The 45,280-nt window shown below is 44.5% G+C and carries 41 protein-coding genes (1 of these 41 only partly in view); 12 read left to right on the top strand and 29 right to left on the bottom strand.

What is annotated here, in order from left to right:
- From IEV16_RS04060 to kynU, 9 genes are all read right to left on the bottom strand, one after another.
- The coding region (locus tag IEV16_RS04060; protein WP_188364385.1) for a HAMP domain-containing histidine kinase at positions 1–995 on the bottom strand (995 nt) is incomplete at its 3' end.
- A 392-nt stretch (positions 996–1,387) separates the two neighbouring features.
- Positions 1,388–2,590 carry a ribonucleotide-diphosphate reductase subunit beta gene (locus tag IEV16_RS04055; protein ID WP_229728240.1) on the bottom strand — a complete coding sequence of 401 codons (1,203 nt, stop codon included), beginning with the start codon at positions 2,588–2,590 and terminating at the stop codon, positions 1,388–1,390.
- A 62-nt stretch (positions 2,591–2,652) separates the two neighbouring features.
- Complete coding sequence (locus IEV16_RS04050; RefSeq protein WP_188364384.1) at positions 2,653–5,511, bottom strand: ribonucleoside-diphosphate reductase subunit alpha; 2,859 nt, start codon at positions 5,509–5,511, stop codon at positions 2,653–2,655.
- A 388-nt stretch (positions 5,512–5,899) separates the two neighbouring features.
- Positions 5,900–7,264, bottom strand: a complete 1,365-nt coding sequence (locus IEV16_RS04045; protein ID WP_188364383.1) for an MATE family efflux transporter — start codon at positions 7,262–7,264, stop codon at positions 5,900–5,902.
- A gap of 125 nt (positions 7,265–7,389) precedes the next feature.
- Positions 7,390–7,929: a hypothetical protein gene (locus IEV16_RS04040; RefSeq protein WP_188364382.1), complete on the bottom strand. Its 540-nt coding sequence runs from the start codon at positions 7,927–7,929 to the stop codon at positions 7,390–7,392.
- Between the two features lie 12 nt (positions 7,930–7,941).
- Positions 7,942–9,678 (bottom strand): OPT family oligopeptide transporter, encoded by a 1,737-nt coding sequence (locus tag IEV16_RS04035; protein WP_188364381.1) that lies wholly within the window; start codon positions 9,676–9,678, stop codon positions 7,942–7,944.
- Positions 9,679–9,870: 192 nt separating this feature from the next.
- On the bottom strand, positions 9,871–10,509 hold the full coding sequence (gene upp, locus IEV16_RS04030; protein ID WP_188364380.1) for a uracil phosphoribosyltransferase: 639 nt from the start codon (positions 10,507–10,509) through the stop codon (positions 9,871–9,873).
- A gap of 22 nt (positions 10,510–10,531) precedes the next feature.
- Positions 10,532–11,911 carry an FAD-dependent oxidoreductase gene (locus IEV16_RS04025; RefSeq protein ID WP_188364379.1) on the bottom strand — a complete coding sequence of 460 codons (1,380 nt, stop codon included), beginning with the start codon at positions 11,909–11,911 and terminating at the stop codon, positions 10,532–10,534.
- Positions 11,908–13,173, bottom strand: coding sequence for a kynureninase (gene kynU / locus IEV16_RS04020; protein ID WP_188364378.1), 1,266 nt, complete (start codon positions 13,171–13,173; stop codon positions 11,908–11,910). Before kynU ends, IEV16_RS04025 begins: the two co-directional genes overlap by 4 nt.
- Before the next feature lie 206 nt (positions 13,174–13,379).
- Here kynU and IEV16_RS04015 point away from each other — a divergent pair, with 206 nt between their 5' ends.
- Together IEV16_RS04015 and IEV16_RS04010 are read left to right on the top strand one after the other, a co-directional pair.
- The gene (locus IEV16_RS04015; protein ID WP_188364377.1) at positions 13,380–15,638 is read left to right on the top strand and encodes an SdrD B-like domain-containing protein; all 2,259 of its coding nucleotides are present in this window, start codon (positions 13,380–13,382) and stop codon (positions 15,636–15,638) included.
- Between the two features lie 152 nt (positions 15,639–15,790).
- Positions 15,791–18,049, top strand: coding sequence for a carboxypeptidase regulatory-like domain-containing protein (locus IEV16_RS04010; protein ID WP_188364376.1), 2,259 nt, complete (start codon positions 15,791–15,793; stop codon positions 18,047–18,049).
- A gap of 45 nt (positions 18,050–18,094) precedes the next feature.
- Here IEV16_RS04010 and IEV16_RS04005 read toward each other — a convergent pair whose 3' ends face one another.
- Genes IEV16_RS04005 through IEV16_RS03985 form a run of 5 tightly spaced genes read right to left on the bottom strand, consistent with a single transcriptional unit; the run spans position 18,095 to position 22,006 of the window.
- Complete coding sequence (locus IEV16_RS04005; RefSeq protein WP_188364375.1) at positions 18,095–19,213, bottom strand: DUF748 domain-containing protein; 1,119 nt, start codon at positions 19,211–19,213, stop codon at positions 18,095–18,097.
- Positions 19,214–19,260: 47 nt separating this feature from the next.
- Entirely contained in the window at positions 19,261–20,046 is a 786-nt protein-coding gene (locus IEV16_RS04000) for a cyclase family protein (protein WP_188364374.1), read from the bottom strand.
- Positions 20,039–21,055 carry an amidohydrolase family protein gene (locus tag IEV16_RS03995; protein WP_229728239.1) on the bottom strand — a complete coding sequence of 339 codons (1,017 nt, stop codon included), beginning with the start codon at positions 21,053–21,055 and terminating at the stop codon, positions 20,039–20,041. The genes IEV16_RS04000 and IEV16_RS03995 overlap by 8 nt, the downstream gene beginning before the upstream one ends.
- The gene (locus IEV16_RS03990) at positions 21,052–21,582 is read right to left on the bottom strand and encodes a 3-hydroxyanthranilate 3,4-dioxygenase (RefSeq protein ID WP_188364373.1); all 531 of its coding nucleotides are present in this window, start codon (positions 21,580–21,582) and stop codon (positions 21,052–21,054) included. The genes IEV16_RS03995 and IEV16_RS03990 overlap by 4 nt, the downstream gene beginning before the upstream one ends.
- A gap of 4 nt (positions 21,583–21,586) precedes the next feature.
- Positions 21,587–22,006 carry a RidA family protein gene (locus tag IEV16_RS03985; protein WP_188364372.1) on the bottom strand — a complete coding sequence of 140 codons (420 nt, stop codon included), beginning with the start codon at positions 22,004–22,006 and terminating at the stop codon, positions 21,587–21,589.
- Positions 22,007–22,165: 159 nt separating this feature from the next.
- On the opposite strand from IEV16_RS03985, the gene IEV16_RS03980 reads away from it, so the two are divergent.
- Positions 22,166–23,983: a DUF885 domain-containing protein gene (locus IEV16_RS03980; RefSeq protein ID WP_188364371.1), complete on the top strand. Its 1,818-nt coding sequence runs from the start codon at positions 22,166–22,168 to the stop codon at positions 23,981–23,983.
- Positions 23,984–24,007: 24 nt separating this feature from the next.
- On the opposite strand, the gene xerA is transcribed toward IEV16_RS03980, so the two are convergent.
- Positions 24,008–24,850 (bottom strand): site-specific tyrosine recombinase/integron integrase, encoded by an 843-nt coding sequence (gene xerA, locus IEV16_RS03975; RefSeq protein WP_229728238.1) that lies wholly within the window; start codon positions 24,848–24,850, stop codon positions 24,008–24,010.
- A gap of 136 nt (positions 24,851–24,986) precedes the next feature.
- Between xerA and IEV16_RS03970 the strand changes: the two genes are divergently transcribed.
- The gene (locus IEV16_RS03970) at positions 24,987–25,532 is read left to right on the top strand and encodes a DUF7010 family protein (protein ID WP_188364370.1); all 546 of its coding nucleotides are present in this window, start codon (positions 24,987–24,989) and stop codon (positions 25,530–25,532) included.
- A 164-nt stretch (positions 25,533–25,696) separates the two neighbouring features.
- Here the strand turns inward: IEV16_RS03970 and IEV16_RS03965 are convergent, their stop codons facing one another.
- Positions 25,697–26,974, bottom strand: coding sequence for a type II toxin-antitoxin system HipA family toxin (locus IEV16_RS03965; RefSeq protein WP_229728237.1), 1,278 nt, complete (start codon positions 26,972–26,974; stop codon positions 25,697–25,699).
- A complete protein-coding gene (locus tag IEV16_RS03960) occupies positions 26,967–27,284 on the bottom strand; it encodes a helix-turn-helix domain-containing protein (RefSeq protein WP_188364369.1) in 318 nt (105 codons plus the stop codon). The genes IEV16_RS03965 and IEV16_RS03960 overlap by 8 nt, the downstream gene beginning before the upstream one ends.
- Before the next feature lie 445 nt (positions 27,285–27,729).
- On the opposite strand from IEV16_RS03960, the gene IEV16_RS03955 reads away from it, so the two are divergent.
- Complete coding sequence (locus IEV16_RS03955) at positions 27,730–28,041, top strand: EthD family reductase (protein ID WP_188364368.1); 312 nt, start codon at positions 27,730–27,732, stop codon at positions 28,039–28,041.
- A gap of 18 nt (positions 28,042–28,059) precedes the next feature.
- Here IEV16_RS03955 and IEV16_RS03950 read toward each other — a convergent pair whose 3' ends face one another.
- Together IEV16_RS03950 and IEV16_RS03945 are read right to left on the bottom strand one after the other, a co-directional pair.
- On the bottom strand, positions 28,060–28,440 hold the full coding sequence (locus IEV16_RS03950) for a SpoIIAA family protein (protein ID WP_188364367.1): 381 nt from the start codon (positions 28,438–28,440) through the stop codon (positions 28,060–28,062).
- Between the two features lie 102 nt (positions 28,441–28,542).
- The gene (locus IEV16_RS03945; RefSeq protein ID WP_188364366.1) at positions 28,543–29,976 is read right to left on the bottom strand and encodes a beta propeller repeat protein; all 1,434 of its coding nucleotides are present in this window, start codon (positions 29,974–29,976) and stop codon (positions 28,543–28,545) included.
- Between the two features lie 127 nt (positions 29,977–30,103).
- Here IEV16_RS03945 and hemE point away from each other — a divergent pair, with 127 nt between their 5' ends.
- Genes hemE through IEV16_RS03930 form a run of 3 tightly spaced genes read left to right on the top strand, consistent with a single transcriptional unit; the run spans position 30,104 to position 31,867 of the window.
- Positions 30,104–31,150, top strand: a complete 1,047-nt coding sequence (hemE, locus tag IEV16_RS03940) for a uroporphyrinogen decarboxylase (RefSeq protein WP_188364365.1) — start codon at positions 30,104–30,106, stop codon at positions 31,148–31,150.
- Positions 31,150–31,485, top strand: a complete 336-nt coding sequence (locus tag IEV16_RS03935; protein ID WP_268234395.1) for a Rieske (2Fe-2S) protein — start codon at positions 31,150–31,152, stop codon at positions 31,483–31,485. The genes hemE and IEV16_RS03935 overlap by 1 nt, the downstream gene beginning before the upstream one ends.
- A complete protein-coding gene (locus IEV16_RS03930; protein ID WP_188364363.1) occupies positions 31,475–31,867 on the top strand; it encodes a GtrA family protein in 393 nt (130 codons plus the stop codon). The genes IEV16_RS03935 and IEV16_RS03930 overlap by 11 nt, the downstream gene beginning before the upstream one ends.
- Positions 31,868–32,099: 232 nt before the next feature.
- Here IEV16_RS03930 and IEV16_RS03925 read toward each other — a convergent pair whose 3' ends face one another.
- From IEV16_RS03925 to rpmH, 10 genes are all read right to left on the bottom strand, one after another.
- Complete coding sequence (locus IEV16_RS03925; protein WP_188364362.1) at positions 32,100–32,651, bottom strand: hypothetical protein; 552 nt, start codon at positions 32,649–32,651, stop codon at positions 32,100–32,102.
- The gene (locus IEV16_RS03920) at positions 32,652–33,230 is read right to left on the bottom strand and encodes a DNA-3-methyladenine glycosylase I (RefSeq protein ID WP_188364361.1); all 579 of its coding nucleotides are present in this window, start codon (positions 33,228–33,230) and stop codon (positions 32,652–32,654) included.
- Positions 33,220–33,594 carry a VOC family protein gene (locus IEV16_RS03915; protein WP_229728236.1) on the bottom strand — a complete coding sequence of 125 codons (375 nt, stop codon included), beginning with the start codon at positions 33,592–33,594 and terminating at the stop codon, positions 33,220–33,222. Before IEV16_RS03915 ends, IEV16_RS03920 begins: the two co-directional genes overlap by 11 nt.
- Before the next feature lie 100 nt (positions 33,595–33,694).
- On the bottom strand, positions 33,695–34,042 hold the full coding sequence (locus tag IEV16_RS03910) for a hypothetical protein (RefSeq protein WP_188364360.1): 348 nt from the start codon (positions 34,040–34,042) through the stop codon (positions 33,695–33,697).
- A 66-nt stretch (positions 34,043–34,108) separates the two neighbouring features.
- Positions 34,109–34,771 (bottom strand): response regulator, encoded by a 663-nt coding sequence (locus IEV16_RS03905; protein ID WP_188364359.1) that lies wholly within the window; start codon positions 34,769–34,771, stop codon positions 34,109–34,111.
- A complete protein-coding gene (locus tag IEV16_RS03900; RefSeq protein WP_188364358.1) occupies positions 34,764–36,161 on the bottom strand; it encodes an ATP-binding protein in 1,398 nt (465 codons plus the stop codon). Before IEV16_RS03900 ends, IEV16_RS03905 begins: the two co-directional genes overlap by 8 nt.
- A gap of 94 nt (positions 36,162–36,255) precedes the next feature.
- Positions 36,256–37,575 (bottom strand): tRNA uridine-5-carboxymethylaminomethyl(34) synthesis GTPase MnmE, encoded by a 1,320-nt coding sequence (gene mnmE, locus IEV16_RS03895; RefSeq protein ID WP_188364357.1) that lies wholly within the window; start codon positions 37,573–37,575, stop codon positions 36,256–36,258.
- Between the two features lie 2 nt (positions 37,576–37,577).
- On the bottom strand, positions 37,578–39,314 hold the full coding sequence (yidC, locus tag IEV16_RS03890; protein WP_188364356.1) for a membrane protein insertase YidC: 1,737 nt from the start codon (positions 39,312–39,314) through the stop codon (positions 37,578–37,580).
- A gap of 9 nt (positions 39,315–39,323) precedes the next feature.
- Positions 39,324–39,656 carry a ribonuclease P protein component gene (rnpA, locus tag IEV16_RS03885; RefSeq protein ID WP_188364355.1) on the bottom strand — a complete coding sequence of 111 codons (333 nt, stop codon included), beginning with the start codon at positions 39,654–39,656 and terminating at the stop codon, positions 39,324–39,326.
- A gap of 57 nt (positions 39,657–39,713) precedes the next feature.
- The gene (gene rpmH, locus IEV16_RS03880) at positions 39,714–39,848 is read right to left on the bottom strand and encodes a 50S ribosomal protein L34 (RefSeq protein WP_188364354.1); all 135 of its coding nucleotides are present in this window, start codon (positions 39,846–39,848) and stop codon (positions 39,714–39,716) included.
- Between the two features lie 280 nt (positions 39,849–40,128).
- Between rpmH and dnaA the strand changes: the two genes are divergently transcribed.
- The 4 genes from dnaA to gyrB form a co-directional block, all read left to right on the top strand.
- A complete protein-coding gene (gene dnaA, locus IEV16_RS03875) occupies positions 40,129–41,436 on the top strand; it encodes a chromosomal replication initiator protein DnaA (RefSeq protein ID WP_188364353.1) in 1,308 nt (435 codons plus the stop codon).
- 174 nt (positions 41,437–41,610) lie between these two features.
- Positions 41,611–42,711 (top strand): DNA polymerase III subunit beta, encoded by a 1,101-nt coding sequence (gene dnaN, locus IEV16_RS03870; RefSeq protein WP_188364352.1) that lies wholly within the window; start codon positions 41,611–41,613, stop codon positions 42,709–42,711.
- Between the two features lie 2 nt (positions 42,712–42,713).
- Positions 42,714–43,799 (top strand): DNA replication/repair protein RecF, encoded by a 1,086-nt coding sequence (recF, locus tag IEV16_RS03865; RefSeq protein WP_188364351.1) that lies wholly within the window; start codon positions 42,714–42,716, stop codon positions 43,797–43,799.
- Positions 43,800–43,881: 82 nt separating this feature from the next.
- On the top strand, positions 43,882–45,280 hold the 5' portion of the coding sequence (gene gyrB / locus IEV16_RS03860; RefSeq protein ID WP_188364350.1) for a DNA topoisomerase (ATP-hydrolyzing) subunit B. 983 nt of this gene lie beyond the right edge of the window; only the first 1,399 of its 2,382 coding nucleotides appear in the window; the start codon lies at positions 43,882–43,884; its stop codon lies off the right edge, out of view.

Below are 45,280 nucleotides of genomic sequence, written 5' to 3'. Positions count from 1 at the left end.
TGGACCTGAAGTTGTATTTTATTCTGCTTAATCGCTACATTAAGAGTAATGGTCTTTGCTTCAGCAGCAGCTGAATTATTAAGCACATTTAATATCGCCAGTTCCAATAAAGCGTCAGTCATCACAGGCTGCTGGCAATCGCCATCAATCCTGACACGAACTTGCCGATGGTTGTCACAGAAACGGTCTTTAATATCATGCAAAAGTAAGCCTAAATCGGTGATGTGAGAATTTAAATAATTCGGATCATTGGCCAACTCAACCATTTCACGGATGATGCCCTGACAGCGTTGTACTTGCTCATCAATCACCTTTAAATCGGTCTGTCTGTCCTTCGCTGTAAGATCCGGCGAAGCCAATTCAGCGGCCAGTAATTTTATGCTGTTCAGCGGTGTGCCCAGTTCATGAGCCAGTCCGGTGGCCATGGTGGCCATGGTCATGATGTGCTGATCTTCAGCACGCTGTTGTTCAATGGTCAATAATTGGTGGTTTTTATCATGAATGGTTTTCATCATTTGAGTGGTGATATAAGTCAACAAACTCGAAATCAAAACAAAACCAACCCACATACCCAATACATGGGCATTAAACGGCTCATGTGCGCTGTGCATACCGGTATTGGTCATCGGGGTCAGCGCCCATAGCACCACATAACTGAGGTTACTCAATAAAGTCATGACCCAGGTAAAGCCGATGCTTTGACTCATACCCGATAACATAATCGGCAACATTAAACACCAAATCAACGGATTTGAGATGCCATTCAATAACGCAAAAAACACAACCCAGACCAGCAAATCAATCAGTAGAAGCCACTTGCCCCGGTGCTTGGCCAACAACCAAAAATGCCCGCCATAAACCAGCAAAACATAAACCACCGGCACCAACCAAACCCAGGGATTTTCAATTGAAAACCCCAACCAATCACCAAGCCACAACAGAGTTAACTGACCCAGGCCGGTGAGGCTGCGGAATATGAGTAATTGGTTGAGCATAACTATCTTGGCGACTTGACTGAAAATCCTTCATTATAATCAAATCAGCCCACCACCTCATCCTCTGCGACACGATGTCGCATTGATGTGCGCTTATAGGGATATATTTTTAGACTTTACTCAGAGAAATGGGTGTGTCGCATTAAACAACGAACAACGACTTAGCAAGGTAGGTTGGGCTGAGCACCGCGAAGCCCAACATTTAATGGATGATTTAACAAATTTCTTTGTTCTGATTAATGGTTGTAGGTTCTATAAATTGAACATTATGGTGTAATTGAAGCTTGTGGTATTGGGCAGCGCGATACTCAGTCCAACCTACCTTGCTTTTAAAATCTGAAAGACAAAAAGGCCGTTATCGGATATAACGGCCTTGAATTTTTATGTGCTTTTTAATCCCAACTCAACGCCCCACCGGTTTGGTATTCAGTGACCCTCGTTTCAAAGAAATTCTTTTCTTTACGGAGGTTGGTTTGTTCATCGAGCCATGGCAGGGTGCATTTAGCACCTGGGAATGGTTCGTCAATGCCTAACGAGCGGGCGCGGCGGTTGGCGATGTAGCGGAATTGTTCGCAGTGATCTTCTACTGAATAGCCGAGGATGGGTCGGCGCAGGATGTATTTTGCGTAGGTTTTTTCGGCGGCTTCGGATTCTTCCCACATGTGCTTAACTTCGGCCGGGTCGAGTTTGATGTCGTTTTCTTCGATCATTTGTTTCACCACGCGAATGCCGAATGAGCAGTGCATGACTTCATCACGCATGATGTACTGCAGCTGTTCAGCGGTGCCTTTCATCAAGCCCCGGCGTTGTAGAGCGAAAATGGGGCTGAAGCCGTTATAGAACCAACAGCCTTCGAAAATCGCGGCGAAGAACAGATATGACAGGGCAAAGTTATGCAGTTCATCGCGATTGCGTAAGTCAATATCGGGCCGTAAAACCGAATTCAGACGTCGGTTGGCCACCTGAATTTTCTGGTTAATTTCCGGCACCACGCGATAGCGGTTATAGATTTCACTTTGGTCAAGTCCGATGGTTTCAATGCAGTGCTGATAGGTCCATGTGTGCAGGGCTTCTTCGTACACCTGCCGTGCCTGATAAATCTGCAATTCCGGTGCGGCCATTTTTTCCATCACCGCTAAACCAATATTTCGCATCGCCAGGATATCGGAAGTGGTTAAATAAGACAGGACGTTTTGATACACATGCTGCTCATCTTCGGTGAGTTTTTTATGGTAATCGTGCACATCCTGCGTCATGTTAATATCCAGCGGCGTCCAGTGGTTTTTGTTGGCATTAAGGAAATATTTCCAGGCCCAGGGGTATTTAAACGGTGCCAGCTGGTTAATGTCGGCCATACCATTGACGATGCGTTTGTCTTCGGCCCGCACCGGTTGAAAGTTATGTTCACCTCTGGGCACACGGTATTCGCCGGTCACACCTTGAATGACATACGCGGTATCGGTATCAGGCACTTCTGTGGCCTCCGCTTGCTGCGGCTCTGCTGAGGGTTTCGGCTCGGCTGAGTTGTGGTTATCCGGATTGACCGGTGGTTTGCTTTCATTCTGATTGAGTCCTAATGGATCGTCCCAATTCATTGTGTTCTCCTGAGAAGTTGTCCGGGGCTTTCGGTTTCAGCCCCGGATCGTAAAATTAAGGTTTATTGACAAGCATCACAGTCCGGTTCCAAAATGGAACAGGCTTTCGGAGCCTGAGAGCCCGGTGTGGCCGGCTGGCTTGTGTTTGAGCTGGTTTCGACACTTTTTTCCATGTGGGTGGCACCCATCGAGCGTAAATAGTAGGTGGTTTTTAAGCCCCGAACCCAGGCCAGCTTATACAGGTCATCCATCTTTTTACCCGATGGGTCCACCATATAAAGATTCAGCGATTGGCCCTGGTCAATCCATTTTTGACGGCGGGAAGCCGCTTCCACCAGCCAACGTGGATCCAACTCAAACGCGGTGGCATATTTTTCTTTGAGGTCATCGGGAACACGATCAATTTTTTGAACACTGCCATCAAAATATTTCAGGTCATTGAGCATCACATCATCCCATAAATTAAGGGCTTTTAAATCTTCCACCAGGTGATGATTAATCACGGTAAATTCACCGGACAAGTTCGATTTAACAAACAAGTTTTGGTACACCGGCTCCACCGATTGCGACACCCCTGAAATATTTGAAATGGTCGCGGTGGGCGCAATCGCCATGGTGTTTGAATTTCGCATGCCCTGGTTCTTAACCGTTTCTCGTAAACCATCCCAGTCCAGGCGCGTGGTTTCATCCTGATCCAAAAAGCGACCGCGTTGTTCTTTTAACAAGGAAATGGAATCAATCGGCAATATACCTTTTGACCATAAAGACCCCTCATAACTGGCATAACGGCCTCTTTCAGCGGCTAAATCACTGGACGCTTTAATGGCATAATAAGACACCGCTTCCATACTCTCGTCGGCAAAATCAATGGCCGCTTCACTGGCATAGGCTGTGTTCAATTTAAACAAGGCATCCTGAAAACCCATCAAACCCAAGCCCACCGGACGATGTCGTAAGTTAGAGCGACGCGCCTGGGGCACTGAGTAAAAATTATAGTCAATAACGTTGTCCAGCATACGCATGGCGGAGGTGATGGTTTTTTCCAGTTTGGCATGATCTAAGCCATCTGCCGTCATATGCTGAGGCAGATTAACTGAACCGAGATTACACACTGCAATCTCCTCGTCAGAGGTGTTCAGGGTGATTTCAGTGCATAAATTTGAGCTATGAACCACGCCGGCATGTTGTTGTGGCGAGCGAATGTTACAGGGGTCTTTAAAGGTTATCCAGGGGTGGCCGGTTTCAAACAGCATGCCCAACATTTTACGCCACAAAGCCACTGCCTGAATAGTTTTAACATTTTGAATACGACCCGCTTCGGCTTCTTGTTCATAGTGTTCATAGCGATTTTTAAAAGCCTGGCCGTATAAATCATGTAAATCAGGCACATCTTCGGGCGAAAACAACGTCCAATTTTCATTCATAGCCACCCGCTCCATGAATAGGTCCGGAATCCAATTCGCGGTGTTCATATCATGGGTTCGGCGACGATCATCTCCCGTGTTTTTACGCAACTCTAAAAACTCTTCAATGTCCAAATGCCAGCTTTCCAGATAAGCACACATGGCGCCTTTTCGTTTACCGCCCTGATTGACCGCCACCGCGGTGTCGTTCGCCACTTTCAAAAAGGGTACCACGCCCTGTGATTCACCATTGGTGCCTTTGATATGGGCGCCCAATGCCCGCACTCGGCTCCAATCATTGCCCAATCCGCCGGCGTATTTACTTAATAAAGCATCGTCCTTAATGGCACTGAAAATTCCGTCCAAATCATCCGGTACCGTGGTTAAATAGCAACTGGATAATTGCGGTCGCAACGTGCCTGAGTTAAACAAGGTTGGTGTCGAGCTCATGAAGTCAAAAGAACTCAACAAATCATAAAACTCAATGGCCCGTTCTTCACGATCCACTTCATTAATCGCCAGCCCCATGGACACACGCATGAAAAAAGCCTGTGGCAATTCAATGCGGGTTTTACCCACATGAATAAAATAACGGTCATACAAAGTCTGCAAACCGAGATAGCTGAAACGCTTATCCCGTTCGGGTTTTAGGGCGGCCGCTAATTTATCTAAATCAAATCTGCCCAGTTCAGCATCCAACAAATCCAATTCAATACCACGATTCAGGTATTTTTTAAAATAGCGCGGATAACTGTCTTGCATGTCTTTTTGTGTGGCTTCGACCGTTTCTGCAAAAATAAAGCTCAAAGCTTCCCGTCGAATGCCGTCTAATAATAACCGGGCTGTGACAAAGCTATAGTTGGGGTCTTTTTCAATGAGTCCGCGAGCCGCCATCACCAAAGAGGTATTAACATCGCTCGCCGACATACCATCAAAAAGGTTTCGGCGTAAATCCTGCAAGATCCGTTCTTTGGTCACCCCTTTCAGACCTCGGGTGGCTTCAGTGATAACAGTTTCCAAACGCGCCATATCCAAAGGCAGCTGTTCACCGTTTTCGTTGATGACATGTAGGACAGGCCTAGCAGCAGTCGGTTGGTCTTTGTCAGCTTTGGCTTTGGCTTTGGCGCGTTTTTCATTTTGTTTTTCACGATATAGAACATAACTTCTGGCGACTTTATGTTCACCAGCTCGCATCATGGCCAATTCAACCTGGTCTTGAATATCTTCAATATGGACTGTGCCGCCATCATCCATTCTTCTGAATAAACCGTCAAAAACCTCTTCACTTAACCGATCAACGGTTTCTCTGACCCGACTTGAGGCGGCCGCCTGTCCGCCTTCAACGGACAAAAAGGCTTTGGTCATGGCCACTTTTATTTTATTTAAATCGAAAGCTGTGGTCTCGCCATGGCGTCGGATGACACGATAGGGCGACGACTGTTCGGTTTGAGACATCGGCTGATTTGAAGGCGCCATCACCGGTGGCGCTGACGGGCCGTGCTGGTTGGTGTTTTGCATGGTTTTGTGACTCTTTTTTCGTTAAAAATATACTCAAAATTAAATATTTAAATAATTTTCGAGCTCTCTTTAGAAAATGAATCATATCTATTATAGCTGAACCTTCCAAGCCTTTTTTCATCAAAAAGTCATCAATAAATTATTTTGTATTATTTATCAATGCTTTATGACGTTTAAAACTGAACGATATATTTTATCTGTTGACAAATTTAGTGTTTTTCAATTCATAAATAATTTATTTTTTATGTTATTTATTTTATTAATAACAATCCATTCTTATCCGCTTGCGAATGGTTCCTATTTGCGTAATTTAAGCTATTTTTATCCATTATCCCACCATTTTAGACACGTTCCACCCTGCTTAAATAAGTTTGCAGGACCGTCTGTTTTAAGCGATGGAATCGGGGATTTTATGTTTTTTAAACTGACGGGTTTTAATCCAAAATCGCCAAAGGTTTAATACGGCGGCAGCGGAAAGACCGACGATAATGCCAATCCATAATCCCGGTGCACCCATACCCATGGGGAAGCATAAATACCAGGACGCGACAAAACCCAGAAGCCAGAAGGAAAACAAATTACTGTTCATAATAAAGGTCATGTCTTTAATGCCACGCAAGGCACCGGCGGCGGCGACCTGAATACCGTCTGATAACTGAAACACAGCGGCATAGAACAGCAGACTGACCGCAATGGCGGCCACTTCACTGTCATCGGTATAAAGATTAACAATATCACCGGCGAACAGCAGGGTGACTGAGGCTGAAAACAGCTGGGTGAACAGCACCAGACCGGTGCCCAAAAATCCGGCGCGGGTGATGTCGTCTTCATTTTTGCGGCCCACGGCATTACCGACCCGTATGGTAATACCCATGGATAAACCCAAAGGCACCATAAACAACAACGATGAAAAGTTCAGGGCAATTTGATGGGCGGCGACGACAACCGTGGCAAGGGACGAGGACAGCAGAGTAATCACCGAGAAAAAGCCCACTTCGGCAAACATCGAGACACCCACCGGCAGGCCCATTTTAAGCAGCCGCATAATAACGTGCCAGTTGGGCGGGTCAAAACGACTGAACACCTGATAACTACCGATAATTTTGTGGCGTTTAACAATAAGCACATACACCAGCATCTGGCAGGTAATCACAATCGCTGAAGCATAACCGGTACCGACGGCGCCCAGAGCCGGAAAACCTAAATGACCAAACATCAGAATATAATTTAATGGGACATTTAACAGTACACCCACAAAGCTGACATACATGGTGGTTTTGGTGATGGATAAGCCATCGGCCAGATAGCGAAACGAGACAAAAAATGCCAGCGGTAAAACGCCCCAGCCAATGGCATCCAAATAACCCACCGCTTCAGGAATCACCTCTTCCTGGGTTTTAAATAAAATAAAAATCGGATCAACTAATCGAATAACAACACTGAACAACAAACCCAAAAGCAGTGCCAGCCACAAAGCTTGTCTAAAAAATGGCGCCACCTCATGATGCCTTTGGGCACCATCTTTTTCCGAGACAATCGGCGGAATCACCATCAGCGTCCCAAACACAAACAAAATCACCGTGGACCAAACCGAACTGCCCACTGCCACCGCTGCCAGGGTGGTGGCACCCAGCTGACCGGCCATCACCGTATCCACAAAGGTCATCGCCACCATCATCACCTGGCTGATAATTAACGGCAGCGACAGGCGAATGGTCTGAACAATGTGGTGTTTAACGGATAAAGGTTTCATATTTAAACAACTCAAATGTTATACGGTCTATTGATAACGTGGACTGACAGATGGTTGAAATATAACGCCTTTGTAAGTCACATTGAATGTCAATGAATGTGACTTAATCGTACGGGAATATCTAATTAAGTCTTCTGTGCTTTTGCACCATCAAACACTTCCCGGGCATGCTCAAATTGCATGTTGGCTTTAGACACGTATTTCAGCACTTCATCCACATAACCGTCGGTCGAGGCTGACCAGATGCGGTTAATATAGCGCTCGCCGGCGGCAAAAGAACTCATGACATCGGCATAGGCCTGAACGCCATACAAGTGTTTAATACTCTCACGGGCATCGGCAAACTGCATCAAATCTTCGCGAAATAAGCGATCAATCTCAAAGCGCATCTCATAGGTGGGTATGGCGTCTTTGTTACCATCGAGTTCAACCAGGTTTTGAGCGATGTTGTGTAATGACCGGTCTAAAATGGCCATATTATTTTTTAGCACATCACCATGGGTGGCGGCCTTGTTGGCTTCTATCTTATAGACAAATGCCCCCAAGAAACCCAGTACCATCACCGGAATGAAATAAATCCAGTTGACCGTGTCTTCATCCAGAGAGGTTAAAAAAGCCCCGCCTAAAAAGGCCAGTACCACAAATCCAAAAGCCATATTTTTCATCTTTTATCTCCTTTATCCTGCGCTGGCAATAACGTAAACGGCATTACCCACACCCACCAAAGCTTCACCGACAATTAAGCCGGCGGCAATCGGAATACCCTTACTTTCTGACCAGCTTTTACCTTTGCTGCGATCAACGATTTCGCGGATTAAGGTACCGATGGCATAGGTCAGAACAATACTGAACGGCAGATAAAAACCTAAGCCGACGGTAATACCTAAACCGGCTTGTAATAAGGACAACAAACCACCCAAAACCGCGCCGGCAATGTATTTCTCAGTCGGCACATCACCACCGGTGATGCCTTCCACCATCGATGCCAATGCCTGACCTTGCGGCGCCGGGAACTCTTCACCGCCGAGACCAAAGGCTTCATGCAGCATAAAAATCAGAATAATCACCACAATCGGCCCCAACCAGGCGCCCATAAACTGACCCAGTTGCTGTTGTCGTGGCGTGGCACCGACCAGGTAGCCGGTTTTTAAATCCAACATCAGATCGGTGGCCTGACTCATGGCCACGCATGTGGCGGCACCCACCGTAATGGCTGCCACAATCGCCGGCCCGGTGCTCATGCCACCGAACATTTGGGTAATCATAATCAATAAGGTCACCGCAATCAGGGTCATGCCCGATAAGGGTGACCAATTCGTCCGGCCGATGGCTTCGGACAAAATAATACCGGCCATCCAAATCCACAACGTACCCAGCACAGCCATTAAAATACCACGCATCAAACCGACTTCTTGCGCTGAGGTCACCGCCATCACACCCAACAAGATGGCCGCACCGACCACCGCAAAATACAATAATTTAATCGGCATTTCATCTTTGCTCAGTGCCATTTCGTCATTGGCCGAGGACTGCATCGACTTAATCGCTGATTTAATCAAAGGCAGGGCGAAGATAACCCCGACAATGGCACCACCAATCAACATCCCGATACCAGTGGGTCTGAATAGCATCAGGCGCAGTTGATTCGGATCGGTCACCGCCACGCCATCCACCACCGGAAACATACCGGTGATATCCAGTAACGGTGCCAGCACCCAATAACAAACAAAGCCCCCGATAATAAAGGCCAGACCGCCCCGTCCGGCAATAAAGGCCACACCAATGGTCATGAGGGATAAGTACCAGGTGCCATTAAGGTATTCGGGCAGACCCAATTGTTCAAATAAAGGCCAGTATTCCACACCGGTGGCCAAAGAAATCACATGCACCACGCCAGAAAACACCATCGCACCGACCAATAACAAGGCTTTGCGAATACCGGCACCGGGCGATTTCAGAATCGACGCCACCGCCACCCCGCCGGGATAGGTCAGACGCTCATAATCAATCATTTGTTTACGCAAGGGAATGATAAAAGCAATCCCTAAAAACGCCCCGGCAATGGCGCCAAAAGTTAAAACATAGGGATTAAAATCCATACCGTAGCCAAGGATAAAAATCGCCGGTACCGAAAACATCATGCCCGAAGACGCGCCATTCACACCCGAGGCCACCGTCTGGGTGACATTGTTTTCAACAATCGAACGTCTGCGCATCAATCCGCGCAAAATACCAAAACCCAATATCGCAGCCAGCTCTGAACCTTCGATGGAAAAACCCAGCTTCAAAGAGGCATAGCCAATGGAAATCGCCAGGATAACACCCAGAAAATAGCCGACAAGTACGGCATGCGGGGTTAGTTCCGGATAAGGCCCGCGGGTAATCGGCCCGGCGGTGGTTTGGTTTTCAGACATGCTGTTCTCCCGTTATTATGCTTGACTATAAAGCCTCATTTTAAGTGAGGCAAAAAACCCAAAAATTATAGCATAGCCTTATAAGCTGATCTCTTTGGATTTGATGATTTGTTAAAAAAGATGATTTTTACCGTAACCGCGCCCTTTACTGACAACCCATTTAAACCATTTGGATACCCACCATAGCAACGACTATTTCTTAACCACCGTATTAAAAATCCGGTCACCGGCATCACCCAGACCCGGAATAATATAACCGAGCTCATTCAGTCGTTCATCCACCGCCGCCACCGTCACAAGCACATCCGGATGCTGCCGGTTTAATTCATCAAGCCCCTCCGGTGCGGCCAGTAAAAAGACCCCGTGAACACGTTGGCAACCGACTGCTTTTAAACATTCAACCGTGGCTAAAAAGGTACCGCCTGTGGCCAACATGGGATCAATCACCAGGGCGGTTTTTTCTGCCACATTGGGCGCCCATTTTTCATAATAAGCATGCGGTTGCAGCGTTTCTTCATTTCGCTCAAAACCCACCACTGACACCGAAGCCCCGGGCAGTAAATCCATGACGCCGTTTAACATGCCCAAACCGGCACGCAGAATCGGCACAACGGTGATGCCTGAATCACCGAGTCGTTCCACTTTCGTCGAACCAGCCCAGGTTCTGATTTCTTCAGGCACTGTTGCGAAGTTTTTAAGGGCTTCATAGCACAGTAAATAACTCAGCCTATCCACCACCGGCCGAAACTGCGCCGGGCTACGGTTATGCTCCCGGAGTTGGCCGATTAAATGCTGGACCAATGGGTGTTTAATTTCGTTGACTTGATTCATGGTTGTTGTAATTTTAATTTTTTTAATGTTCCTGAACAATGGGCGACAGGCTGCTTTTGATTAAACGTTCGGCGCGATCAAAATCAAGCACCGACTCGACATCCGCATCGTCCGCCATATCCCGGCTTAAACGATTCAATAAGCGATCCTGTACCCGACCACGGGCATAGGCTTCGGCATAAGGCACACGGTGAAACATCACCATAGAATAACGTGGAATAAAAGTCTCGGGCCAGCGTTTTTCCAGGGCAAAGGCGATGCGTTTTTTCAGGTGAAATTTGGGGTCATTCACGGCCGCGCGCATTTCCACATAGTTTTCCAGCGACATATCGGCAATGGCATTGGCGTTATTCTGCCGTGCCATTTGAACCGTTTTGAACAATCCAGACCAGTCATGATTGCTGTTTTCTAAAGCCTCCATCACCGCCACACAATCTTCAAAACCACAATTCATACCCTGGGCATGAAAGGGCACCACCGCATGCGCCGCATCGCCCAATAACAGAACATTATTCTGATACCATTGTTCGCATCTAACGGTGCCAAGTTTCCCCGTCGGGTTATTAAAATAATCGCCTTCCAGGTTTGGAATTAAGGCTTTGATATCGGCAAATTGGGCATCAAATAAATCATGTAATGCCGATTCATTATCAATGGATTCAAAACTCACCGGTCCGGTTTTGGGCATAAATAAGGTCAGGGTAAAATCACCGCCGGGATTCGGTAAGCCAATCATCATATAATCATCCCGCGGCCAGACATGCAGGGCATTTTTATCCAACTGAAAATCACCGTTTTTATCCGGTGGCAAATACAGTTCTTTATAGGCATGATCCAGTAATTCACTGGAAAATGTTGTGGCATTATCGCTATGCTGTTGCATCTGTTGGCGGGTGACACTGCCGGCACCGTCGCAGGCAAGCATATAATCAAACTCAATGTGAATATCAGCATCCCGGTGGCTGAACTGACAGTGATTTTCTGCAAAATCAAGGCTGTCACAGTGGTGCTCAAAATAAAATGCCACCCGACCGGTGGCTTCGGCCTCATCCCGCAATAAACTCACCAGACCGGCCCGTGAGACCGAATAAATGGCCTCTGATTCACGTGAACCATACGGCTGGAGTGTCTGCTCACCTTGCGGGTTATGCAACATACGACCACGCATCGGAATCAACAAAGATTCGGCTTTTTCCAGCACGCCGGCTTGTTCTAAGGCATGCCGACCCCGTGAGGCCAGGGCGAGATTGATGGATCGTCCGGCAGACATCGCCTGTTTTCGAATATCGGGCAGCTTGTCATACACCCGCACCCGATAGCCTTGCTGTGCCAGTAACAATGCCTGTAAAGAGCCCACCAAACCGGCCCCTAAAATAACAATATTGTCAGATCGTTCGCTCATAATTCAGCCACCAGGGTCTCAACAAAACGATAGGCATCATGAAAGCTGTTATACAACGGCGTCGGTGCCACCCGAATCACATCCGGTGCACGCCAATCCACCACAATCCCGGCATCCGTTAAGGCCTGATAAACCGCTTTGCCCGGTTTGTCTGCTTTAATCACCAGTGATAATTGACAACCCTGGGCATCTTTCGGAGTCAGAATCTGCACTTTATCGCCACAGCAATCTTCCAGCATCTGACGCAAAAATCCGGTTAACTGCTTCGATTTAGCGGCTAACGGCCGCATACCACCGGCTTCTTTGAAAACTTCAAGTGAAGCCCGTACCGCTGCCAACGAAAGAATCGGCGGATTCGATAACTGCCAGGCATCGGCGCCCGGTGCCGGTTTAAATTCATTATCCATATCAAAACGGGTATTTTTCTCATGTCCCCACCAGCCCTGTAATCTCGGCAAATCTTTATCATGATGCTTTTCATGCACAAAGGCACCGGCCACCGCACCGGGACCGCTGTTGAGGTATTTATATGAACACCAGGCAGCAAAATCCACACCCCAGTCATGTAAAGCCATCTCAAGGTTCCCGGTGGCATGGGCCAAATCAAAACCCACAGTAATTCCATGTTGTTGTGACTTTTCAGTGATGGCCTTCATATCCAGCACCTGACCGGTGTAATACTGCACACCCGGCAATAAAATCAGCGCCAGTTGATCGGCGTGTTCGTCTATGGTGCTTAAAATATCATCAGTTCGTAAGGTGTCTTCACCCTTGCGTGGTTTTAATAACAACAAGTCACCATCGACATCCAAACCATGCCAATCCACCTGCGATGCGGCGGCATAATGATCGGACGGAAAGGCATGGTCTTCAATCAAAATCTTGCGTTTTTGGCCTTCAGGTCGATAAAAACTCACCATCAAAAAGTGCAAATTCGCCGTAAGAGAATTCATATACACCACTTCAGAGGGCTTCGCGCCGACTAATTCAGCCCCGGTTTCCTGTAAAAACTCATGATAGGTCATCCACGGAAAATCCCCAGTGAAATGCCCTTTGACTGCATCGTTTTGCCACTTATCCATCTCTAACTGCATGGCTTCGTTGGTTTTTTTCGGCTGCAAGCCCAGGGAATTACCACAAAAATACACCAAAGGGCCCTGTTCGTTTTCCGGAATATAAAACTGATTTCGATAACGCGCCAGCCCATCCTGTCGGTCAAGCTGTTCGGCATGCTTTTTGGCATCTTGCAGGGTTAGAGTCATGGATTTTAAGGTGATAGAAAGTTTTATTATAATCGAAGTCAAGACTCGCTTCGACCTCAACCCATGAATCAAAGTTAAATGATTAAGGTCGCTTTTTTGTGACGAGCCCCCCAATTGATACTTTTATCAGAAATTTGTCCGTATTTTCTGTTCTTTTCGTTTTATATTCAGTAGTGATTTTAACTTATAACGATTGGGAGAGGACCATGAAGTATTTTTTGATACTATGTTTATTATCAAGCTGTGCATTGGCCACAGCCAAACCAACGTCACAGCAACAACTGGCGCTTTATCAGGAGCTCGCTGGCGAGGGACTGATTAGTGCCGATGAATTGAAACGACACCGCATCAGATTACAAGCAGAATTCGTCGATGAATACATAAACAGTCGTGCCGGTACATCTGAAATTAATGGTACTGTCTACGAAGGTGCCGCTACATTGACCGGTGTAGAAGTCCGACTGTTCAGTTCGAATTGGAACTACATAGGGAGTGTCTTTACGAATGGTTCGGGTTATTATGCATTTACAGCACTGGATGATGGTGATTATATTATTGCCATTGACGATCCCACTGATGATTACATTGATGCGCTTTGGACAACCACAGGTACTGAGTTCTGTCAATATTGTGAGCCGCCTGCCAACAGTATAATTACTCTGGCGGTTGGTCAAACTTCAGCGAATCACGATTTATCATTAACGGAGGGTGCCACATTGACCGGCCTGATGGTGGACAGCACCACCGGGCTTGAGATCGATAGTTTACATGTAAACTTATATCGACCCGACGGCCTTTATAACAATTGGTCCTTTTACACACAATTAGACGGTGCAGGGCAATACACCCTAAAGGGGATTCCTGCCGGTCAATACCGTGTCTATTTAAAACCTGACATAATCTCAGGAAATAATCACGTTCCTGAAATATACAACAACATTCAATGTAATTTATGTATCAAACTGGTCTCTGACGGTATCGGAGACCTGGTGAATATGGTGAATGGAGCCACCCGTTCCGGAGTAGATTTTAGCCTGCAAACCGGTGCCAGTATTTCGGGGCAACTGGTCAATAATATTGGCTTAGCCCCTTTAAAAGATTACGGTCTGGTCTATTTATTTAACGTGTCTAATGAAGTGATTGCAACCATTTTAATTGAAGGCACCGACACCAATCCCGGTGCCACCGGCGCATATTCCATTGGTGGTTTATTACCGGGTACTTACTTTGCCCAGGGCGGCGACTGGGGTCGCTCGTTTTTTGTTCGCCAGATATACAACAACATGCACTGTCCCTGGAGTGGTTGTGACCGGGGTGCCGGAGGAACTGCCATTAATCTGGGGCCTAACGAACAACGCCCGGGTATTAATTTCTTGCTTCAGTATGGTGGAAAAATCAGCGGTAACGTCAGTGATATAAATACTGGTTTGCCCATCAATGATGATAACCAGTATCTTCAGTTTCATGATGCCACAGGCAAGGTCGTCGGTGGTGCCTATGTGGATTCTGCCACAGGTGATTACATCAGCGCACGTGCTCTCCCGGCCGGCACTTACAGCGTGCGAACCGGCAGCATGTTTCATGGTAAATTTATGCCGGGATATGTGATGGAAAAATATGATTCATCCGGTAACATTGACTGCCCCGGTGTGACCTGTGATTTAACCGCTGTTAATGTTGTCATCAATGCATACAATCCTGCTTCAGGTCCGGATCCGGACGCTGATGCCACCACCGGTGGTATTGATTTTGCTTTGGACACCGGTTACAGCTTTTCCGGCACCATTAATGACTTATCGACATTATCACCCTTGGCGGATGTTCATGTTCTGGTTTATGACGATATGGGTGTGTTTGCCCATTGGGCCACCACTGACGTCAATGGCGATTTCACCGTATCGGGTTTACCGACCGGTACTTATTACGCCAAAACCAACAATGGTTCAAATCTGCCCTTTATGGGACTCTGGCCGACTGCCACCGGAACCTGGGTGGATATTTTATATGACAACCTCTCGTGTCCGGGTTCAGCCTGTGATGTCACCACCGGCACCGCAATTATTTTGGGTGGCAGTCCGCATGCCGGTTTAAAGGGTATAACTCAATATGATTTTGAGTTACCCAATGGTGGCACCCTGTCGGGGCGGTTAATCCACAGCGAAATCACCGTCGGTGTCACCAACACCCACGTTAATATTTATAACAGTAATGGAGACTTTAACGGTGGTTTTGAAACAGACGGTGAAGGTTACTGGCAATCATCAGGCTTACCCACAGACACCTATTACCTTACCACCGGGGGTATAGGTGGCATGGTCGATGTTAAATTTGGTGGTGATTATTGTTTTAACGGCCAATGTGATCCTTTAACAGCCGATCCCATTCCCTTGGCAGGCCAATACAATATTACCGGGCTTAATATGATTCTTAAACCTGATTATATTTTCCGATCGGGTCTCGAATAAGTACCGATTTTTTTGTGCTGTCAAAGCCGTCCTAAGGGCGGCTTTTTTATTTTTCAATATATTTCAGACATCATGTCAGTTTTTTCTATTTTTTCTCGATATATAAATACGAAACATTTAATTTAGGAAACAATTTACATTAGGAGTATATTATGAAGTGTATGTTTATTCTGCTTTTACTGGGTATATGTAGCACGACAACAGCCAAACCCAGTCCACAACACAACATTGAATTTTACCAAGCATTAGCTTCCGAAGGGCTCATATCAGCGCATGAGTTAGCTTACCAACAATTTCGTTTGCAACTGAATCAAAAAGCCCGTGACACTGAACAAAATCGAGGTACAGCCATCATCAGCGGCACAGTCTATGAAAGCAGTACAGCCATCAGTGACGTTACGGTCTGGCTTTATGACACCAATCGGACTTTAATCGACTCAACCAACACCAGTGTGACGGGCTATTATGAATTCACGGCATTGGATCCGGGTGATTATTACATCACCACATACTCCGAAGTTGATGTTTACATTGATGCCATTTGGTCCATTACCGGTACCGAGCATTGTCAATGGTGTGAAATAACGCCCGAACGAACCATTCAATTATCAACCGGTGAAATGAGCACCGGACATGATTTTGTATTGACTCAAGGCGCGACCCTAACCGGTCGCATGGTCGATGGTTCTACAGGTGATCCGGTGGATACGCTGAATATCGCTTTGAGTCGACCTGGCGACATCTTCTTTAGGTGGAATGTGAGTGCTCAATTTGATGGTTCTGGAAACTATACAGTCACGGGAATTCCCGGAGGCATTTATCGAATATATTTAAAACCTGAATATTACGATAACCTACACATACCGGAGATATTCAATAACATACAATGCAATCTATGCGCTTCAATGGCGTATGACGGTATGGGTTCTCCTGTGACCTTGAGCAACGGTTCTACACGTTCGGGTATCGACTTTTTTCTTGAACGCGGTGCCCAAATACAAGGATATCTAATTGATGCAACCAGCTTAAATCCATTAGATGAGTTTGGTTACGTGATGATATTTAATGAAACCAATCAATATATTCAGGGATATACCGTTCGCGGAACCAGTGAAGACCCTTTGGCTGATGGCGCTTATTCTATTGGCGGATTATTACCCGGAACCTATTTTGCACAAGGCGGTGACGCCGGTAATGGTTTTTATGTCAGAGAATTATATGCCGGTAACGCCTGTCCATATACCGGTTGCAGTCGTGGTGACGGCGGCACACCCATTACATTGGGACCTGCAGAAATTCGCGGCGGCATCAATTTTTCCTTAGAATATGGCGGTAAAATCAGTGGTCAAATCTCTGATGCTGTGTCCGGTCTGCCAATAAGTGCGGATAATCAAATGGTACAATTTTATGACAGTGCAGGTGAAGTTGTCGGCGGTGCACATGTCAATCAAGCAACCGGAGAATATACATCAGCCAGAGCCATGCCGGCAGGGATATATTCAGCCCGCACCGGAAATATGTTTCATGGTGAATTTATTCCAGGCTATATAATGGAAAAATATAATCCAACCGGTAATATTGACTGTCCGGGTGTTGCCTGTGATTTAACGTCCGGTAACATCACGGTTACCTCCTATAATCCGTCTTCGGGATCTCCTGATCCCGAAGGGGACGCCACAGCCACCGGTATTGATTTTGCCTTAGACCTCGGCTTCTCATTTTCAGGTATCATCAACGACTTAAGTACATCATCCCCGCTGGCCGATGTTCATGTTCTGGTTTATGACAACATCGGTCGTTTTGCCCATTGGGCCACCACCAACAGTGATGGTGAATTTACCGTAAGAGGGCTTCCGGCCGGAACCTATTATGCTAAAACCAACAATGGTTCTAACTTACCTTTCCCAGGTAAAAACTTTGACGTGACCGGAACCTGGATTGATATTTTGTACGACGGTCGTAGCTGTCCTGGATCTGCTTGTGATGTGACCACCGGCGATCCCATCATTATTGGCAGCAGTCCGGATAACGGACTCAAAGGTGACATTGGATACACGTTTAATCTACCGGACGGCGGTACTTTCGCCGGACGCTTACTGCACAGTGAGACGAGCGCAGGTGTCCCCAATACCCTGGTTAAGGTTTATAACAGTCAGGCAGAATTTTATGGCAGCTATGAATCAGATATCGATGGCTATTGGATGACCTCAGGTTTTCCCACCGATAGTTACTATTTGGTAACACAAGGCAGCGGTGGCATGGTCGATGTAAAATACGGCGGTGGTTATTGTTTTAACGGTCAGTGTGATCCGTTAACAGCCCAAGCCGTTGTTTTGGGCGGCACCTACAATATATCGGGACTTAATATGACTCTTAAACCGGATTATATTTTTAGAGCGGGTATGGATTAATCTCTCAGTGTAAAGCCAATAAAGCCGTCTTTAAAGGCGGCTTTTTTATGAACCGTCCTCCGGCTGTTCGGCTTCTTGCGCATCGGCCTCTTTTTGCACATCCGAAAATTCGATGTCTTCATCAATGTTGTCCTGAAAGGCTTTGACCCAGGCATTTTTAAGGATATTAACGAAGGTTTGCCAGACACCGGCTTCAACGTTATCCAGGTTGCCTTCGAAAGGGATTTTGGTGGCGACTTTGTCGGTGGACTGGTTTTTAAAGATAAATTTAAACACACCGACCACGCCTTCCCAGAGTTTTTTGAAAAACCCATCACCCTGATCAATCAGTTTGGCATCAGTCAATAAGGGCTTAAAGTAGCCTTTGAGGTAACCGTCCGCAACCGCCACCTCGCTGTATAAATCCAGTTGCCCCGAGGTAAAATCCACATTGGCGTAATGCAGGGTAAAACTGTTGAGGGCGGTGACATCAATATCTTTGATGCTGAGACTGACATCCATATCGGGAATATCTTTAATAAAATTAACCCGGCCTTCGAGTTCGGTTTGACCGCGGCCGATGGTCACGGCGGCGGCTTTAACGGGTGAGGGCAGGTTTTGTTCGTCGCTTTTTACCAGCTGTAAATTATCGGCGGTTAACTGCAGTTGATCCATATAAATATCCAACATCGGATTGGCATTCACTTTAACCAAACCCAATCGGCCGTTTTCAATATTTAAATGGTTAATATCAATGGGCACCAAATCATCCAAAGCTTCTGTCCAGTCCTTGGTTTCAGGTTCTTGCTGGCCTTGCTGTAACTGGTCTTCGAAGACGTAAATTAACTGGGGTTCTGTGAGATAAATTTCACTGACAATTTTACCGTTAAATAAGGCGCGCCACTGAATGGATATGTCGGCTTGAGGAATGTTTAAAAAAGGTACATCGGTTTTGGCATCACGACGCCGTAAGCGGAGATTTGTGACCACATAGGCGCCTCGGATCAGGGCAATATCAATGTCGTCCACTGAACCCTGATAACCCGGCAAATCATTCAGTACTTTATTCACGTGGTTTTTAGCGGCGGTGGGTAAATACAAGCGAAAGCCCACGAAAATAACCACCAACACAAGCAAAAAGACCCACCATCCGGTTTTTCGCTTTTTCTTTTCTGTGCTGAACATATTACGTCGCATAGAAATAATTATAGCAACACGGGGTTAACAAACCATTAAATTGATTCTGACAGCAAGACCGGATTGGACGGCACCGCATTGAGCTGCCAGGCGGCGACTTGCAGGTTCAATGTGTAAAAACCATCTGCAACGACATCAGGAACATAAATCATTTCAGTGATGGTTTTGTGGCTTTGGTTGCCGTTCAACCATCGGCCGCTTTCATCTACTTGCCAAAAAATCCGGTGATTAGACAATAAACCCTCATCATACATTTTATCAATGCTCGGCATATCCACCAGTAAATGGTCAATGTCGGTTTCCTCTACCAGCCAGCGCATCGCCTGATGGGTGAAAAAGGGCGGTTGATGATCAGCGCCATATTGACGGCTTTTTTTGCTGTCGTCATTGGGTAAAGTTCTGATTATTAAGGCCTTTACACCCTGTAATAATTTGCTTACACTTGTTAACATGTCTTTACATATCACGGAATCGCTTTGATGTAATGGTGGTGTGTAAGTTTCATCACCCTGGTAATTGTTAACCGGTTTAACCGTCAACACATAGGCTTTAACCAGCGGTGATTGAATCACCTGATAGGGCGCGAATTGTTGATGTTTATCTTCAATAATATGCCCAACGGTTTCCGTATGGGTGCCGTTGCAATGCGGATTGAGCGTCACTTGCTCAGCATTACAGGAGCCGCCCTGAGCCACATCACCGATAAAATCACCACTGCCCATCGGTTCTGCGGTGGCTTTTGGAGCACCAAAATGATTTGGCTGCGGACCATTAAACTGCAGCGGAATGGCCAGCGAAATGCCCTTGGTCGCGTCAGCCATAAAACTGCTCAGCGCGCAGGTTTAACCATTCTAAAGCGGTGCCGGCCAATAAGCGTTGCTTCACCGCATCATCATAAGGCATCGAGTGAATCAATTGTCCCGGCTGCAACTCGCCCAAAGGAAACGGATAATCGGTACCCAAAGCCAGACGCTCGGGCCCCATTAAATTCACCACATAATCCAGCATGGCCGAATCATGCACCAGGGTATCCAGATAAATCCGGTCTAAATACTGCTCCGGTGAAATGTTATTATCCACCGCCACCAGATCCGGACGTACATCAAAGCCGTGTTTAATTCGCCCCAGTGTGGCCGGAAAAGAGCCGCCGCCATGGGCAAAGGCAATACGTAAATTCGGTAAGCGCTCTAACACACCACCAAAAATTAGTGAGCAAATCGCCCGAGACGTTTCTGCCGGCATGCCCACCAGCCAGGGCAGCCAATATTTACTCATATCCGCTTGTCCCATCATATCCCAGGGATGGACGAAAACCGCCGCGCCCAATTCTTCGGCGGCGGCAAACACCTCGAATAATTCAGGCGCACTCAGGTTCCAGTCATTTATATGGGTCCCAATTTGTACCCCGGCCAAACCCAATTCTTTCACGCAGCGGGTCAGTTCCTTCACCGCCAAATCCGGTGCCTGCATTGGCAAGGTGCCCAAACCGACAAATCTTTTTGGGTTTGTGGCCACGGTGGCGGCCAAATCGTCATTTAACAATTGCGATAAATCATGGGTGTCTTTGGCTTTGGCCCAGTAAGAAAACATCACCGGTACTGTGGACAAGACCTGGACATGCACGCCATGTTCATCACACTCCTGTAAACGGGTTTTCGGGTCCCAGACATTGGGCTCAACATCCCTGAAATGGCGGCCATCTTTCATCATTTTCGCGCAACCGCAGCCATCGTACTCTAATTGCACAAAACCACCATAGCCGTATCTCTTGGCTAAGTCAGGCCATTTTTTAGGTAAAATATGGGTGTGAATATCGATGGTGAGCATCATAACTCCAGTTGATTGGTGTCCGGCATGACCGTGCCACACTGATCACAGGTGCGCAATTCTTCATCGGCAAAAAATCGATCAAAGACCGGCAAAAAATCCTTTTCAATACTGCGTAAGTGAAAGTATTCTTCATACAGTTTGTGGTTACAGTGTTCGCAATACCATAATAAACCGTCTTGCTCATTGGCCAGTCGTTTACGCTCCACCACCAAACCGATTGAATCAGCATAACGCACCGGCGAATGGGGCATTTTCGGTGGTAGCAAAAAAATCTCACCGGCCTTTATCGGGTAATCCACCACCTGACCGTTTTGTTGGGTTTTCAGGCACATCTCACCTTCCAGCTGGTAGAAAAACTCAGGGCCTTCATCATAATGATAGTCCCGCCGGCCATTGGGCCCGCCGACCACCATGATGATAAAGTCATCCTGTTCATAGACCTGTTTATTACACACCGGTGGTTTGAGCTGATCGCGGTGTTCGTCTATCCAGGCTTTAAAATTAAACGGTGGTACGGGTTTTAACATGATTCTATCCTCGTGGTTTATAGGCCAAGCACTTCAATTCAACCGCAATCGGTGTCGGCAATTTATTCACTTCAACCGTGGTTCGGCAAGGTTTATTATCGGTGAAGTATTCGGCATAGATGCGGTTAAAGGTTTTAAAATCTGCATCCATATTGGTTAAAAATACCGTGATGTCCACCAGATCTTCCCAATCCGCGCCGGCGGATGTCAACACCGCTTTTAAATTGGCGAACAGCTGGCGGGTTTGGGTTTCTATGCAATAATCTACAATCTGTTCCTGATTATTCAAAGTGACACCGGGAATGTCTTTTTGCCCGGCAGCGCGCGGGCCCATACCGGATAACAACAGAAAATCACCCACTTGACGGGCATGTGGGTAGGGACCGACCGGTTTGGGGGCTGAATCAGCCATGACTTCTTGCATATTTTGCACCTCTTTGCACATTGTTTCTGGACTTGTGGTTCTTGACAGGACACAATAAATATATTTTATCGGCCTGCACCCTAACACCATTGTAAAAGATAGCCCGATAAAAAGCCAAAACAAGCCATCAACCACACTGAGAAAAAGAGGTTCTTAACCATGAAACGTGTAGCTAAATATTTCGGCATTTTTCTGCTCACCCTGCTGTTACTGGCGGGCTTATTTTTTATTCATGTCTGGTATTTCAAGCCCTATAATATTAACCTGTTTTTCGGAAAAACCGCCCTTAAATTTGTGCTCGAAAGCCCCGAAACGCTGTCCTCGCTGCGGATATTAGAACCCTTCGGTATCGATGGTCACAATGCAAAACTGGATGATGCCAGCATTGAAGCCGGCGATCAGATGATGGCCGATATGCAGGAAGCCTATGACACCTTAATGTCCTATGAAGACGAAGACCTGGACCCGGCGGATAAAATGTCCAAAGATGTGCTGGCTTCTTTACTGGGTGTGGTGATAGAAAACCAACGCTTTCGGTTTCACAATTATCCGGTGAACCAGTTATTTGGTGTGCAAAGTAACTTCCCATCGTTTATGGAAAGCACCCACCAAATCGAAGACAAAGGTGATGCCGAAGATTATATTTCGCGCCTCAAAGCGGTTGATTTAAAATTCTCTCAGGTTTTAGAAGGCCTGAAACACCGTGAACAATTAGGGATTTTACCGCCCCAGTTTGTGATCACCAAAGTGGTGGAAGAAATGCAAAATTTCGTCAACACACCACCCGAAGATGGAATTTTAATGGTCAGTTTACTGGATAAAATGGAGCAGGCCAAACTGGATGAATCGGTGCAGCAGGAACTGGCTCAAGAAGCCAAGCAAGTCATCGAAACATCGGTCTATCCGGCCTATCAAACACTGATTGATTACTTTGTTCAATTGGATAAAAAGGTCGATAAAAACCTGGGCGTGTGGAATTTGCCCGACGGCGATGATTATTATCAATCGGCACTCAAACTGTTCACAACAACCAACGCCACACCCGATGAAATCCATCAATACGGACTGGCCGAAGTGGATCGCATTCAGGCAGAAATTCTTGACATACTCGAACAAGAAGGCTGGGACACCTCGCAAGGTTTTTCTGCCAGCATTGATAACCTGGCCAATTCAGAACAGTTTTATTATTCCGATTCGAAAGAAGGCCGGATGCAAATTCTGGCCGATTACGAAACCATCTTAGATGATATCCAGCCTGAATTACCGGCATTTTTCCATGATCTGCCAGATGCCGATATGGAAGTCCAGCGCATCCCTGAATTTAAAGAAAAAACCTCACCCGGCGCCTATTACCAGCGTCCGGCCTTTGACGGTTCCCGACCCGGTGTCTTTTATGCCAACCTGTACGACATCAAAGCCACCCCAAGATACGGCATGATGACGCTGGCTTACCATGAAGGCATCCCCGGTCACCATTTCCAAATCGCCATCCAACAGGAACAGGATGATTTACCGTTTTTCAGACGTCTGATTCCATTCACCGCCTTCTCAGAGGGTTGGGCTTTATACGCCGAACGCCTGGCTTACGAAATGGGCCTCTATGAAGGCAAACCTTACAGTAACATCGGCCGCCTCCAGGCCGAACTGTTCCGCGCCGTACGCCTGGTGGTCGATACCGGCATCCACGCCAAACGCTGGTCCCGCGAACGCGCCATCAACTACATGCTGAAAAACACCGGCATGGCCGAATCCGATGTTATCGCCGAAATCGAACGCTACTTCGTCATGCCCGGCCAAGCCACCGCCTACAAAATGGGCATGCGTCATATCCTCATGCTCCGCGACCGCGCTCAACAAGAACTCGGTGATGATTTCGACATCCGCGACTTCCACCGCGTGATTCTAACCAACGGCGCCGTCCCCTTAACCATTATGGAACAACTGGTGGATGCGTATATTGCTGAGAAAAAAGCGTAAATAAAACAAGCTGCTTTAGTAATCTTATAAATCAATAAAATCAGCCGGGCTTTTGATTTTATTGATGGAATGGGAAGACACATGGGTGTAGATCTGCGTCGTCTCAAGGCGTTTATGCCCCAATAATTCTTGAATATATCTGATGTCAGTGCCTTCATCCAATAAATGGGTCGCAAAGCTATGCCGTAAAGAATGAACCGTGGCGGATTTTTTGATCCCGGATTTTTTTAAAGCCGTCTTAAAGACACTTTGCACACTTGTTGGGCTATATTTCCCACCTTTTTGGCCTTCAACTAAATAATCTGATGGCTTATATTTTGTGTAATAAGACCTCAACATGGTTAAGACATTTTCAGACAACATAATGTACCGGTCTTTTTTGCCCTTGGCCTGACGCACATGAATTCTCATGGATTGTGAATCAATATCCCCAACCTTTAAATTCAACAACTCACTCAATCTAAGACCACCCGAATAAATCAATAATAAAATGGTTTTGTGTTTTAAATTATCAGTAACTTTGATGAGTTTAGAAATATCTTTAGATGATAGAACAGAGGGCAGGTAAACCGGTTTCCGTAATTTAATATCCAGCGCATCCGAAACCGGTCGATGAAAAACCTTAGCATACAGAAATCGTATGGTGGCTAAAACCTGTTTCATCGAAGAATACGCGTATTTCTTTTCACGTTTACAGTAATACAAGTAGCCATGAATATCATCATCAGAAATCTTCTCAACCTGCGATTTTGAAACATAGTCCAAAAACAATCTTAAAGCCGAGACATAATTTTTAACCGTCGCTTCAGAATAGTTTTCAATCCGAGCCTGCCTAACAAATCTGGAAATAATTTCTTGCTTTTTCATCAAAACCAGCTATTTTACGTAATATATACAGAATAATTTACATATAGTCGTAATATATGCAATTGTGTATATTGCGACGTTGCGGTGCATTTAAAAAAACGACTCGAACAAAGGAAAAAACAGACTGAATTAACCAATGACAAATAGAACACTTGAACAACAGCGAATTGAATTTATCAATCAAAAATTTCTTGCTACACCGTTAGCTGGATTGATTATTTGGACTTTAATCGGATTAATCGGAATCTTTTTCTCGGACTTTGTAGCAGTTTGGTCAATTTTTATTGGAACTGGAAGTATTGTTTATCTAGGACTATTCCTTTCAAAATTCACAGGTGAGAATTTCCTAGATAAGAGTAAACCGAAAAACGAATTTGATACTCTTTTTCTTTTCACAGCCGGACAAGCGATTCTCGTTTATTCAATTGCAATACCATTTTTCCTAGTTGACTATTCTTCTCTTCCAATGACTGTGGGAATTTTGACTGGATTAATGTGGCTACCATTTTCTTGGATTATAAAACATTGGGTTGGAATTTTTCATACATTGACTAGAATAATTATAGTTCTAACTCTTTGGTATCTCTTACCTGAATATAGGTTTATAGCAATTCCGTTTGCAATCGTATTGATTTATATTATCACAATAATCATCTTGAAAAACAGAAAGAAGACTGAATAAAAACGACACCACAACAATGGCTATAAGTAATTGCTTCTACTCGCCTACTTCTGAAAATCCTTGCGGATTTTCAGTTTGGTGTGTACTTGCTAAGTTAACCGCTAAACCACGCAACTACTCATACCCGAGACCGTTACAAAAGCAAAACCATATAACGCGTATTATCAATCCTTTGAAACTTTAAATGCCGGCGATTTCAATTCTTGCTCAACCCGGGAAAGGCCCTGTTTTTGAGCAATTTTTTTCCATTGACTAACAGCATTTATAACTTCATCTATAATTTCAGTGGCTCTTTTAGGGCTTAATCGAAAATAAGCAGCTACCTCAAGTGCCAGATTTAAATCCAACGAATTATCATCTTCTGAAATATTCAGCTTTAATCCGCCCCCAGTTTCTACTGGGTTAATGTCGTAGGCCGGTGACAATATCCAGCCTTTGTTAGTTAATATAAAGCCATGATTCCTTAGGTGATCATCGGTGTTTGAAACACAAATACTGAAAACGATTCGTCTCCAAAGCTGCTCTAAATCCTGATTTACATTGGCGCCGTTATTCTGTATGAATTCAACCAGTTCTAAATAACTTGCACCCTCTGAGTGATCTTGGCCATCTTTATAACCAAGCATTGTCATGGCAGATGCAAAGTGCAGACGTTGTCCCAGTTCATTTCGATCAAACCTTTTGGTCAAAAAGGTATAATAATCAGATGAGAATTTTTTTGCTCTGGATTGCGCCATATTAATACCGGCTAATAATGCTAACTCGTAGCATACCGTTTCCCACCCACCCACATCACCCTGATCATTTCTGCTGGGAAATTTTGCTATCCATAAAACACCTTTATCATCTACGATACTGGCTTTTGGCCTGGCGCCACCTAATGAAGTACCAGGGGCTATGAGAAGAGTGAGCCATTTTAAATATTCCGGATCATCAATGGTATTTTCTTCCTCCAGTTTTAAACTGATTTGCTCTAATTCCCTAAGCGATGCCCATGGAGGGCTTGCCAGTTTTTTATTGTTATTTAAAAAGTCGCCGGCCTGTTCAGATTTGAATCTTAAGCCGCCCATTCTGTGTCCATCATATACGCCAAGCAAGTAATCTGTTTCAAATAACTTGTGTTGCTTTCGGTTCTCGGTTCTGGCTAAGGCGGCCTCACGTCTGCGCATTAATAGCCGACCCCAACGATCTGGTGATGAATCCAGAAATAGTCCAAAATTGTCTTGTTCCTCATTCAAATAATGCAAGCCAGCATATAATTGTAAATCAGGGTCTAATAATTGTGAGCTTTGGTTTTTTAACCACTTAGAATCATACTCAAAAGAGAAGACTTCCTTGCCTCTTAACCTGTCAGAATGTAAAAGCCCCATGAGGCTGGGGTTTTCAAGTCCTGCCCAATCGGCATAAACCCATATAGTCCTTTGATGACTTTGGTTAGTCATTATCATCTGCCCGTTTGGGTGCTCGCTTTTTAATCGTCATACTGGCATCTTGTAACTTTCTACCTAACTCATCATCTTTGGCAAGCAACAAAAAATCCTTTTCCAAGCCCAACACCTGTAAGACCATCAAATATGATCCAATACTAACCGTCGGCTTGCCTTTTTCAATCGATGACAAAGTAGGCCGGCTGATACCAGCACGCTGGGCCACTTGCTGAGAACTGAATTTCCTTCTCAACCTGGCCAGCTTAATATTTTCCCCCAATTCATCAAGAATTCTTCTGGTTTTAGGTAATAGCATTATAATCATTTTCTTAAAGTAAACTATATTTTACAAAAAAAGGATTATTTGTCAATTATAATTAACGTTATAAAAAATAGTTTATTAGATTATTCTGCTGATATTAGGGGTTAGAATCGAGATTTGATCAGAGATCGAAGCGTGACGGTATGTCCGTAAAGGGGTGAGCGAGCGGAAGCGTTAGTCCCAAGGACACACCTTAAGGTGTGTCCTTGGGACTTCATTCACTTTTGTTCCCGACAAAAGTGAAAGCGGCCACGGCGAACACTTCGTATAACTTCGCGCTCTTCGCCTCTGATTCGCTACGCTCACCAACCGGCTCGGCGGGTCGTGCTGCTCAGCAGCACTCCTATGTATATTTCGTTGTTATGGCTTATAAGTTCAGATAAAAAATTGCAATTAATTAACGGGTATCCCGTAAACCGAATTGATAGAGCTATTATCGAGCAAAACAATGATTAATCTCACCGTACTGTATCCTCAGCCTGACGATGTTGAGAAGTTTGAATCTGATTACGCGGATCATATAAAACTGTTTCATAAGAGAACCGGTCTGCCCAATGATGTTAAACCTTACACCGTGACCCGGTTTGCCCACGGACCGCAGGGCAAGCCGCCTTATTATCTGATGTTTTCCATGCCGTTTGATTCGGCTGAGGCACTGGAGTTAGCCATGACTTCACCCGGTATGCAGGCGGTGGCAGCTGACGTCAATCGGATTTCCACATGGGGTGCACCGACAGTTTTAATCGGACAGTCCGATTAAATGTGTCCATAAAATATTTTATCGTTGCAACCAATTGTAAGCGGTATCCAAATCCTGAAAATGCTTGACATCCCCTGAGACAAACCAGCCGCCGACTTTGGCCGCCAGTTTTTGCCATTTTTGGTTGCCGATGATGGCCACTTTTGTGAATTCACCGCGGTATTTTAGGCCGAGTTTAAAATCGTCCCAGGCGGCTCGTAATTCCCAACCTTCCATTTGTCGGCCGTCAAATAAAACTTTTATCCGTGGTTCTTCAATACCCGCGAGGGCCGATTCAATCATTGGCGTGATGACCTGGTAATCTTCATGGGTGAGCTTGCCGAGGGCTTTGATGGTTAATAAAAATTCATTGTTAAATTGTTCAATACCGATGGATAAACCGTGTCTTTTTATGCCCATGACCAATACCTCTTCAAAACCTTTATTTTAACAAGCCGACTTTAAGAGAACGTAAAAAAACCGGCTCACAGTGGCCGGTTTTTTTATCGGTTGATAAGGGCATTATTTGATCCCGCGTTTCTTTTTAATTTCTTCGATGCGTTTTTGATTGTCGATGTGTTCCTGCATACGATAGTCGATAGGGGATTTCATAATTTTTAACGGTTGCCAGTTTTCGCCCTCGATTAAATTACCGCCCATATCCATTTTACCCCATTGGGAATTGGCCACATAATAGACATGATTATCGACCAGGGTGCCGTTGCCTAAGGTGACAAAATCCGGGTGCGAGGCTTCAACCGGAAAAGTCATTTTAATCAAAAGGTCTTGCGCCAAATCAAAACGCATCACCCGGGCCGGTGAAACACCACTTTGAATGCCGACCAAATCGCCATCCACATAAAACAAATCACTGATACCGGTAAAGAATCGCTCACCTTTGGGGTCCATGTTACCCACTTTTTGGGTTGCTATATCAATCACATAGAGACCTTTTTCAAAATCTGCCACATATAAATAACTGTCATCGGTATTTGATGTGATGGCTTTGATGGCGTTGAGACCGGGTAATTCAATGACTTTCTCGGGTTTATCGGAATCTGCATTGAGTTGATAGATGGTTTTATCGAACAAACTTAAAAAATATAAGGCGCCAGCGTGGCCCATATGTAAGGCTGTGAGTAGTTGTGGGGTTTGGCTATCACCGAACACAACGCGTTTGATTAATTCACCATCACTCAGTCTATATTGACTGATCATAGCTCGACCGAGGTTTTGTTCGGTGACGCCATTGAATTGGGGCATAGAGGCAGAAGCCACCCACAGAGATTTGTTGTCATTGGCTAATACCATATCCACCGCACCCCAGGGGCCTTTTTCGGGGTTGGCATCTGATATAAAGGGGCTGAACTGACCTTGTTGGTCGATTTGGTAGATTTCACCGCTGCGGATGCTGGCCAATAAAAAACGTTGGTTGTTTTTATCATAGACCATGTTTTCAAACAGCATCCCGGAAAAACTGTCATCGACGGTGGCCACCACTTTACCTTCGCCGTAGGCTGTGGCATTGTCTTTCATACCATTGACGATATAGTCATAGACTTTGGTGCCCTGAATGTTTGTAAAACTATCATCACCGTCAATCTGATAACTTAAACCGGCATTTTGTAATTTCACCAGGGCGTTATAAGCACCGGTTTTTTCATCCACAAGGGCATAGGCTCTGGCCAGCTCAAACTGAAATTCCGGGTTGTTGGGTTCTAACTGGGCAATGCGCTCCCAAACCATCAAATGGCGTTTGTGTTGTTTTTTTTTCATTGTGCCCTCAGCCACCTGCAGTAACTGGGGAATGTAATTGGCACGCATGATTTCTTGCTGAAAGGTTTTATCCTGTGGTGAAAGCTGATTGTCTTCCAGCGCCTGGGCAACCAGCGGCGTACTCATAATAATTAACAGTAATGGCAGTAACTTTTTCATTTTTTTTAGGTGATTTTTCATAGGCATAGTCTGACCTTTGTAATGGCCTAAGGTTCAAAAAGCCTGCATTTTAACAAACAATCACTGTGTAAGCTGTTTATCGCCTGTGATACTGCTAAAATAGCCGTTTTTTTGTTGTCCCTTGGTCATGGAATTAAAAAACGATTTGTATTTACGTGCTTTGCGCCGCGAAGCCACCGAGCGCACCCCGGTATGGCTGATGCGACAGGCAGGACGTTACTTACCCGAATACCGTAAGGTGCGCGCCAAAGCCGGTGATTTTATGACACTGGCCGGAACCCCGGAAATGGCCTGCGAGGTCACCATCCAACCGCTGGAACGCTTCCCACTGGATGCGGCGATTATTTTTTCAGATATTTTAACCATCCCCGATGCCATGGGCTTGGGTTTACATTTTGTCCAAGGTGAGGGCCCGCGTTTTGCTGAACCGATTACGGATGTGGCACAAATTGGCCAATTACCGATTCCTGATGCTGAAGATTTACAATACGTCATGGACGCCATTAGTTTAACGGTGAAAACCTTAAACGGGCGAGTGCCACTGATTGGTTTTGCCGGCAGTCCATGGACTTTGTTCACTTATATGATTGAAAATGGTGGTAGCAAAACGTTTGCTAAATCAAAAGCCATGCTTTACAAAAACCCTGAAGCAGCCCATCAGTTACTGGATAAACTGGCACAATCAACGGTGAAATATTTAATTGGCCAAATTCAAAGCGGTGCATCTGCGGTACAGGTTTTTGACAGTTGGGGTGGTGCGCTATCACCGGCTGATTTTAAAACGTTTTCTTTACGTTATATGCAACAAATTGTCGATGGCATTAAAGACGCCGGCTACGGTGACACACCGGTGGTGTTATTCAGCAAGGGCGCCAATCAAAGTCTCACCGCTTTGTCAGAAACCGGTTGTCATGGTTTAGGTGTTGATTGGACCATTAATTTAGATGATGCTTTGAAATTAACCGGTGGTCAGGTTGCCCTTCAGGGTAATTTAGATCCGGCCACATTGTATGCCCCTGACGATCATATTGATCAGGCGGTTAAACAGGTATTGGATAGTTATGGCAACCAACCGGGGCACATCTTTAATCTTGGCCATGGTATGCAACCTGATATGGAGCCTGAAAAAGTGGCGTTACTGGTGGATGCCGTGAAACGTCATTCACAACGCTAATGTCTGTTTTTCTCTGCAACCTCAGCGACTTAGTTGAAGATAAGTGGATGACCTTTGCTGCAGCAGATGGTGATGAAGATGACACTTATATGGTTAAAAAACAAGGTGAAAACATTTTTGTCTATCGTAACTTTTGCCCGCATCAGGGCCGACGCCTGGATTATGCCCCGGGTGAGTATTTAGAAACGCCAGATAAACAAGTGGTCTGTCCGGCCCATGGCGCCACTTTTCAAACAGAAGATGGCTTTTGTACCGCCGGGCCCTGTGCCGGTGATGCCTTACGCGCGGTAACAACAGAAATAAAAGACAATCAGGTTTTTATTGATGTTGACTAAAGACACATTTGCATTGCTATTCCGCTATGGTCTGGTCGGTGGTCTGGCCACTGTGGTGCATTTTGGCATTGGCTTTTTAGCCCATGAACAACTGCTGATTAAACCATTTTATGCTCATGCTTTGGGTTTTATCGGCGGTTTATTTACCGCTTATCTGGGTCATTATCACTATTCCTTTAAGGACACCGGACGCCATCAAAACCGTTTTCCTAAATTTGTTATCTCGTCTTTAATTGCTTTATTTCTGCATCAGGGCGGGGTGCTGTTATTGGTGGATTATTGGCACCTGGATTATTCCTTTCAGGCGTTGCCCTTGTTGCTGGTAACGGTGCCACTGGTGACTTTTTTGATGGCCAGGTTTTGGGTTTTTTCTGACCACTAATCTGTGGATCAATATAGTTAATGTCAAAAGGCATTAATTGCACATCGGCCGGTAAGTTATCTAAATTATCATCATCCAAAAAATAAAAAGCTTTCATCGTCTATCACAGTCTGAAAACCCTTACTTTAATCGTCAGTTATGACTTAATTATGACGCTTTAGAGAAACTTCCTGACATCAGTGCGCTTGACGCCCTTAACCCTGACTGCCACAGCCACTTATGGCTATCAACTTTATTGCGGTGTTAATTGAGCCTGATAACGGGGTTCTTTATGACGCTTCAAATCATACGTGAGCACCTTTGTCTCCGGGTCATACGACAACATCCAGACGTTGGTTGATGCTTCAGGAATCAATGTCGCGGTTTCTTCATCGGCTTCAAAATATTGTTGATATGCACTACCGGCTTGATTTGCCCAACCGCCGTAATTGGTGACTTCATCGGGTGTACCATCGGCATGACGATGATCATGTTTCAGCAATAGACCTTTATCGGATTTTGTGATTACCCAGGTTCTGGAATGGTCTTCGCCCACGGCAAATTTAATGCGAATTTCAGTATCACTGCAATCGGCAAAGTCAGCCACCAGTTTTTTACCGGCAAAATCATGATCCGGATCATCGGGGTAGGTGCTGGCACCGGTGAAGACTTCGCCGCACAGCTCTTTCATATTGTTAAAAAAAGCTTGAGAGTTATTTGCTTCGGATGATTCTCCGGCTTGAATACCGAAGCTTAATAATAAAGCGCTGATCAGCACAGAAAATGTACATAGTTTTGACATCATTTAACTCCTAAGGGATTTATCGTAACAAAAACAATCGGTGGTGTGGTCGTTGACCAGACCGGTGGCCTGCATCAGTGCATAACAAATGGTGCTGCCGACAAATTTAAAGCCGCGTTTTTTTAAATCACGACTTAAGGCATCGGACTCTTTCGTGGTGACAGGAACCTGCCCGGACTCAGACCAATGATTGATTATCGGTTGTCCATCGACAAATTGCCAGATATAGTCATTAAAGCAGCCAAACTCCTGGCGTACTTTGATAAAGGCCCGGGCATTGCTGACTGCAGATGCGATCTTGAGCTTATTACGAACAATCTCAGGGTTCTCTTTTAATTGTGCCTGATCTTTTTCTGTAAATTGAGCCACCTGTTCAAAATCAAAATTCGAAAAAGCTTTTCTGTAACCTTCGCGTTTATGCAGAATGGTGGACCAGCTTAAACCCGCCTGGGCGCCTTCCAGGACGATAAATTCAAACCATTTTTTATCCTCATAAACCGGTCGACCCCATTCATGATCGTGATAGTTCTGTTCTAAAGGTGTGGCGTTTTGCGCCCATTGACAACGCTGTTTATTTGACATGCTGATCAATCAGTATGGTATGACCATCGGGATCTTTGACCACTATGCTGGCAGGGCCTTGACCTTGAGAATCACAATGGCGCTCTAATTTGATGTTTTCATCCATCAATTTTTGCTGTATTGTTCTGACATCATCATAATCCGATAATTGATTGGCTGATTGATCCCAACCGGGATTAAATGTCAGTAATGTTTCTTCAAACATATTTTCAAACAAGCCAATCAGGGTCTCTTCATTTTTCATAATAAGGTAATGTTGACCATCACCTGCAAATTGCTCAAAGCCTAAATGCTCATAGAACTCTTTCGATTTGGCTAAATTTTTAACCGGTAAACTCACAGAAAAAGCGCCTAATTTCATCATTAATCCCCTACAAATCAATCATTATAGCAATTTCTGTCTGGGAACATAAAAAAACGCCACCTGAGTGGTGGCGTTTTATACGTTTTAAGAAAAGGAAGGTTTATTGATTATCATCATCCATCATGCCTTTGTTTTCACGTCGATGTTTCTTTTTATGCTTCATTTTTTTCATGCGGTTTTTCATACGCTCTTGTCTTTGCTCTTTCATTTCTTGCCATTGCTGCATTTGTTCTTCAGTTAAAATTTCAGCCATCTTTTCGTGAGTTTCGGCTTTTACCTGATCTCGTGCTGCGTTCATGCGTTGCATATGGTCGGCCTTTAGTTCTTGCATTTGGCTTTGCTGATCTTCCGTTAAATTCAATTCGTCGTACATTCCTTTGCCATGTTCAGCAGTAGCCATACCGGCAAACATTAAAAGACCTAAACTTATCAATACTAATTTTTTCATGGATTTTCTCCTGTTGGTTTAAAGTCATCATAACCAACAAACGTGCAAATATTATGGATAAAAATTTTATTTAGACACAAACTGATAACCCAGCCCATAAATAGACTGAATATAATCATGGTCATCGATGGTTTTTAATTTTTTTCGAATTTTTTTAATATGACTGTCTATGGTGCGGTCAGAAATAATGCGGTAATCCTGATAGGCCTGATTCATCAGTTGATCACGGCTCATTACCTGACCAGTGTGTTGATACAATGTTTTCAATAAATTAAATTCGACCACCGTAAACTGAACTGATTTTTGTTGGATATGTGCCGATATCTGAGCATCATCCAGCGTCAAATCAGTGGCTATCGGTTGACTATTATGCCGTCTTAATTGAACCTGGACTCTGGCCACCAATTCACGGGGGCTGTACGGCTTGCATACATAGTCATCAGCGCCAATTTCCAGACCCATCAATCGATCAATTTCACTGACTTTTGCAGTTGTGATAATAATAGGAACCTGTGAAAATTCGCGGATAGTTTTTGTTAATTCCAAGCCGTCTTGTCCCGGTAGCATTAAATCCATTAAGATCACGGCCGGGCTGTTTTTTTTTAGCCACCTGATGACATCATCACCATGATTGATGATGGTGGTGTCTAATTGTGACCGTTTTAAATAATCAGCCATCAACTCGGCCAACGGCGCTTCATCTTCAACAATTAAAATATGTTTATTCATGGCTGTCTTTTTCCAGGGGTAAACGGATTGTTATGGTCAGACCGCCCAGGGATGAATCAAAGGCCTGAATGGTACCCTGGTGGGCTGTGACGATGTTTTTAGCAATGGTCAGACCGATGCCAAAACCGCCCCGATGTTTATTGCGGTCAGAATCAGGTCGAAATAAACGTTCAAATAATCTCTCATGGTATTGCTGTTCAACGCCCGGGGCACTGTCTTCAAACGTAATGACAAGCTGTTGCTTGTGTGTTTTTAAGCGGATGCTGATGACACCACCGGCATCGGTATAGCGCAACGCGTTATTCAGTACATTATTAAATAATTGTTGTAAACGCAATGCATCACCGATAATCCATCGGTTTTCTTCAATATCCTGCGTTAAGGTTAATTGCACGTCACTGACTTGTGATGAAAATGAGCGGATGACAGAATGTAATAACTGGCTTAAATTGACGGCTTGTTTTTGATATTGCATGGCACCGAGTTCGGTACCGGCTAAATCCTGAATATCATTGATTAACAGGGATAAGCTCATGACCTGACGGTGCAATTGATTGAGTTGTTCGTCTTCGGGTTTTACTATACCATCTTGCAGGGCCTCAATTTGGGCCCGCAACACCGAAACGGGTGTTCTTAATTCATGAGAAATATCGGTAAAAAAAGTTTTTTGGTTTTCACTGTTGGCCTGTAATGTCTGGCTCAAGTGATTGATGTTATCGCCCAGTCGTCCCAGCTCATCGCCACGGTTAATATCAATCATATCGCCATAGTGTCCCTGACTCATTTTTTTTACATGCTGGTTTAAACGTCGAATGGGGCGCGTAAAATAGCCTGAAATCGGCCAGCTGAGTAACAAAGTAAATAACAGTGCCAACCCAAACAACACCACAAACCACTTTTGCATGGTTTGGTTGAACTTTTTATCGAGGTGGTTATTAATGGCCTGTCTGTCAGGAATACGCAAGTAACCAACCGTTGTATCCTTGACCCGGATGGCCATTAATTTCAACGGTTGATGATGAGGTACCCGGCGACCTGTGATAAGGGTTTTATCAGCAGCCAGTAGCGCGTGGTATTTAAACATCTTCCAACGGCGCTCATGACGATGATTATTATCCGATTGTTCTGTCTGTTCAATAAGACTGTTGATCAACAACTCTTGCCACAAACCGCGGTCGATTTTGAATGCCTGCCAATGACCATTTTTTTGATAATAATCGGCCAATTGCTTGACCATGTTTTGATTGATATCGTCATAAAGAGATTGTTTATAGCGACTAAAACCGCGATCAAAACTCAGTGAAACAGCCAGTACCAGCAGCAGAGCCATACTCAAGGTCATGCCCAATAACAGCAAGAAGGTTTTTGTCTTGATTGATTTAATCGCCATTTTGTTATCCGGAGTTATCAATAGAATTGACATACCACGCTATCATGACACAACAATAAGGAAGAAAAAAGAAAGTGTTGTGTCATTAAACGGCTTACTTACCGATACAAAAGCTGGAAAAAATTTCACCCAGTAAATCATCCGACGTGAATTCGCCGGTAATGGCATTGAGCGCTTGTTGTGCCAGGCGTAATTCTTCCGCGGCCAATTCACCGATATTATGTGACAAATGCTGTTCGGCCAGATGCACGTGATGTTGTGTTAATTTTAATTGTTCAATATGCCGTTGACGGGCGGTGAAGGTATCTTCAGCCAGATCGCCACCTGTGACCATGGCAACGATGTGTTGTTTTAATTGATCAAGACCGGCACCGGTTTTCGCTGAGAGACGGACATCCACTTGCCGTGTTTGATTGTCCGCATGTAAACAATCTATTTTATTTAACACCACCAATTCATTGGCTTTCGCTTTTGGAAGTTGTTCAATCACCCGACTGCCATCATACACCAATAAAATAACATCACAACTGGCCTGAATGGCCCGGGCACGTTCGATGCCCTGTTGTTCAATGGGATCATCACTTTCACGAATACCGGCGGTATCGACTAATTTAACCGGAATGCCATGGATGATAATATCGGCTTTAATCACGTCTCGTGTGGTGCCGGCAATGTCTGAGATGATAGCCGTTTGTTCTTCAGTGAGGGCATTGAGTAAAGAAGACTTGCCAACATTGGGGGCACCGATAATGGCAATACTGATACCTTGATTCAGTAATACACCTGATTGGGTTTTTTTAAGTACGGCAATTAATGACTGATTTAACATGCTTAATTGCCTGCGAAGCTCACAATCTGCCAGAAAATCGATTTCCTCTTCAGGAAAATCAATGGCAGATTCAATCCAAACACGGGTTTCTATCAGCGATTTTAAGAGTTTGTTAATCTCGGCAGAGAATTCACCTTGTAACGATCGTTGTGAGGCCAGCACGGCTTGTTCTGAACCGCCGGCGATAAGATCAGCGATGGCTTCGGCTTGCACCAAATCCATTTTATTGTTTAAAAACGCCCTTTCTGAAAATTCACCGGGCCTGGCCATACGGGCGCCCAGGCGAATAATTTCGCTTAACAGCATATTTAATACCACATGACCGCCATGGGCCTGAACTTCCACCACATCTTCACCGGTAAATGAATTAGGTCCCGGAAAATACAGTAATAAGCCGCTGTCAATTAATTGTTGTTCGCTGTTATAAAATGACCTGAAATGGGCAAAACGCGGTTTAAAACGGCTTTTTCTCGCCAGGCGTTGAGCGATAGAAAACGCATCAGAACCGGAAACCCGAATAATACCGACACCACCGGTACCCGGCGCTGTGGCAATGGCCGCGATGGTGTCAGTTGTCTGGTTCATGGTTAATTTTTGTTATCTTTATTTTTGTCTATTTTTTTTGTTTTAACCGTCTGGCCACTGTCCTGGGCTTCAATGCGGCGGGTAATCACCCATTGCTGACCTAAGGATAACACTGAATTCAATGCCCAGTATAGGACCAAACCGGCCTGGAAAAAGGCGAACATGATGGAAAATGCAATCGGCATAAACTTCATGATTTTTTGTTGCATCGGATCCATACCCGGCGTCGGTGATAAGCGTTGGGTCATAACCATAGCAATGGCATTAATCGCCGGTAAGATGAAGTAGGGGTCAGGGCTGGATAAATCCTGAATCCACAGAATAAACGGTGCCTGGCGCAGTTCCACTGACTCCAGTAACACCCAATACAGCGCAATAAACACCGGAATCTGAATCAAAATAGGTAAACAGCCTCCCAAAGGATTGACCTTTTCTTTTTGGTACAAGGCCATCATTTCCTGATTAAATTTGGGTTTATCGTCTTTGTAGCGCTCTTTTAATGTCTGAATTCGCGGCTGTAATTTGCGCATCCGTGCCATGGATTTGTATTGCGCCTCAGAGAGTTTAAAAAACACCAATTTAATTAAAATGGTTAACAACACAATGGCCCAACCCCAGTTACCAACAAAGCCGTGGATTTTTTCAAGTAACCAAAACAAAGGTTTCGAAATCGCGGTAAACACACCATAATCGACGGTGAGATCGAGACCTCTGGCCACTTGCGGCAATTCATCCTGTAATTTTGGGCCCACAAACCAGGTCGAGTGAAAATCTGTCTGACCACCTGATGTCACTGTTTTGGCCGGTGCGATATAACGGATTAAATAGGGATAGCGACTGCCGGCGGTGTATTGGGTTTGCACACTGACTTGTTCAGCTTCGGGTATGATACCGGTGAAAAAGTAATGCTGTACCATCGCAATCCAGGCACCGGGTCCCATGGTTTTATTGATTTTTTCTTCCTGTAAATCTTCAAAATCAAGGGTTTCATAGCCGTTTTCAATGTCAAAATAGCCCACGCCCTTAAAGGAATAACGGCCGGCGTCTGTAAATGACGGCGAAGCGTTTTTCCAGGGGTTATTGCGTTTGATTTGTTGGTAATCACTGAGTGACAGGTTGTTTTCAGATTGATTGATGACCCGTTGGGTTAATTTTATCTCATAACTATCGGGCTGAATGTGGTAGGTTTTTTCTAATGTCACTCCATTTTTTTGGGAGGTCATGACCAAATCCACGGGCTGATTGCTTACCTTGAGCTGATTTTGTTCGGTGTAAAAAATATCTTGATGGGTAAAATTCAGCTCGTTACCCACCAAACCGGATTCGGCGCGATAGGGTTGCTCGCGGTAATCCATTAAAATCACATTTTTATCTTCATTTTTCTTCAGCGGATACTGCTTTAACTCGGCATACACCAAAGCACCACCCTGGTCAGAAAATTGTAATTTCAGCAAAGGTGTATCAACGGTGCTGATAACCTGAATGGTCTCTGCTACCTGTGCCTGATTCTCCGGCATTTGGCTTTGTTCCGAAGATTGCGTGGGTTTTGGGATATCAGCGCTGTTAGGTTCAGTCACAGGATTTGGTGTATCCACTTGATCAATTAACTGAGCTGAAGAGGTTGTTGAATCGGCCACGGCCGTTTCTTGTGGCTGGTGATAATCTTTTTGCCATTGGACGTACAACAAAAACCCCAAAAACATCATAATAATGAGGTAAATATTCTTTTGATTATTCATGACTTACTCTTAAATCCGCTGCCACAGTTGTTGTAAATTCTGTAACACCTGTTGATTGGTTAATTGTTTGACCGAAGGTTTTGCCACCATCACATAATCGGCCGGTTTGAGTGCGGTTTGATGCCGAAAAGATTCTCTCACAAGGCGCTTAATTCGGTTTCTGTCCACCGCTTTCGGTGCTGCTTTTTTACTGACAATCAAACCCAATCTCGCCGGCTGATTTTGCTGGGTCCAATGAACCATCAGTTTAAAATGTGGGGAGTGAATTTTCTTGGATTGATTAAAAACCCGACCATATTCAGGTCGGGTTCTGATTCTTTGGTGTTTGGTTAATCGTTGCAAGGCACACCCTTTCGATTAAAGCCTCAGCACCTGACTGATGTCAGTAAACGCAATGGTTTAAGCCGCCAGTCTTTTTCTGCCTTTGGCACGTCGTGCATTAATCACAGCCCTTCCACCGCGGGTTTTCATACGGGCACGAAACCCGTGGGTTCTGGCGCGCTTTGTTTTACTTGGTTGGTATGTTCTTTTCATGTTATGTCACCTAAATAATCTTGTCGTAAACATCATGTTTCGGCACAGCGTGTACCAGACAATAGAATGCCGATTGAATAACAATTTATTCACCAGCTAAAAAGGCCGGCAAGTTTAAATCTTTTTTTGTTGTTTTTCAAGCCATTTAATGCTTTCTTTTATAGCCACTTAGGCGGCTACCATGACCGCAAACCTGCTCTCTTTAGAATATCAATTCCGGGCCAATCTTGCTATACTTGGCGGTCTTCACTTCACCTTTAATGAGTATTGGCTATTCAACATGTGGGAAAATTGTCTTAAGCGCTTGGAAACAGTGTTACCCAAGGACCAAGTTACCTTATGGATCAGGCCGCTGGATGTTGAGTTGGTGAATGATTCGATTACCCTGGAAGCTTCCAATGACATTATCCTGAATAAAATCCGTACCCATTTCTTAACCTATATTAAAGCTGTTTTAAAAGAACTCACCGGCAAAGAGGTGGCGGTTGAATTAAAACTCAAACAAATTAACCACCAACCCCAAACCACCCCGTTCGTCAAAAAAAAATCCACAACCATCAAAATTACGGATCATTTAGATCCCCGTTTCACTTTTGCTAATTTTATTGAAGGACGTTCAAATACCATTGCTTTGGCCGCTTCTTTACAAACGGCCACCGCCAGCCGGGTGGAGGAAAACAATCCTTTATTGATTTATGGTAGCACCGGTTTAGGTAAAACCCATTTGTTGCATGCCATCGGTAATGAAATCAAAAAAAATAACCCAAAAGAAGTGGTGTGTTATTTGCATTCTGAAATTTATGTGAACCAAATGGTGAAAGCCATCCAGCAAAAATCGATGGATGCCTTTAAACAAAAATACCGCTCGGTGACCGCTTTACTCATCGATGACATTCAGTTTTTTGCCCGTAAAGAACGCTCCCAAGAAGAATTCTTTCACACCTTTAATTATTTACTGGAAGGGCAAAAAAGGGTGATTATCACCTGTGATCGCTACCCAAAGGAGGTGAACGGACTTGAATCCCGGCTAAAATCTCGATTGGGTTGGGGGATTTCGGTGCCCATTGATCCACCGGATTATGAAACTCGTGTCGCCATATTAAAAGAAAAGGCAGCACTGATTCAAGTGGATATCAGTGATGAAGTGGCGCATTTTATTGCCAAACAATTAAATTCAAATATCCGTGAATTAGAAGGCGCTTTAAGCACTTTAAAAGCACATGCCAATTTCACCCGGAAAAAAATTGATTTAAAATACACCAAACAAATATTAAAGGAACTTTTTAAGGTTAATCACCAAATTGTGTCGGTTGAAAATATCCAAAAATCAACGGCTCAATATTACAATGTTAAATTGTCTGAGTTGTTAGGAAAAAGCCGCAAGCGATCGATTGTCCGTCCCAGACAAATGGCCATGTTCCTCAGTAAAGAATTAACCGACAAAAGTTACCCTGAAATCGGTGAGTTATTCGGTGGTCGCGACCACACCACCGTACTCCATGCTTACCGAAAAATGAATGACTTACTTAAACAAGAGTCTGAGCTTTCAGAAGATAAACAAAAGATTGTGAATATACTGATAGAATAAGTTGTGTATAAACTGTGGATAAACTGAAGATAACTTGAATTTTAAAATTCACCCACAAGTTATCCACAAGATATAAACCAAAGAAATGATATAAATTATGTTTAATATCAATAGATTACAAAGTTAAGCACAAATTTATTCAATATAATAATAACTATTTTTATATATAATACTATGTTATTTAAAATACAAAGAGAACAGTTGCTGGCGCCATTAAACCAAATCTGTGGTGTTGTTGAAAAAAAGGGAACATTACCGGTATTGAGCCATGTTTTATTTTCCATAAAAGGGGATGAGCTGCGTTTAACAACCAGTGATTTAGAAGTAGAAATGACCAGTGTGGCTGTGGTTGATGCCGAGGAACAAAGTGAACTGACTTTACCGGCTCTTAAATTACTGGAAATATGTAAGTCATTAAGCGACGGTTGCATTATGTCCTTTCGCGCCGATGATGAACACTGTGTAATCACCAGCGGAGAAAGCCGATTCAGCTTAAGTACTTTACCAGCCAAAGATTTTCCTTTGTTGGAAGATGTGGAAACATTTGAAACGGTCTATATAGACAGTCAGGAATTGGCACGGATGTTAAAACAAACCGTTTTTTGTATGGCCAGCCATGATGTGCGCTACTTTCTTAATGGGTTATTATTTGAAATACTCAGCGATAAAATTCGTTGTGTTTCTGCCGACGGTCACCGTCTTGCATTATCTGAAACAGATTACAACAACGAAGCGGGTATTAATAAACAAGTGCTTATTCCCCGAAAAGGAGTGATGGAATTAAATAAAATGATCAGAGAAACTGAACAAGACATTGCCATCCATTTGGGTAAAAACCACGTTAGTGTTGAAGTTGAGGGCACTAAAATGACCTCAAAACTGATTGATGGTAAGTTCCCGGATTACCAATCAGTTATTCCGTTGGACATGGATAATGATTTCACCGCAGATAAACTCAGTTTAGAAAAAGCACTTCGGCGGGTTGCTATATTGTCGAATGAACAATACAAAGGGGTGAAATTTAAAATCAGTCCAAATCACCTTCAAATCCTGGGTCATAATCCAGATCAGGAACAGGCAGAAGATTCTATTCAGGTCGAAACCCATATTCAGGACATGGAAACAGCTTTTAATGTGAATTACCTGTTGGATGCCATCCATGTTATCGATCATGATCAGGTTCAGTTTAGTTTTAAAGACCCTTTATCCAGTTGTCTGATTAAACACCCTGATCGCATTGATTGCCGCTTGGTGGTGATGCCTTTACGTTTATAAAGGTGTATTTACAAAAGCTGTCCATACATAATTTTCGTTGCTACAGCTCATTGGATCAGACTTTTGACACAGCAACCACCTTAATTGATGGCCCCAATGGCAGTGGTAAAACCGCTTTAATCGAAGCCATTTACTGGCAATCCACCGGACGTTCTTTTCGACACCACAAAAGCACAGATCTGATCAAACATCAGCAAGATTGTCTGAGCATTTTCAGTGAATATATCACGGTGCAAGAAAACCGTTTTAAGCTGGGTGTCAGCTATTCAAAACTAAACAAAAAAACGATTAAATGTCAGGGTGAAATGATCCATCGCCAGACAGACATTGCTAAACAATTCCCGGTGATTGCGATAGACCCTGGGTGTTTTTTATGGCTTGATCATGCCCCGGCTTTTCGCAGAACCTTCTTAGATTGGTTGGTGTTTCACGTGAAACCGTCGTATTTGAATATTTGGCGCAAAACACAAAAAGTTCAGCAACACTTAAACAAATTACTTAAACACGGTAAAAGCGCCGAGATTGACGTGTGGCAGTCACAATACGTCCAACTGGCAGAATTGACCCACCAAGCGCGGCAAGAAGTGTTCAATGAACTGCAAAATCGGTTTAACAGGCTGGTTAAGTATTTTTTACCCGGACAGAGCAATCTTTTTCTGGACTATAAAAAAGGCTGGCATGAGGATAATTTGCTGGATGTTTTAATCAGCAGACAACAAGTGCATTTAAAACAAGGTTATATTGATGCGGGTATTCATAAAGCCGATTTGCTGTGCCGGGTCAATAATCAGGCGGCACAGGTTTTTTTGTCGCGTGGGCAGAAAAAACTTTTGGCTATATTAATGTACGTTATCTTTATAGAAATCTTTGAAACCGAAAATCATCATCCACCGGTTATTTGTCTTGACGATATTGATTCAGAGTTGGACCAATCAACCCTGCAGTTATTGTCAGATTATTTACAACAAAAAAACCGTCAGTTATTTATCACCACAGTGGATGCCGGACCTGTTCGTGGTTTTTTTAAAAATCCTAAAGTGTTTCACGTGAAACAAGACCCTCGCAAAGGCTCTATTTTAAGTTCTTAAACCCTCACAGCCCTGTATTTGCAGGTTCGTTTAAAAGGTCTTTTGGTGTTATAATAAACCCTTTTATTTAGGTATTGACAACATGTCAGAAAAGTACGATTCGTCGAACATTAAGGTGCTTAAAGGCCTGGATGCTGTCCGAAAACGACCGGGAATGTATATTGGTGATACCGATGACGGTACCGGTCTTCATCACATGGTTTTTGAAGTGGTGGATAATTCCATTGATGAAGCTTTGGCCGGACATTGCGACACCATTGAAGTTGAGATTAAATCTGATGGTTCTGTTGCGGTGTCTGATAACGGACGCGGTATCCCCACAGACACCCATGAAGAGGGCAAATCAGCTGCTGAAGTGATTATGACAGTGCTGCACGCGGGTGGTAAATTTGATGACAATTCGTACAAAGTCTCAGGTGGTTTGCATGGTGTTGGAGTCTCAGTGGTCAATGCCTTAAGTGAACGTTTAGATCTGGAGATTAAGCGCAACGGCAAAATCCATCAACAAACCTATCATATGGGGGTACCGCAAAACGATTTAACGGTCGTGGGTGATACCGACGAAACCGGTACTAAAGTGGTGTTTAAGCCTTCTCAAGAGATATTTTCCGATGTTGATTTTCATTTTGATATTTTAGCCAAGCGTTTACGGGAACTGTCATTTTTGAATTCAGGTGTGCGTATTGTTTTAAAAGATGAGCGCACCACCACTGAAAAAGTGTTTGAGTACGAAGGGGGTATAGCCTCATTTGTGAATCATTTAGCGGAAAGTAAAACCCCTTTACATGAAACGGTTATTCATTTTATTCGTGAACAGGATGATGGCACTTCTGTGGAAGTGGCCATGCAATGGACCGATTCATACCGCGAAACAGTATTTTGTTTTACCAACAATATTCCTCAAAAGGATGGGGGCACCCATTTGGCGGGATTTCGCGGTGCTTTAACCCGCACCATGAACAACTTTGTTAATGAAGGGGCTAAGAAAAAGATTTCATTGCAGGGGGACGATTGTCGGGAAGGTTTGATTGCGGTCATCTCTGTGAAATCACCGGACCCTAAATTTTCTTCTCAGACCAAGGATAAATTGGTTTCTTCAGAGATTAAAGGTGTGGTCGAAAGTGCAGTGGGCGAATACCTGAGTGACTTTTTGCTGGAAAATCCTCAGGAAGCCAAGGTGTTGACCGAAAAGGTGTTGGATGCTTCCAGAGCCCGTGAAGCGGCACGTAAAGCCCGGGATATGACCCGCCGAAAGGATGCCCTGGATATTGCCGGTTTACCCGGTAAATTAGCTGATTGTCAGGAAAAAGATCCGGTCTATTCTGAAATATTTTTGGTGGAGGGTGATTCTGCCGGAGGTTCCGCCAAACAAGGTCGAAACCGTAAAAACCAAGCCATTTTACCGCTTAAAGGTAAGATACTGAATGTTGAAAAAGCGCGTTTTGATAAAATGCTGTCCTCTGCGGAGGTGGGTACTTTAA

This window comes from Marinicella pacifica (assembly GCF_014636635.1).
Classification (GTDB): Bacteria; Pseudomonadota; Gammaproteobacteria; order Xanthomonadales; family Marinicellaceae; genus Marinicella; species Marinicella pacifica.
Note: the sequence above shows the minus strand (reverse complement) of the source record. Positions and strands in the feature narration are given on the sequence as shown.

Excerpts from the sequence above, each read along its gene's own strand:
- IEV16_RS04055 (WP_229728240.1), bottom strand. The coding sequence starts at position 2,590 with ATGAATTGGGACGATCCATTAGGACTCAATCAGAATGAAAGCAAACCA.
- IEV16_RS04050 (WP_188364384.1), bottom strand. The coding sequence starts at position 5,511 with ATGCAAAACACCAACCAGCACGGCCCGTCAGCGCCACCGGTGATGGCG.
- IEV16_RS04045 (WP_188364383.1), bottom strand. The coding sequence starts at position 7,264 with ATGAAACCTTTATCCGTTAAACACCACATTGTTCAGACCATTCGCCTG.
- IEV16_RS04040 (WP_188364382.1), bottom strand. The coding sequence starts at position 7,929 with ATGAAAAATATGGCTTTTGGATTTGTGGTACTGGCCTTTTTAGGCGGG.
- IEV16_RS04035 (WP_188364381.1), bottom strand. The coding sequence starts at position 9,678 with ATGTCTGAAAACCAAACCACCGCCGGGCCGATTACCCGCGGGCCTTAT.
- upp (WP_188364380.1), bottom strand. The coding sequence starts at position 10,509 with ATGAATCAAGTCAACGAAATTAAACACCCATTGGTCCAGCATTTAATC.
- IEV16_RS04025 (WP_188364379.1), bottom strand. The coding sequence starts at position 11,911 with ATGAGCGAACGATCTGACAATATTGTTATTTTAGGGGCCGGTTTGGTG.
- kynU (WP_188364378.1), bottom strand. The coding sequence starts at position 13,173 with ATGACTCTAACCCTGCAAGATGCCAAAAAGCATGCCGAACAGCTTGAC.
- IEV16_RS04015 (WP_188364377.1), top strand. The coding sequence starts at position 13,380 with ATGAAGTATTTTTTGATACTATGTTTATTATCAAGCTGTGCATTGGCC.
- IEV16_RS04010 (WP_188364376.1), top strand. The coding sequence starts at position 15,791 with ATGAAGTGTATGTTTATTCTGCTTTTACTGGGTATATGTAGCACGACA.
- IEV16_RS04005 (WP_188364375.1), bottom strand. The coding sequence starts at position 19,213 with ATGTTCAGCACAGAAAAGAAAAAGCGAAAAACCGGATGGTGGGTCTTT.
- IEV16_RS04000 (WP_188364374.1), bottom strand. The coding sequence starts at position 20,046 with ATGGCTGACGCGACCAAGGGCATTTCGCTGGCCATTCCGCTGCAGTTT.
- IEV16_RS03995 (WP_229728239.1), bottom strand. The coding sequence starts at position 21,055 with ATGATGCTCACCATCGATATTCACACCCATATTTTACCTAAAAAATGG.
- IEV16_RS03990 (WP_188364373.1), bottom strand. The coding sequence starts at position 21,582 with ATGTTAAAACCCGTACCACCGTTTAATTTTAAAGCCTGGATAGACGAA.
- IEV16_RS03985 (WP_188364372.1), bottom strand. The coding sequence starts at position 22,006 with ATGCAAGAAGTCATGGCTGATTCAGCCCCCAAACCGGTCGGTCCCTAC.
- IEV16_RS03980 (WP_188364371.1), top strand. The coding sequence starts at position 22,166 with ATGAAACGTGTAGCTAAATATTTCGGCATTTTTCTGCTCACCCTGCTG.
- xerA (WP_229728238.1), bottom strand. The coding sequence starts at position 24,850 with ATGAAAAAGCAAGAAATTATTTCCAGATTTGTTAGGCAGGCTCGGATT.
- IEV16_RS03970 (WP_188364370.1), top strand. The coding sequence starts at position 24,987 with ATGACAAATAGAACACTTGAACAACAGCGAATTGAATTTATCAATCAA.
- IEV16_RS03965 (WP_229728237.1), bottom strand. The coding sequence starts at position 26,974 with ATGACTAACCAAAGTCATCAAAGGACTATATGGGTTTATGCCGATTGG.
- IEV16_RS03960 (WP_188364369.1), bottom strand. The coding sequence starts at position 27,284 with ATGATTATAATGCTATTACCTAAAACCAGAAGAATTCTTGATGAATTG.
- IEV16_RS03955 (WP_188364368.1), top strand. The coding sequence starts at position 27,730 with ATGATTAATCTCACCGTACTGTATCCTCAGCCTGACGATGTTGAGAAG.
- IEV16_RS03950 (WP_188364367.1), bottom strand. The coding sequence starts at position 28,440 with ATGGGCATAAAAAGACACGGTTTATCCATCGGTATTGAACAATTTAAC.
- IEV16_RS03945 (WP_188364366.1), bottom strand. The coding sequence starts at position 29,976 with ATGAAAAATCACCTAAAAAAAATGAAAAAGTTACTGCCATTACTGTTA.
- hemE (WP_188364365.1), top strand. The coding sequence starts at position 30,104 with ATGGAATTAAAAAACGATTTGTATTTACGTGCTTTGCGCCGCGAAGCC.
- IEV16_RS03935 (WP_268234395.1), top strand. The coding sequence starts at position 31,150 with ATGTCTGTTTTTCTCTGCAACCTCAGCGACTTAGTTGAAGATAAGTGG.
- IEV16_RS03930 (WP_188364363.1), top strand. The coding sequence starts at position 31,475 with ATGTTGACTAAAGACACATTTGCATTGCTATTCCGCTATGGTCTGGTC.
- IEV16_RS03925 (WP_188364362.1), bottom strand. The coding sequence starts at position 32,651 with ATGATGTCAAAACTATGTACATTTTCTGTGCTGATCAGCGCTTTATTA.
- IEV16_RS03920 (WP_188364361.1), bottom strand. The coding sequence starts at position 33,230 with ATGTCAAATAAACAGCGTTGTCAATGGGCGCAAAACGCCACACCTTTA.
- IEV16_RS03915 (WP_229728236.1), bottom strand. The coding sequence starts at position 33,594 with ATGATGAAATTAGGCGCTTTTTCTGTGAGTTTACCGGTTAAAAATTTA.
- IEV16_RS03910 (WP_188364360.1), bottom strand. The coding sequence starts at position 34,042 with ATGAAAAAATTAGTATTGATAAGTTTAGGTCTTTTAATGTTTGCCGGT.
- IEV16_RS03905 (WP_188364359.1), bottom strand. The coding sequence starts at position 34,771 with ATGAATAAACATATTTTAATTGTTGAAGATGAAGCGCCGTTGGCCGAG.
- IEV16_RS03900 (WP_188364358.1), bottom strand. The coding sequence starts at position 36,161 with ATGGCGATTAAATCAATCAAGACAAAAACCTTCTTGCTGTTATTGGGC.
- mnmE (WP_188364357.1), bottom strand. The coding sequence starts at position 37,575 with ATGAACCAGACAACTGACACCATCGCGGCCATTGCCACAGCGCCGGGT.
- yidC (WP_188364356.1), bottom strand. The coding sequence starts at position 39,314 with ATGAATAATCAAAAGAATATTTACCTCATTATTATGATGTTTTTGGGG.
- rpmH (WP_188364354.1), bottom strand. The coding sequence starts at position 39,848 with ATGAAAAGAACATACCAACCAAGTAAAACAAAGCGCGCCAGAACCCAC.
- dnaA (WP_188364353.1), top strand. The coding sequence starts at position 40,129 with ATGTGGGAAAATTGTCTTAAGCGCTTGGAAACAGTGTTACCCAAGGAC.
- dnaN (WP_188364352.1), top strand. The coding sequence starts at position 41,611 with ATGTTATTTAAAATACAAAGAGAACAGTTGCTGGCGCCATTAAACCAA.